The 55,516-nt window shown below is 71.5% G+C and carries 58 protein-coding genes and 1 tRNA gene (2 of these 59 running past the window's edge); 29 read left to right on the top strand and 30 right to left on the bottom strand.

Annotated features, from left to right (window positions below):
* From thrB to ACYVIH_RS00855, 6 genes are all read right to left on the bottom strand, one after another.
* Nucleotides 1-157 carry the start of a homoserine kinase gene (gene thrB / locus ACYVIH_RS00880; protein ID WP_460864880.1) on the bottom strand. Its footprint begins 755 nt before the window's first position, so the window shows 157 of its 912 coding nt (coding positions 1-157); the start codon lies at nt 155-157; its stop codon lies off the left edge, out of view.
* A 2-nt stretch (nt 158-159) separates the two neighbouring features.
* Nucleotides 160-1,236 (bottom strand): threonine synthase, encoded by a 1,077-nt coding sequence (thrC, locus tag ACYVIH_RS00875; RefSeq protein WP_460864879.1) that lies wholly within the window; start codon nt 1,234-1,236, stop codon nt 160-162.
* Nucleotides 1,233-2,561, bottom strand: a complete 1,329-nt coding sequence (locus ACYVIH_RS00870) for a homoserine dehydrogenase (RefSeq protein WP_460864877.1) — start codon at nt 2,559-2,561, stop codon at nt 1,233-1,235. The genes thrC and ACYVIH_RS00870 overlap by 4 nt, the downstream gene beginning before the upstream one ends.
* Nucleotides 2,562-2,637: 76 nt before the next feature.
* The gene (gene lysA, locus ACYVIH_RS00865; RefSeq protein ID WP_460864875.1) at nt 2,638-4,038 is read right to left on the bottom strand and encodes a diaminopimelate decarboxylase; all 1,401 of its coding nucleotides are present in this window, start codon (nt 4,036-4,038) and stop codon (nt 2,638-2,640) included.
* A 7-nt stretch (nt 4,039-4,045) separates the two neighbouring features.
* The gene (gene argS / locus ACYVIH_RS00860) at nt 4,046-5,713 is read right to left on the bottom strand and encodes an arginine--tRNA ligase (protein WP_460864873.1); all 1,668 of its coding nucleotides are present in this window, start codon (nt 5,711-5,713) and stop codon (nt 4,046-4,048) included.
* A gap of 43 nt (nt 5,714-5,756) precedes the next feature.
* Nucleotides 5,757-6,158, bottom strand: a complete 402-nt coding sequence (locus ACYVIH_RS00855) for a response regulator (RefSeq protein ID WP_460864872.1) — start codon at nt 6,156-6,158, stop codon at nt 5,757-5,759.
* A gap of 58 nt (nt 6,159-6,216) precedes the next feature.
* Here ACYVIH_RS00855 and ACYVIH_RS00850 point away from each other — a divergent pair.
* Together ACYVIH_RS00850 and ACYVIH_RS00845 are read left to right on the top strand one after the other, a co-directional pair.
* Nucleotides 6,217-6,288, top strand: a tRNA-Arg gene (locus ACYVIH_RS00850).
* Between the two features lie 217 nt (nt 6,289-6,505).
* A complete protein-coding gene (locus ACYVIH_RS00845) occupies nt 6,506-7,870 on the top strand; it encodes a choice-of-anchor P family protein (RefSeq protein WP_460864871.1) in 1,365 nt (454 codons plus the stop codon).
* A 72-nt stretch (nt 7,871-7,942) separates the two neighbouring features.
* On the opposite strand, the gene ACYVIH_RS00840 is transcribed toward ACYVIH_RS00845, so the two are convergent.
* Nucleotides 7,943-8,872 carry an LCP family protein gene (locus ACYVIH_RS00840; protein ID WP_460864869.1) on the bottom strand — a complete coding sequence of 310 codons (930 nt, stop codon included), beginning with the start codon at nt 8,870-8,872 and terminating at the stop codon, nt 7,943-7,945.
* The gene (locus ACYVIH_RS00835; protein WP_460864867.1) at nt 8,869-9,474 is read right to left on the bottom strand and encodes a hypothetical protein; all 606 of its coding nucleotides are present in this window, start codon (nt 9,472-9,474) and stop codon (nt 8,869-8,871) included. The genes ACYVIH_RS00840 and ACYVIH_RS00835 overlap by 4 nt, the downstream gene beginning before the upstream one ends.
* A gap of 280 nt (nt 9,475-9,754) precedes the next feature.
* Between ACYVIH_RS00835 and ACYVIH_RS00830 the strand changes: the two genes are divergently transcribed.
* Complete coding sequence (locus ACYVIH_RS00830) at nt 9,755-13,456, top strand: multifunctional oxoglutarate decarboxylase/oxoglutarate dehydrogenase thiamine pyrophosphate-binding subunit/dihydrolipoyllysine-residue succinyltransferase subunit (protein ID WP_460865127.1); 3,702 nt, start codon at nt 9,755-9,757, stop codon at nt 13,454-13,456.
* Nucleotides 13,457-13,468: 12 nt separating this feature from the next.
* Complete coding sequence (locus tag ACYVIH_RS00825; RefSeq protein ID WP_460864865.1) at nt 13,469-13,648, top strand: DUF6104 family protein; 180 nt, start codon at nt 13,469-13,471, stop codon at nt 13,646-13,648.
* Nucleotides 13,649-13,685: 37 nt separating this feature from the next.
* Here ACYVIH_RS00825 and ACYVIH_RS00820 read toward each other — a convergent pair whose 3' ends face one another.
* The 5 genes from ACYVIH_RS00820 to ACYVIH_RS00800 all read right to left on the bottom strand — a co-directional run bounded on the left by ACYVIH_RS00820 (nt 13,686) and on the right by ACYVIH_RS00800 (nt 17,917).
* A complete protein-coding gene (locus tag ACYVIH_RS00820; protein WP_460864864.1) occupies nt 13,686-14,339 on the bottom strand; it encodes a hypothetical protein in 654 nt (217 codons plus the stop codon).
* A gap of 226 nt (nt 14,340-14,565) precedes the next feature.
* Nucleotides 14,566-15,252 carry an SDR family oxidoreductase gene (locus ACYVIH_RS00815; protein ID WP_460864863.1) on the bottom strand — a complete coding sequence of 229 codons (687 nt, stop codon included), beginning with the start codon at nt 15,250-15,252 and terminating at the stop codon, nt 14,566-14,568.
* Nucleotides 15,253-15,262: 10 nt separating this feature from the next.
* A complete protein-coding gene (locus ACYVIH_RS00810; protein ID WP_460864861.1) occupies nt 15,263-16,231 on the bottom strand; it encodes a zinc-binding dehydrogenase in 969 nt (322 codons plus the stop codon).
* 10 nt (nt 16,232-16,241) lie between these two features.
* Nucleotides 16,242-17,438, bottom strand: a complete 1,197-nt coding sequence (locus ACYVIH_RS00805; RefSeq protein ID WP_460864859.1) for an NAD(P)-dependent malic enzyme — start codon at nt 17,436-17,438, stop codon at nt 16,242-16,244.
* A gap of 110 nt (nt 17,439-17,548) precedes the next feature.
* Nucleotides 17,549-17,917, bottom strand: coding sequence for a S24/S26 family peptidase (locus tag ACYVIH_RS00800; RefSeq protein WP_460864858.1), 369 nt, complete (start codon nt 17,915-17,917; stop codon nt 17,549-17,551).
* Nucleotides 17,918-18,020: 103 nt separating this feature from the next.
* Here ACYVIH_RS00800 and sodN point away from each other — a divergent pair, with 103 nt between their 5' ends.
* The 3 genes from sodN (at nt 18,021) to ACYVIH_RS00785 (ending at nt 19,785) form a co-directional block, all read left to right on the top strand.
* Nucleotides 18,021-18,422, top strand: coding sequence for a superoxide dismutase, Ni (gene sodN / locus ACYVIH_RS00795; protein WP_460864856.1), 402 nt, complete (start codon nt 18,021-18,023; stop codon nt 18,420-18,422).
* 158 nt (nt 18,423-18,580) lie between these two features.
* Complete coding sequence (locus ACYVIH_RS00790) at nt 18,581-18,964, top strand: ATP-binding protein (protein WP_460864853.1); 384 nt, start codon at nt 18,581-18,583, stop codon at nt 18,962-18,964.
* A 2-nt stretch (nt 18,965-18,966) separates the two neighbouring features.
* Entirely contained in the window at nt 18,967-19,785 is an 819-nt protein-coding gene (locus tag ACYVIH_RS00785) for an RNA polymerase sigma factor SigF (RefSeq protein WP_460864852.1), read from the top strand.
* An 8-nt stretch (nt 19,786-19,793) separates the two neighbouring features.
* Here ACYVIH_RS00785 and ACYVIH_RS00780 read toward each other — a convergent pair whose 3' ends face one another.
* The gene (locus tag ACYVIH_RS00780) at nt 19,794-20,192 is read right to left on the bottom strand and encodes a hypothetical protein (protein ID WP_460864851.1); all 399 of its coding nucleotides are present in this window, start codon (nt 20,190-20,192) and stop codon (nt 19,794-19,796) included.
* A 342-nt stretch (nt 20,193-20,534) separates the two neighbouring features.
* Between ACYVIH_RS00780 and ACYVIH_RS00775 the strand changes: the two genes are divergently transcribed.
* A complete protein-coding gene (locus ACYVIH_RS00775; protein WP_221025332.1) occupies nt 20,535-20,786 on the top strand; it encodes a WhiB family transcriptional regulator in 252 nt (83 codons plus the stop codon).
* A 36-nt stretch (nt 20,787-20,822) separates the two neighbouring features.
* On the opposite strand, the gene ACYVIH_RS00770 is transcribed toward ACYVIH_RS00775, so the two are convergent.
* Complete coding sequence (locus ACYVIH_RS00770; RefSeq protein WP_460864849.1) at nt 20,823-22,292, bottom strand: sensor histidine kinase; 1,470 nt, start codon at nt 22,290-22,292, stop codon at nt 20,823-20,825.
* Nucleotides 22,293-22,361: 69 nt separating this feature from the next.
* Between ACYVIH_RS00770 and ACYVIH_RS00765 the strand changes: the two genes are divergently transcribed.
* The 3 genes from ACYVIH_RS00765 to ACYVIH_RS00755 all read left to right on the top strand — a co-directional run bounded on the left by ACYVIH_RS00765 (nt 22,362) and on the right by ACYVIH_RS00755 (nt 25,505).
* Complete coding sequence (locus ACYVIH_RS00765; RefSeq protein WP_460864846.1) at nt 22,362-23,213, top strand: DUF2785 domain-containing protein; 852 nt, start codon at nt 22,362-22,364, stop codon at nt 23,211-23,213.
* Between the two features lie 61 nt (nt 23,214-23,274).
* A complete protein-coding gene (locus ACYVIH_RS00760; RefSeq protein WP_460864844.1) occupies nt 23,275-24,996 on the top strand; it encodes an acetolactate synthase in 1,722 nt (573 codons plus the stop codon).
* Complete coding sequence (locus ACYVIH_RS00755) at nt 24,996-25,505, top strand: GNAT family N-acetyltransferase (RefSeq protein WP_460864841.1); 510 nt, start codon at nt 24,996-24,998, stop codon at nt 25,503-25,505. The genes ACYVIH_RS00760 and ACYVIH_RS00755 overlap by 1 nt, the downstream gene beginning before the upstream one ends.
* Here ACYVIH_RS00755 and ACYVIH_RS00750 read toward each other — a convergent pair.
* Complete coding sequence (locus tag ACYVIH_RS00750) at nt 25,483-25,875, bottom strand: thioesterase family protein (protein WP_460864839.1); 393 nt, start codon at nt 25,873-25,875, stop codon at nt 25,483-25,485. The genes ACYVIH_RS00755 and ACYVIH_RS00750 overlap by 23 nt on opposite strands.
* 113 nt (nt 25,876-25,988) lie before the next feature.
* Between ACYVIH_RS00750 and ACYVIH_RS00745 the strand changes: the two genes are divergently transcribed.
* Complete coding sequence (locus ACYVIH_RS00745; RefSeq protein ID WP_369759046.1) at nt 25,989-26,063, top strand: 50S ribosomal protein bL37; 75 nt, start codon at nt 25,989-25,991, stop codon at nt 26,061-26,063.
* Nucleotides 26,064-26,161: 98 nt separating this feature from the next.
* On the opposite strand, the gene rsrA is transcribed toward ACYVIH_RS00745, so the two are convergent.
* From rsrA to ACYVIH_RS00720, 5 genes are all read right to left on the bottom strand, one after another.
* Nucleotides 26,162-26,437, bottom strand: coding sequence for a mycothiol system anti-sigma-R factor (rsrA, locus tag ACYVIH_RS00740; protein ID WP_460864836.1), 276 nt, complete (start codon nt 26,435-26,437; stop codon nt 26,162-26,164).
* A complete protein-coding gene (locus tag ACYVIH_RS00735) occupies nt 26,434-27,066 on the bottom strand; it encodes a sigma-70 family RNA polymerase sigma factor (protein WP_460864832.1) in 633 nt (210 codons plus the stop codon). The genes rsrA and ACYVIH_RS00735 overlap by 4 nt, the downstream gene beginning before the upstream one ends.
* Nucleotides 27,067-27,190: 124 nt before the next feature.
* Nucleotides 27,191-27,838: an alpha/beta hydrolase family protein gene (locus tag ACYVIH_RS00730; protein WP_460864830.1), complete on the bottom strand. Its 648-nt coding sequence runs from the start codon at nt 27,836-27,838 to the stop codon at nt 27,191-27,193.
* Between the two features lie 7 nt (nt 27,839-27,845).
* On the bottom strand, nt 27,846-28,625 hold the full coding sequence (locus ACYVIH_RS00725) for an SOS response-associated peptidase (RefSeq protein WP_460864827.1): 780 nt from the start codon (nt 28,623-28,625) through the stop codon (nt 27,846-27,848).
* A gap of 63 nt (nt 28,626-28,688) precedes the next feature.
* Entirely contained in the window at nt 28,689-29,267 is a 579-nt protein-coding gene (locus ACYVIH_RS00720) for a hypothetical protein (RefSeq protein WP_460864825.1), read from the bottom strand.
* 420 nt (nt 29,268-29,687) lie between these two features.
* On the opposite strand from ACYVIH_RS00720, the gene ACYVIH_RS00715 reads away from it, so the two are divergent.
* The 6 genes from ACYVIH_RS00715 (at nt 29,688) to rsgA (ending at nt 38,032) form a co-directional block, all read left to right on the top strand.
* Nucleotides 29,688-32,306, top strand: a complete 2,619-nt coding sequence (locus ACYVIH_RS00715) for a sigma-70 family RNA polymerase sigma factor (protein WP_460864821.1) — start codon at nt 29,688-29,690, stop codon at nt 32,304-32,306.
* 277 nt (nt 32,307-32,583) lie between these two features.
* Nucleotides 32,584-33,873 (top strand): aspartate--tRNA(Asn) ligase, encoded by a 1,290-nt coding sequence (gene aspS, locus ACYVIH_RS00710; protein ID WP_460864819.1) that lies wholly within the window; start codon nt 32,584-32,586, stop codon nt 33,871-33,873.
* Between the two features lie 105 nt (nt 33,874-33,978).
* Nucleotides 33,979-34,500: a DoxX family protein gene (locus ACYVIH_RS00705; protein WP_460864817.1), complete on the top strand. Its 522-nt coding sequence runs from the start codon at nt 33,979-33,981 to the stop codon at nt 34,498-34,500.
* Nucleotides 34,501-34,652: 152 nt separating this feature from the next.
* Nucleotides 34,653-35,744, top strand: a complete 1,092-nt coding sequence (locus tag ACYVIH_RS00700) for a YibE/F family protein (protein ID WP_460864815.1) — start codon at nt 34,653-34,655, stop codon at nt 35,742-35,744.
* The gene (aroA, locus tag ACYVIH_RS00695; RefSeq protein WP_460864813.1) at nt 35,741-37,024 is read left to right on the top strand and encodes a 3-phosphoshikimate 1-carboxyvinyltransferase; all 1,284 of its coding nucleotides are present in this window, start codon (nt 35,741-35,743) and stop codon (nt 37,022-37,024) included. Before ACYVIH_RS00700 ends, aroA begins: the two co-directional genes overlap by 4 nt.
* Nucleotides 37,025-38,032: a ribosome small subunit-dependent GTPase A gene (gene rsgA, locus ACYVIH_RS00690; protein WP_460864811.1), complete on the top strand. Its 1,008-nt coding sequence runs from the start codon at nt 37,025-37,027 to the stop codon at nt 38,030-38,032.
* Here rsgA and ACYVIH_RS00685 read toward each other — a convergent pair.
* On the bottom strand, nt 38,029-38,514 hold the full coding sequence (locus tag ACYVIH_RS00685) for a GNAT family N-acetyltransferase (protein WP_460864809.1): 486 nt from the start codon (nt 38,512-38,514) through the stop codon (nt 38,029-38,031). The two genes, rsgA and ACYVIH_RS00685, sit on opposite strands and share 4 nt — an antisense overlap.
* Nucleotides 38,515-38,547: 33 nt before the next feature.
* A complete protein-coding gene (locus tag ACYVIH_RS00680) occupies nt 38,548-39,018 on the bottom strand; it encodes a DUF2231 domain-containing protein (protein WP_460864807.1) in 471 nt (156 codons plus the stop codon).
* An 88-nt stretch (nt 39,019-39,106) separates the two neighbouring features.
* Between ACYVIH_RS00680 and hisN the strand changes: the two genes are divergently transcribed.
* From hisN to ACYVIH_RS00660, 4 genes are all read left to right on the top strand, one after another.
* The gene (gene hisN, locus ACYVIH_RS00675; RefSeq protein WP_460864805.1) at nt 39,107-40,009 is read left to right on the top strand and encodes a histidinol-phosphatase; all 903 of its coding nucleotides are present in this window, start codon (nt 39,107-39,109) and stop codon (nt 40,007-40,009) included.
* Between the two features lie 121 nt (nt 40,010-40,130).
* Nucleotides 40,131-40,568 carry a CBS domain-containing protein gene (locus ACYVIH_RS00670; RefSeq protein ID WP_460864803.1) on the top strand — a complete coding sequence of 146 codons (438 nt, stop codon included), beginning with the start codon at nt 40,131-40,133 and terminating at the stop codon, nt 40,566-40,568.
* Between the two features lie 87 nt (nt 40,569-40,655).
* Entirely contained in the window at nt 40,656-41,027 is a 372-nt protein-coding gene (locus tag ACYVIH_RS00665; RefSeq protein ID WP_460865125.1) for an FKBP-type peptidyl-prolyl cis-trans isomerase, read from the top strand.
* A 19-nt stretch (nt 41,028-41,046) separates the two neighbouring features.
* The gene (locus ACYVIH_RS00660; protein WP_460864801.1) at nt 41,047-41,571 is read left to right on the top strand and encodes a metallophosphoesterase family protein; all 525 of its coding nucleotides are present in this window, start codon (nt 41,047-41,049) and stop codon (nt 41,569-41,571) included.
* Between the two features lie 6 nt (nt 41,572-41,577).
* Here the strand turns inward: ACYVIH_RS00660 and ACYVIH_RS00655 are convergent, their stop codons facing one another.
* The 7 genes from ACYVIH_RS00655 to ACYVIH_RS00625 form a co-directional block, all read right to left on the bottom strand.
* Entirely contained in the window at nt 41,578-42,798 is a 1,221-nt protein-coding gene (locus ACYVIH_RS00655) for an EAL domain-containing response regulator (protein WP_460864799.1), read from the bottom strand.
* Nucleotides 42,799-42,941: 143 nt separating this feature from the next.
* Nucleotides 42,942-44,576, bottom strand: a complete 1,635-nt coding sequence (locus ACYVIH_RS00650; RefSeq protein WP_460864795.1) for a methyl-accepting chemotaxis protein — start codon at nt 44,574-44,576, stop codon at nt 42,942-42,944.
* Between the two features lie 121 nt (nt 44,577-44,697).
* Entirely contained in the window at nt 44,698-44,913 is a 216-nt protein-coding gene (locus ACYVIH_RS00645; protein ID WP_460864792.1) for an RNA-binding S4 domain-containing protein, read from the bottom strand.
* 53 nt (nt 44,914-44,966) lie between these two features.
* Nucleotides 44,967-46,235: a DUF445 domain-containing protein gene (locus ACYVIH_RS00640; RefSeq protein WP_460864789.1), complete on the bottom strand. Its 1,269-nt coding sequence runs from the start codon at nt 46,233-46,235 to the stop codon at nt 44,967-44,969.
* Nucleotides 46,232-47,359 (bottom strand): ABC transporter ATP-binding protein, encoded by a 1,128-nt coding sequence (locus ACYVIH_RS00635; RefSeq protein ID WP_460864787.1) that lies wholly within the window; start codon nt 47,357-47,359, stop codon nt 46,232-46,234. The genes ACYVIH_RS00640 and ACYVIH_RS00635 overlap by 4 nt, the downstream gene beginning before the upstream one ends.
* 1 nt (nt 47,360) lies before the next feature.
* Nucleotides 47,361-49,001, bottom strand: coding sequence for an ABC transporter permease (locus tag ACYVIH_RS00630; protein WP_460864785.1), 1,641 nt, complete (start codon nt 48,999-49,001; stop codon nt 47,361-47,363).
* Nucleotides 48,998-50,020, bottom strand: a complete 1,023-nt coding sequence (locus tag ACYVIH_RS00625) for an extracellular solute-binding protein (protein ID WP_460864782.1) — start codon at nt 50,018-50,020, stop codon at nt 48,998-49,000. Before ACYVIH_RS00625 ends, ACYVIH_RS00630 begins: the two co-directional genes overlap by 4 nt.
* A 182-nt stretch (nt 50,021-50,202) precedes the next feature.
* Here ACYVIH_RS00625 and ACYVIH_RS00620 point away from each other — a divergent pair, with 182 nt between their 5' ends.
* The 7 genes in view from ACYVIH_RS00620 to ACYVIH_RS00590 are tightly spaced (at most 7 nt apart) and all read left to right on the top strand, a layout consistent with a single transcriptional unit that may run on beyond the window.
* The gene (locus ACYVIH_RS00620) at nt 50,203-50,382 is read left to right on the top strand and encodes a hypothetical protein (protein WP_460864780.1); all 180 of its coding nucleotides are present in this window, start codon (nt 50,203-50,205) and stop codon (nt 50,380-50,382) included.
* Nucleotides 50,382-52,094, top strand: coding sequence for an acetate--CoA ligase (gene acsA, locus ACYVIH_RS00615; protein WP_460864777.1), 1,713 nt, complete (start codon nt 50,382-50,384; stop codon nt 52,092-52,094). The genes ACYVIH_RS00620 and acsA overlap by 1 nt, the downstream gene beginning before the upstream one ends.
* Nucleotides 52,091-53,074: a pyruvate dehydrogenase (acetyl-transferring) E1 component subunit alpha gene (gene pdhA / locus ACYVIH_RS00610; RefSeq protein ID WP_460864775.1), complete on the top strand. Its 984-nt coding sequence runs from the start codon at nt 52,091-52,093 to the stop codon at nt 53,072-53,074. Before acsA ends, pdhA begins: the two co-directional genes overlap by 4 nt.
* Before the next feature lies 1 nt (nt 53,075).
* A complete protein-coding gene (locus tag ACYVIH_RS00605; RefSeq protein WP_460864773.1) occupies nt 53,076-54,095 on the top strand; it encodes an alpha-ketoacid dehydrogenase subunit beta in 1,020 nt (339 codons plus the stop codon).
* On the top strand, nt 54,096-55,238 hold the full coding sequence (locus ACYVIH_RS00600; RefSeq protein WP_460864771.1) for a dihydrolipoamide acetyltransferase family protein: 1,143 nt from the start codon (nt 54,096-54,098) through the stop codon (nt 55,236-55,238).
* Entirely contained in the window at nt 55,235-55,486 is a 252-nt protein-coding gene (locus tag ACYVIH_RS00595; RefSeq protein ID WP_460864769.1) for a hypothetical protein, read from the top strand. The genes ACYVIH_RS00600 and ACYVIH_RS00595 overlap by 4 nt, the downstream gene beginning before the upstream one ends.
* 7 nt (nt 55,487-55,493) lie before the next feature.
* On the top strand, nt 55,494-55,516 hold the beginning of the coding sequence (locus ACYVIH_RS00590; RefSeq protein WP_460864767.1) for an AI-2E family transporter. It continues 835 nt past the right edge of the window; the window shows 23 of its 858 coding nt (coding positions 1-23); it begins with the start codon at nt 55,494-55,496; the stop codon falls past the right edge of the window.

Genomic DNA, 55,516 nt, shown 5'->3' with positions numbered 1-55,516 from the left:
CGTTCACGGTCAGCCGCAGGCCGGGCTCGGCGCTGACCTCGCCGGTGAGCACGTCGCGCAGACCGAGGGCGATCCCGAGCGAGTCGAAGCCGGGGCCGAGGTTCGCGCTCGTCGCCGGCACCGACACCTCGACCGGGCCGGTCACGAAGGTGGGCATCGTCAGTGCAGCCCGGCTGCCTCTGCAGCGGCGTCCACGTCAGGGTCGACCACCGTGTCGACGAGGTCGGTGAACGTGGACAGCGCGGTGTCGGTGTCCTTCAACCCGTGGCCCGTCACCGTCACCACCATCGTCTTGCCGGCGAAGCTCTCCCCCGCAGCCAGGTCCTGGAGGATGCCGGCGACCCCGGCGGCCGAGGCCGGCTCGACGAACACACCGTCCTCCTGGGCGAGCTGACGCTGCGCGGCGAGGATCTCCTCGTCGGTCACCGCGCGGAACCGTCCCCCGGACTGGTGGGCGGCGTCGACCGCGAGCTGCCAGGAGGCGGGGTTGCCGATCCGGATCGCCGACGCGACGGTCTCGGGGTCGCTCACCGGGGCACCGGAGACGAACGGCGCCGCGCCGGCCGCCTGCCAGCCGAGCATCCGCGGCTTGCGGGTGCTCATCCCGGCCTTCTCGTACTCGAGGTAACCCTTCCAGTACGCCGAGATGTTGCCGGCGTTGCCGACCGGGAGCACGTGGACGTCGGGGGCGTCGCCGAGGAAGTCGACGATCTCGAACGACGCGGTCTTCTGTCCCTCGAGCCGCATCGGGTTCACGGAGTTCACCAGGGCGACGGGGTACTTCTCCGCGAGCTGGCGCGAGATCCGCAGGCAGTCATCGAAGTTGCCGAGCACCTGGATCACCTGCGCGCCGTGCACGATCGCCTGCGCGAGCTTGCCCGCGGCGATCTTGCCCTGCGGGATCAGCACCAGCGGCTTGATCTGCGCCCGGGCGGCGTAGGCGGCCATCGACGCCGAGGTGTTGCCGGTCGAGGCGCACACGACCGCCTCTGCGCCCTGGCCGACCGCGACCGAGAGCGCGACCGTCATCCCGCGGTCCTTGAAGGACCCGGTCGGGTTGTTGCCCTCGACCTTCAGCCACACGTCGGCCCCGGTCAGCTCCGAGAGCCACCGGCTGTCGACCAGCGGGGTGCCGCCTTCGCGCAGCGTGACGGTCGGCGTGCCGGCCGGCAGGTCGAGCCAGTCGCCGTACTCCTCCATCACCCCACGCCACTGGTGGGCGGTCGGCGTGCTCATTCGCTCTCTCCCTCGACTCGCATGATCGACGACACGTCGTGCACGAACTCCTTGGTGCGCAGCGCCTCCACGGTGGCCGACAGCGCGGCGTCGGTCGCCCGGTGGGAGACCACGACGAGCTGGGCGTCGGCGCCGTGTCCCTCCTGGCGGACGGTCTGCAGGGAGACTCCGTGCTCGGCGAAGACCTGGGCGATCTGGGCGAGCACACCGGCCTTGTCGTCCACGTCGAAGGCGACGTGGTAGCGCGTCATCGTGCTGCCCATCGGCAGCACCTCGCACTGGGCGTAGGCGGACTCGCCGACCCCGCGCACGTCGTTGAGCCGGTTGCGCGCGATCGTGACCAGGTCACCGAGCACGGCGCTCGCGGTCGGCGCGCCGCCGGCGCCGGGACCGTAGAACATCAGCTGTCCCGCGGCGTCGCTCTCGACGAACACCGCGTTGTAGGCCTCGCGAACGCTGGCCAGCGGGTGCGACCTCGGGATCATCGCCGGGTGCACGCGCGCCGAGACCGCCGGGCCCTCGGGCCCTTCGGTGAGCTCGCAGATCGCGAGCAGCTTCACCACGCTGCCCATGTCGCGGGCCGAGGCCACGTCGCCGGCGGTCACCTCGGAGATGCCCTCGCGGTAGACGTCGGCGGCGGTGACCCGGGTGTGGAAGGCCAGGCTCGCCAGGATCGCGGCCTTCGCGGCGGCATCGAAGCCCTCGACGTCGGCGGTCGGGTCGGCCTCGGCGTAGCCGAGCTCCTGGGCCTCCTCGAGCGCCTCGCTGAAGCCGGCGCCGGAGCTGTCCATCTTGTCGAGGATGAAGTTCGTGGTGCCGTTGACGATGCCGAGCACGCGGCGCACCTTGTCCCCGGCGAGAGACTCCCGCAGTGGACGCAGGATCGGGATGGCGCCGGCCACCGCGGCCTCGTAGTACAGGTCGCGGCCGGCCTTCTCGGCGGCGGCGAACAGCGTGCTGCCGTCCTCGGCGAGCAGCGCCTTGTTGGCGGTGACGACCGAGGCGCCGTTCTCGAGCGCGGCCAGGATCAGCGACCGGGCCGGCTCGATCCCGCCGATCACCTCGATCACCAGGTCGAGGTCTCCGCGGGTCACCAGACCCATCGCGTCGGTCGTCAGCAGCTCGGCGGGGACCTCGGCGTCCCGGGGAGCATCGAGGCGGCGTACGGCGACCCCGACGAGCTCGATCGGCGCACCGACCCGTGCCGTGAGGTCGTCGGCGTGCTCATGCAGCAGCCGGACCACCTGGCTGCCGACCGAGCCGCAGCCGAGCAGGGCGAGCTTCAGGGGTGGGTGCACAGCAACCTCGTCACTCTTGCCGTCCATGGCGTTCATCTTGGGTCATGTCCTCGGATCTCCGCCGACGGGGGCGAGCCCGTCCGCTCACTGAGACGCAGCTGCCTCACGCGCCGACGTCCGTGCGCAGCAGGTCGTCCTCGGTCTCCCGGCGTACGACGACCGTGGCCACGCCGTCCTTCACCGCGATCACCGGCGGCCGGAGCGCGTGGTTGTAGTTGCTGGCCATCGAGCGGCAGTACGCGCCCGTGCCGGGCACCGCCATCAGGTCCCCCGGGGTGAGGTCGCCGGGGACGAACTCGTCCTTCACCACGATGTCGCCGGCCTCGCAGTGCTTGCCGACGATCCGGCCGAGCACCGGTGGCGCGTCGCTGCGGCGGGAGGCGATCGTGCAGGAGTAGTCGGCGTCGTAGAGGGCGGTGCGGATGTTGTCGCTCATCCCGCCGTCGACGGAGACGTAGGTGCGCACGGCGCCGGCGTCGAGCTCGACCGGCTTCACGGTGCCGACCTCGTAGACGGTGCACATCGCCGGTCCGACGATGGCGCGACCGGGCTCGATCGAGAGCTCGGGCACCGCGATGCCGAAGCCGCGGCACTCGTGCTCGACGATCTTGGTGATCTCGGTGGCCAGCTGCGCCGGGTCCGACGGGTCGTCCTGCGTGGTGTAGGCGATGCCGAACCCGCCACCGAGGTCCATCTCCGGCATCTCGACGCCGAGCTCCTCGGAGACCCGGGCGTGCAGCGTGAGCACGCGGCGTGCGGCGACCTCGAACCCCGAGGTGTCGAAGATCTGCGAGCCGATGTGGGAGTGCAGACCGCGCAGGTCCAGCCCCGGGGCGCGCAGGATCCGCTGCACCGCCTCGAACGCGTCACCGGCGGTGATCGAGAAGCCGAACTTCTGGTCCTCGTGAGCGGTGGCGATGTACTCGTGGGTGTGCGCCTCGACGCCGGCGGTCACGCGCACCATCACCGCGGCCGTCGTACCCAGCTGCGCGGTGACCTCGGCGAGCCGCTCGATCTCCCAGAAGGAGTCGACGATGATCCGCCCCACCCCCTCGCGGACCGCGCGCTCCAGCTCGGCGCGGGTCTTGTTGTTGCCGTGGTAGCCGATCCGGGCGGGGTCGAACCCGGCACGCAGCGCCACGCTCAGCTCGCCGTTGGACGAGACGTCGAGGCTCAGCCCCTCCTCGGCGACCCAGCGGGCGACCGTGGTGGAGAGGAACGCCTTGCCGGCGTAGTAGACGTCGTAGCCGGCGAACGCCTCCTTGAACGCACGCGCCCGGGCCCGGAAGTCGGCCTCGTCGAGGACGTAGGCCGGCGAGCCGTGCTCGGCGACGAGCTCGCGCAGGTCCACGCCGCCGATCTCGAGCGCGCCGTCGGCGTTCTTGCGGGCGGTCTGCGACCACAGCAGCGGCACCAGGTCGTTGACGTCCTCGGGCTGGCGGAGCCACGACGGTCCCCGGTGGCTGACCTCGGCGTGGGCCCAGCCTGCTTCGTGTGCACGCATCAGCGCGTCACATCCGGTCCGGCGCGGTGACGCCGAGCAGCTGGAGTCCGTTGGCGAACACCGTCCTGGTCGCCGCGATCAGCAGCAACCGCGCCCGGTGCAGGTCGGTGGGCTCCTCGTCGCCCTGCGGCAGCACGCGGCACGCGTCGTAGAACTTGTGGAACGCCGACGCGGTGTCCTCCAGGTAGCGGGCCACCCGGTGCGGCTCGCGCAGCTGGGCGGCGGCGGCCACCACCCGCGGGAACTCCGCCAGAGCGCGCAGCAGCTCGCCCTCCTTCTCGTGCGAGAGCAGCGACGGATCGAAGTCCTCGCCCTCCGCCGGTGCCAGCCCGAGGTCCGCGGCGTTGCGCAGGATCGAGGCCAGCCGGGCGTGGGCGTACTGCACGTAGAACACCGGGTTGTCCGCGGTCTGCTTCGCCCACAGCTCCAGGTCGAGGTCGATCGTGGTGTCGGTGGTGTAGCGGGCCAGCGCGTAGCGGGCGGCGTCCACGCCGATCGCGTCGACGAGGTCCTCCTGGGTGATCACCGTGCCGGCGCGCTTGGACATCCGCAGCGGCTCACCGTCGCGAAGCAGGTTGACCATCTGGCCGATCAGGATCTCGAGGTTCTTGCCGGGCTCGTCGCCGAACGCCGCGCACATCGCCATCATCCGCCCGACGTAGCCGTGGTGGTCGGCGCCGAGCATGATCAGGCAGCGGTCGAAGCCGCGCTCGCGCTTGTTGAGGTAGTAGGCGAGGTCGCCGGAGAGGTAGGCGCCTTTGCCGTCGGACTTGATGATCACCCGGTCCTTGTCGTCACCGAACCTCTCGGTGGCCAGCCACAGGGCGCCCTCGCGCTCGTAGGTGTTGCCGAGCTCGGTGAGCCGCTCGATGGCGTGCTTGACCGCCCCCGACTCGTGCAGGTGGTTCTCGTGGAAGTAGACGTCGAAGTCGACGCGGAACTCGTGCAGGCTCTTCTTGATCTCGTCGAACATCAGGTTCACCCCGACGGCGCGGAAGACCTCCTGCGCCTCCTCGTCGGGCAGCTCGAGGACGTTCGGCTCGACGGCCAGCACCTGCTCGGCGATGTCGCCGATGTACTCCCCGCCGTACCCGTCCTCCGGAGTCGGCTCACCCTTGGCGCGGGCCAGCAGCGACCGGGCGAACCGGTCGATCTGGGCGCCGTGGTCGTTGAAGTAGTACTCCCGCGTGACGTCGGCGCCGGTCATCGTGAAGATCCGGCCCAGCGCGTCGCCGACCGCCGCCCAGCGGACGCCGCCGATGTGGATCGGGCCGGTGGGGTTGGCGGAGACGAACTCCAGGTTGATCCTCTCGCCGGCGAACAGGTCCGAGGAGCCGTACGACGCGCCGGCAGCGACGATCTGGGCGGCGAGCGCCCCCTGCGCGCCGGCGTCCACCCGGATGTTCAGGAAGCCCGGGCCGGCGATCTCGACCGAGGCGATCCCCTCGGAGGCAGCCAGCCGCTCGGCGAGCAGACCGGCCAGGTCACGCGGCGGCATGCCAGCCTTCTTCGCCAGCTGGAGCGCCACGTTCGTCGCGTAGTCACCGTGCTCGCGCACCTTCGGTCGCTCCACGACGACCGACGACGGCGGGCCGTCGGGCAACGTCAGGGCGCCCTCGTCGGTGAGCGAGGTGAGGACGGCGACGATCGTGTCGGAGAGCTGTTCGGGAGTCACCGGTCAAGGGTATCGGCGAGACCCACACACGCCGGAGCCGATATCACTGCGCGGATCTGGCACGGCCCTCGCGGGCGAGGCGGGTGACGATCTCGACGAGCGCGGCCGGTTCGAACGGCTTGGTGAGGTAGGCCTCGACCCCCACCGCCTCGCCTCGCTCGACGTCGGCGGCCTGGGCCCGCCCCGTCACCATCACCACTGGGATCGACTGGGTGCGCTCGTCCTCGCGGAGGCGTACGACGGTCTCGAACCCGTTCATCTGCGGCATCATCACGTCGAGGGTGATCACGTCGGGGTGCACCTTTGCCGCGAGCGCGAGCGCGCTCTCCCCGTCGCCGGCGGTCGTGACGTCGAAGCCCTCGAGCTCGAGGTTGACCGCGATCAGCTCGCGGATGACCGCGGAGTCGTCGACGACGAGGGCGCGCAGCGTCGGCTCCGTGAACACCCCGGCCCCCAATCACGATCTCGTCCGCGTCTCATGTACGCTCTTGCCGCACCCATGAGCCCCCGTAGCTCAGGGGATAGAGCACCGCCCTCCGGAGGCGGGTGCGTAGGTTCGAATCCTACCGGGGGCGCCCATCTCGACGGCCACCTTTCGGCGTGGCGACTTCTCCGCCCAGGTGACCGTTTGGTAACAACCCGTCACGTTTTGGCGTGACCTTCGTTGTACCTGGGTAAGTGTCCCGCGCGTTACTGTCCGCGGGCGAGGCCCGTGGGGGGCATTTTCTCGGGGAGGCTCCCACCGGGGACGCAGAGCCACCACTACCCATTGACGAGTGAACGGGGAGTCACTTGAGATCACGTTCCACCCTGCTCAGGAGAGCCACAGCATCGATCACGGCGGCCGGGGTCGCCCTGGCCGGCTCACTCCTGCTGACCAGTACTCCTGCCCAGGCCGCACCCAAGCGGTTCGAGACGCCGTTCTCCTACCAGGGCTCGGCCTTCGGCACCCGGGTCACGCTCGGTGACCCCAACATGGGCGGACTGGCGTCCGGCCCCACGGCCTGGTCGATCCTGGGCTGCACGAAGATGGCCCCGATCCGCAACGGCGCCCAGAGCAACGTCGGCAAGGTCAACGCCAACGAGTTCGTCAAGATCGGCGCGGTCCAGAGCTTCACCTCAAGCTACCGCAAGCCCAAGATGCGGATCTTCGGCTCGCGCAGCGTCAACAAGGTCGCCGACATCACGCTCGGACCGGCCGACGGCCCGCAGCTGAAGATCGGCGCGGTGACGACCACCGCCCACGCGTTCAACAACAAGGGCAAGTTCGGCTCGACCGCCGGCTTCGACCTCGCCAGCGTCGGCCTGGAGAACATCGTCCCGGACGGCAGCGGCACCCCTGGGCCGCTGCAGGACCTCCTGGACGCGGTCGACCAGGCTGACGACCAGCTGGTCGAGGCGATCATCGGCGCGGCGGGCACCAAGGGCATCGACATCCCCGGCCTCGGCTCGATCTACCTCGCCGGCAAGTCCCGGACCCCGAAGGGCCCCAACGGCGCGGTCTCCAACGCCTACGGCATCCGGGTCGAGCTCGACAACGGCTCGACGGTGACGATCGGGCGGGCCTGGGCGAAGATCGAGGTCGGCAACCCGGCCGGCATCTTCTCCGGCCACGCCTACGGCATCGGCGCCAAGGTGCTCGACGGTGTCCTCCAGCTCGGCCGCACGCCGTTCCAGAACCTGCCCTGCAAGGGCACCGACGGCGAGTGGCGCGAGCACAGCGTGCTCCAGCTGCCGCAGAACGAGAACCTCGACGTCAAGGCGCTCACCGCGGGCACCTACGGCAAGGGCTTCCGGGACGGCCGCGCCGTCGCCCGGGCACGCTCCAGCGTCGCGGACCTGAGCCTCGGCGGTGGCGCCCTGGAGATCAGCGGCATCGTCGGCCAGGTGAACATCTTCCAGAACCGCAAGGGCCAGGTCGTCCGCCGCAACATCAACGGCACCGAGGTCGGCAGCATCACCGCCAACGGCGAGCCGCAGAGCCTCCCCGCTCCGGGCGAGACGCTGGAGATCCCGGGGGTCGCGAAGATCCAGGCCGGCTACACCCGCAAGCTCGGCAAGCGCGGCCTGCTGGTGCACGCCGTGCGCATCGAGCTGCTCGACGGGACCGGGATGGTGCTCAACATCGGCACCGCGAAGGCACGCATCGGTCGCTGACCACCCGCTGCGCCGAACACCGACGGCGCCCGGTCCCGCACGGGGCCGGGCGCCGTTGTCGCGTCCGCCGGCTCAGCAGGCCCCTTCGAGGGTCGCGTCGCCGCGGGTACGTCGCACGATGCTGTGCAGCTGGCCGACGTTGACGAACACCACGCTCGCCGCCCCGGCCATGCCGGACCCGCCGCCGACCACGCAGGTGCGGAACTCGTTCGGGTTCACCCGCGCCGCGGTGTGTGCGAGCTGGTAGAGCTCCGCCGGCCCGACGTTGGGCGTGTGGAGGTTGTTCAGCGCGGCGAGCACGCCGCGTTCCATGAAGCCGGGCCGGTCGGCGTTGCGGCGCACCTGGTTCAAGATGCCGACCAGCGTGCGCTGCTGGTTGGCCGAGCGGTCGAAGTCGCCTCGAGGGAACGGCTTGCGCGCCCGGGCGAACCACAGCGCCTGCTCGGCGTTGAGGCGGTTCTTGCCGACCCAGTAGCCGCGGGGGCGCACCGGGTCGGAGAAGGCGTACTGCGAGGAGACGGTGACGCCGCCGATCCGGGTGATCATCTGCCGGAAGCCCACGAAGTCGGCGACGAACACGTAGTCGGGCGTGATGCCGGAGAGCCCCCCGACCGTGCGTGCCATCAGCTCGGGACCGCCGAACACCATCGCGGCGTTGATCTTGTTGCGGCCGTAGCCGGGGATGGCGACGTAGGAGTCGCGCGGGATCCCGATCGCGACCGCCGCCCGGGTGCGCGTGTTGATCCCCACGAGCTGGATCGCGTCGGCCCGGCTGCGCAGCACGGACTGGCCCGGTCGGGCGTCGGACCCGAGCAGCAGCGTCCAGATCACCTTGCTGTGCGCGTCGACGTTGTGCGCCGACTCGATCTTGACCAGGGCCGCGGGTGCGTTGCGCACCGTGGCAGGCGGTACGACGAGCGTCGTCATCGCGAGCACGGCGAGGAGCGGCACCAGGCGACGCAGCCGGCGCGCCGTGCGCTTCAGGGGCGAGGACGTCGTCATGGGCGGCCTCCGTTGCCGATCGGGGTGGCGGACCGGGAGACGTCGTACCCGAAGACGTGCCACGCACCGGTCCGCCTACGGTTCAGCAGCAGCCGGCCCGAGACCGTCACGCGCTCACGGGCGCCGTCGACACGCTCCTGGACGAACACCAGCCGGATCCGCGCGGTCAGCCCGGCGACCAGCCGGTGGTTGGCGAGCAGCACGTCGAGCCGGGCGACCTCGGCCAGCGGCGTGACCGACTCGGTCGTCGCGCCGACGCCCGCGTTGGACAGGATCTCCCGGTCGCTCACCGCGCGTCCGGCGGCGCCCCGGGAGAAGCCGACGAGCGCGTCGGAGAAGTCCCGGCGCGGGTACTCCCCGCCGAGGTAGGCCGCCTCGAGGTAGCGGTCGACGACCCGTCCGATCTGGCTCTCGAGCTGGCGGGCCCGGCGGGGCGGCAGCTTGCCGCCGAGCACCTTCGCGACGGCGACGTCGAGCTCGACCGGCTGCGGCTCGATGGTCGGGGTCGGCTCGACCGACCGGCTCGGCGGCCTGGTCGGCAGGGTCTCGTCGGGCCCCTCGGAGTCCCCCGTGCACGCGGCGGTGAGCACCAGCACCAGCACCGCCAGAAGGCTCCCGAGCCAGGACCGTGAAGGCCCTGGTCGCAGCTGTCTCACGGCTGTGCTCACTCCCTCGGTGATCGGTTGCTCGTGACGGTCGGCACACGCGCGCGTCATCTACCGGTCCCGGCTGCGTCGACTTGTCACGAAGGTTTAGCCTTGTAGCCGTTCACCCACCCTAAGAGACGCACCGGAAGAGGCGATTCAGGCCGTGGCCGAGTCTTCCCAGAACGCCCCCGTCGACCCATCAGCGTTCGGAGCCAACGAGTGGCTCGTCGACGAGATGTTCGAGAAGTACCAGCAGGACCCCAACAGCGTGGACAAGGCCTGGTGGGAGTTCTTCAAGAACTACACCCCCGGTGAGCACGTCACAGACAAGCAGGTGACCCCCAACGGCGGCAAGCCCGCACCCGCGAAGGCGGAGCCCAAGGCCCCCGCCAAGGCCGCGGAGAAGAGCGCTGAGAAGGCCCCGGAGAAGGCGGCTGAGAAGCCCAGCGCTCCCCCGGCGCCGCAGCCGCAGGTCAAGTCCGCCGCGGCCGCACGCCCGCGCGCCGACGAGACGCCGGCCAAGGCCACCCCGAAGGCGACCGCGCCGGTGCCCAAGGAGCCCGAGCCGGCCCCGAAGGCCGAGGCCAAGGACGAGCCGCAGCTCACCGTCCTGCGTGGCGCACCGGCCCGCACCGCCCAGAACATGGACGCCTCGCTCGCCGTACCGACCGCCACCAGCGTCCGCTCGGTGCCGGTGAAGCTGCTGTGGGACAACCGCACGGTGATCAACAACCATCTCGCCCGCGCCCGCGGCGGCAAGGTGTCCTTCACGCACCTGATCGGCTACGCGCTGGTCAAGGCGCTGAAGTCGATGCCGGAGATGAACAACGGCTTCGACGTCATCGACGGCAAGCCGAACCTGATCACCCCGGCCCACATCAACCTCGGTCTCGCGATCGACATGCAGAAGTCCGACGGCACCCGCCAGCTGCTCGTGCCGTCGATCAAGGCCGCCGAGACGATGGACTTCGCGGCGTTCTGGACCGCCTACGAGGACCTGATCCGCAAGGCCCGCAACAACAAGCTCGCGGTCACCGACTTCCAGGGCACCACGATCAGCCTGACCAACCCGGGCACGATCGGCACGAACCACTCCATCCCCCGTCTGATGAAGGGGCAGGGCGCGATCATCGGCGTCGGCGCGATGGAGTACCCGCCGGAGTACCAGGGCGCCTCCGAGGAGACCCTGGTCCGCAACGCCGTCAGCAAGGTGATGACGCTGACGTCGACCTACGACCACCGGGTGATCCAGGGTGCGCAGTCGGGTGAGTTCCTGCGCCGGATCCACAACCTGCTGCTCGGCGAGGACGGCTTCTACGACGAGATCTTCCGGGCGCTGCGGATCCCCTACGAGCCGATCCGCTGGGCCAAGGACATCTCGGCCACCCACGACGACGAGATCAGCAAGCAGGCGCGTGTTCTCGAGCTGATCCACGCCTACCGGGTGCGCGGCCACATCATGGCCGACACCGACCCGCTGGAGTACCAGCAGCGCAGCCACCCCGACCTCGAGGTCGAGTCGCACGGGCTGACCCTGTGGGACCTCGACCGGGAGTTCGCCACCGGCTCGTTCGGCGGCACCGGCCGGCGGTTCATGAAGCTGCGCGACATCCTCGGCATCCTGCGCGACTCCTACTGCCGCACCGTCGGCATCGAGTACATGCACATCCAGGACCCCGAGCAGCGCCGGTGGATCCAGGAGCGCGTGGAGCAGCCGCACGTGAAGCCGCCCCGCGAGGAGCAGCTGCGGATCCTGCTCAAGCTCAACCAGGCCGAGGCGTTCGAGACCTTCCTGCAGACCAAGTTCGTCGGCCAGAAGCGGTTCAGCCTCGAGGGTGCGGAGACCACGATCCCGCTCGTCGACGAGATCTGCGAGGCCGCCGCCGAGGAGGAGCTCGACGAGGTCACGATCGGCATGGCCCACCGCGGCCGGCTCAACGTGCTCGCCAACGTCGTCGGCAAGAGCTACAGCCAGATCTTCCGCGAGTTCGAGGGCAACATCGACCCGCGCACCGTGCAGGGCTCCGGCGACGTGAAGTACCACCTCGGCGCCGAGGGCGAGTTCACCTCCGGCAGCGGCGAGAAGATCAAGGTCTCGGTCGCGGCGAACCCGTCCCACCTCGAGGCCGTGAACCCGGTGGTGGAGGGCATCGCCCGCGCCAAGCAGGACGTGCTCAACCGGGGTGCGGAGTTCCCGGTCCTGCCGCTGCTGATCCACGGTGACGCGGCGTTCGCCGGCCAGGGCGTGGTCGCCGAGACGCTGAACCTGTCGCAGCTGCGCGGCTACCGCACCGGCGGCACGATCCACGTGGTCGTGAACAACCAGGTCGGCTTCACCACCTCACCGGCCTCGTCCCGCTCGTCGCTGTACTGCACCGACGTCGCCCGGATGGTCCAGGCGCCGATCTTCCACGTCAACGGCGACGACCCCGAGGCGTGCATCCGCGTCGCGCGGCTGGCCTTCGAGTACCGCCAGGCGTTCAAGAAGGACGTCGTGATCGACCTGGTGTGCTACCGCCGCCGCGGTCACAACGAGGGCGACGACCCGTCGTACACCCAGCCCCTGATGTACGACCTGATCGAGCAGAAGCGCTCGGTGCGCAAGCTCTACACCGAGTCGCTGATCGGTCGCGGGGACATCACGCTGGAGGAGGCCGAGCAGGTGCTGCGCGACTACCAGCAGCAGCTCGAGCGGGTCTTCACCGAGGTGCGCGAGGCCACCAGCGCCCCGTCGAGCTGGACCACCGTCCCGGACTACCCCGAGAAGGTCGGCTCGGAGGAGGCCACGACGGCGATCAGCCCGGAGGTCCTCAAGCGGATCGCCGACGCCCACGTCAACACGCCCGACGGCTTCGTGGTGCACCCCAAGGTGCTCCCCCAGCTGCAGCGTCGCGCCGCCGCGATCACCGAGGGCCCGATCGACTGGGCCACCGGCGAGATCCTCGCGTTCGGCTCGCTGCTCATGGACGGCCGGCCAGTGCGGCTGGCCGGCCAGGACTCCCGCCGCGGCACGTTCGCGCAGCGGTTCGCCACGATCATCGACCGGCGCAACGCCGACGAGTGGACGCCGCTGTCGAACCTCGCCGAGGACCAGGCGCAGTTCTACGTCTACGACTCGCTGCTGTCGGAGTACGCCGCGCTCGGCTTCGAGTACGGCTACTCGGTGGCACGCCCCGAGGCGCTGGTCCTCTGGGAGGCGCAGTTCGGCGACTTCGTCAACGGCGCGCAGACCGTCATCGACGAGTTCATCTCCTCGGCGGAGACCAAGTGGCGCCAGCAGTCCGGCGTCGTCCTGCTCCTGCCCCACGGCTACGAGGGCCAGGGCCCGGACCACTCCTCCGCGCGGATCGAGCGGTTCCTGACGATGGCTGCCGACGAGGCGTTCACCGTCGCCCAGCCGTCGAGCGCGGCGAGCCACTTCCACCTGCTGCGTCGTCACTCGCTCGGCGAGGAGCACCGGCCGCTGATCATCTTCACGCCGAAGTCGATGTTGAGGCGCAAGGAGGCGATGTCGGCGCCCGCCGACTTCACCGACGGGACGTTCCGCCCGGTGATCGGCGACGACACGGTCGACCCGCACAAGGTGGAGCGCGTGCTGCTGTGCAGCGGCCGGATCACCTGGGACCTCGTGGCCGAGCGCGCCAAGCAGCAGGACGAGCGCACCGCGATCGTCCGCGTCGAGCAGCTCTACCCGCGGCCCGTGGCCGAGATCAAGGCCGAGCTGGCCCGGTTCGAGAACCTCCAGGAGGTCCGCTGGGTGCAGGACGAGCCCGCCAACATGGGCCCGTGGCCGCACATGGCGCTGCACCTGTCGCCGGAGCTCGAGGGTGTGCCGTTCTACCGGGTGTCGCGTCCGGAGTCGTCCTCGCCGTCGGTGGGCCAGCACTCCCGCCACGTCGACGAGCAGAAGGCCCTGCTCCAGCAGGCGTTCTCCTGACGGGCGGCGCGGATGTACTTCACCGATCGCGGGATCGAGGAGCTCGAGAAGCGCCGGGGTGACGAGGAGGTCACCCTGGCCTGGCTCGCCGATCGGCTCCAGGAGTTCACCGACCTCAACCCGGAGTTCGAGACCGCGGTGGAGCGGTTGGCCACGTGGCTGGCCCGCCTCGACGACCCCGACGACGACTGAGCGTCGTCACCGTGCCCTGCCTACGGCCCGGCCTCCCTCAGCGGGAGTGCCGGGCCGTCGCGTACGCCGGCTCGCGCAGTCGCCGCACCCAGTCGTAGCTGTCCAGGCCGGGGACCGGGTTGCGCACCGGGTCGAACGAGATGAGCGCGTCCCCTGCGGCCGCAGGAGCTGCGAGCACCAGCTCGCCGAACCTGTGCCAGTCCCCGCCCGGCCGGGCCCACGCCAGCTCGACGTGCTCACCGGCAGGAGTCGCGGCGAGCAGCAGCGGCCCGGTCGGCGAGCGGTAGGGCATCAGCGTCGTCATCGGCCGGCGCTCGGGACTGCGCGCGGCGGTCAGGGTGAACCTGGTGAGCCGGCCCAGTCCGGTGGAGGCGAGCAGCACGTCGGCGTGACCGCCCTCAGCCCGCGGCACCCGGATGGCGAGCCCGTGGATGTCGGGGAGCGCGTCAGGGAGCCCGATCGCCCGTGATCGACGTACCAGGACCTCGTCGGTGCCGGGCTCGTCGATCCAGGCGGCGCCGGTCGGCACATCCGAGCCGCTGCGCCGCAGCTGCGCGCCGCGCACCTCGCCGTGCGGGTGAAGCGGCTTCGCGGCCGGGCGCGCCGCCGCGACGAACCGGGTGGCGCCGGCGAGCAGGCCGCCTCCTGCTGAGGCGGCCACCGATCGGGCACGGGAGAGCAGCGAGTTCATGATCCTTCCCTACCCGTTTCCCGTCACCACGATCATCGTCGTCCCCGGTTTGCCGTCCCCGGCGACGGGTACCGGCCTGGCTCCGCTTCAGAAAGGTGTGCCGTGAGCCCCGTGCAGATCCGACCCCTCGGCGGCGGCGCAGGCTGCCTGGTGATGATCCTGGTATCCGTCGTCGCCTCGGTCGTCCTCACCGTCCTGCTGAACGTGCTGCTTCGCTGAGACCGCCTCAGGGCCCGGGCTTGACGGTGACGTCGGTGATCTCGGCGTCGCGCGGCAGGTCGAGCGCGGCGAGGATCGCGGTCGCCACCGACTCCGGGGCGATCCAGTCCCCGGCTTGGTACTCCCGGCCCTCCTGCCGGTGCACCTTCTCCTGCATCCCGGTGGCGGTGCGACCCGGGAACACGGTGGTCACGCGCACCCCGGAGCCGCGCTCCTCCGCCCGCAGCGAGTCCGCGAGCGCCCGCAGGCCATGCTTGCTGGCGGCGTAGGCCGACCACTGCGCGTGAGCGGTCAGACCGGCGCTCGAGTTGACCAGCACCACCTGGCCCCGGGCCGCGCGCAGGGCGGGCAGGCACAGCCGGGTCAGCTCCGCCGGAGCGAGCAGGTTGACGTCGACGGTCTGTCGCCACACCTCGGGCCGGAGCTCACCGACGGCACCTAGCTCGACGACCCCGGCGACCTGGACCAGCGAGTCGAGCCGGTCGGGCAGCTGCTCCCCCACCGCCTCGGCCAGTCCGGCCGGGTCGGCCAGGTCGGCCACGAGCGTCCGGCAACCCGGGTAGGTGTCGGCCAGCTCGGTGGCTCGTGCGTCGTTGCGGGCGAGCAGCACGAGCTCGTCCCCGCGGTCGGCGAGCGCGCGGGCGAGTGCAGCACCGATCCCGGCGCCGGCACCGGTCAGCAGGTGGGTGGCCATCGCTCTGGACCTATCGGGTGAAGACGATCTTCCCGAACACGTCACCCTCGGCCATCGCGGCGAAGCCGTCGCGCGCCTCGGCCATCGGCAGCACCCGGTCGATCACCGGTCGCACGCCGCTGACGTCGAGGAGGTTGACCAGCGAGGCCAGCTCGCTGCGCGTGCCCATCGTGGAGCCGATCACCTTGAGCTGCAGGAAGAAGATCCGGGTCAGCTCGGCGTTGTCGAGGTTCGGCCCGCTCGTCGTACCGGAGATCACCAGGGAGCCCCCCGGGCGAAGCGACTTGATCGAGTGCGACCAGGTCGCCCGGCCGACGGTCTCCATCACCGCATCGACCTTCTCGGGCAGCCGCGCGTTGCTCTCGAAGACCGCGTCGGCGCCCAGCTCGAGGGCGCGGGCCCGCTTGCTCTCGTCACGGCTGGTCGCGTAGACCCGCAGGCCCCCGGCGTGGGCCAGGGCGATCAGTGCGGTCGCCACTCCACCGCCGGCGCCCTGGACGAGCACGGTGTCGCCGGGCTTGAGGTCGCCCTGGGTGAAGAGCATCCGGTAGGCCGTCAGCCACGCCGTGGGCAGGCAGGCGGCCTCCTCGAAGGACAGCGACGCCGGCTTCGGCACGACGTTGGCGCGCGGCACCGCCACCTTGTCGGCGAAGGTGCCCTGGAATCGCTCGCTGAGCAGGGACCGCTTGGGGTCGAGCGTCTCGTCGCCGGTCCAGTGCGGGTCGCTGATCACCGCGTGGACCACGACCTCGTTGCCGTCCTCGTCGTAGCCCGCGGCGTCGCAGCCGAGGATCATCGGCAGCGACTCCTCGCGCAGCCCCACGCCGCGCAGCGACCACAGGTCGTGGTGGTTGAGCGAGGCAGCCTTGACCGTCACGGTGGTCCAGCCGTCGGGGACCTCGGGGTCGGGCCGGTCGCCCAGCACGAGTCCGGACAGCGGGTCGTCGGTGGAGAAGCCTTCGGCGTAGACAGCGAACATGGTCCCGACCCTACCGGCGCGCGACGTTGTCGCGGCGGGCCGCCTCGGCGACCGCGGCGGCCACGGCAGGTCCGACCCGCGGGTCGAACGGCGAGGGCACGATGTAGGACTCGCTGAGGTCGTCGCCGACCAGCTCGGCGAGCGCCTCGGCGGCGGCGAGCTTCATCCCCTCGGTGATCGCGGTGGCGTGCACGTCGAAGGCACCCCGGAAGATCCCGGGGAAGGCGAGCACGTTGTTGATCTGGTTGGGGTAGTCCGACCGCCCGGTCGCCACCACGCGCGCGTGCCGGGTCGCGACGTCGTGGTTCACCTCGGGGATCGGGTTGGCCAGGCCGAAGATGATCGCGTCGTCGGCCATCTTCTCGACGACCTCCTCGGGCACGTTGCCGCCGCTGACCCCGATGAACACGTCCGCCCCGTCGAGCACGTCGGCCAGGCTGCCGCTGCGGCCGGTGAGGTCGGCGGTGACCCGGGCCAGGTCGAGCTTGACCTCGCTGAGGTCGGCGCGGGAGGAGTTCAGCACCCCCTTGCGGTCGGTGACCGCGACGTCCTTCGCGCCGGCGGCGAGCAGGATCTTGGTGCAGGCGACACCGGCGGCACCGGCGCCGGAGATCACCACGCGGACGTCCTCGATGCTGCGGTCGGTCAGCTTCAGGGCGTTCTCGAGCGCGGCGAGCACCACCACGGCGGTGCCGTGCTGGTCGTCGTGGAAGACCGGGATGTCGAGACGGTTCTTCAGCCGCTGCTCGATCTCGAAGCAGCGCGGCGCCGAGATGTCCTCGAGGTTGATGCCGCCGAAGCTCGGGGCGATCCGCACCACGGCCTCGACGATGTCGTCGGGGTCGGTGGCGTCGAGGCAGATCGGTACGGCGTCCACGCCGGCGAACTTCTTGAACAGGACCGCCTTGCCCTCCATCACCGGCATCGCCGCCTTCGGGCCGATGTCGCCCAGGCCGAGCACGGCGCTGCCGTCGGTGACCACCGCGACCGTGTTGCCGATCCAGGTGTAGTCCTCCGCCAGCGCGGCGTGCTCCGCGATCGCCTCGCAGACGCGCGCGACACCGGGGGTGTAGGCCAGCGACAGGTCGTCGGGGCCCTCGAGCGGCACCGTGCAGGCGACCTCCATCTTCCCGCCTACGTGCAGGTCGAAGACCGGGTCTCCGGCACGCGGGTGCTCGACGGGGGACGGTGCTGCAGGATCAACCATTGACGTGACCTTCGTGTCTTGAGGAATCGAAAGGTAGCTCTACGACAGCGCACGGTGGGGCGGCGGAACTACGTCGGTCCAAGCGGGGGTCTCCCAGCGCCGACAGTCTGTCACAGGGACCCACGAGGTCTGCGGCCGTGTGGCCGACGTGACACGACGCGCCACGGCCACAGCCGCACCAGCACCCGGGCGAGCACGTCCGTGTCGGGAACCGCGCCGACCAGCCACGAGTCGACGCCCTCCGTCGGGTTGTCGCGCTCCACCCACCAGCCGCCCGGCTCGCGCCGGGTGGCCCGCTTCACCGCGACCACCCCGTCGGGCAGGCGTACGACGGTCAGCCCACCCGGACGGGGAGGGGCGCCGTGGAGCACCAGGAGCCGGTCACCGTCGTACAGGGTCGGTTGCATCGACCGTCCCCGGACCACCGCGATGCCGAGCCGAAGGCCGGTCTGCCCGGGGCCCGACCTGGGGTTGCGCATCAGTCACCGCCCTGCTGTTGTCGGAGCAAGCACGCGGAGTAGTGTCGCAGTGGCTTCACGAGACCGACTGCACCAGATCTGTCGACAGAAAGGACACCAGCGAATGCTTTCGCGACTGTTCGCACCCACCCTCGAGGTCCACGCGCACTGCGACCTGCCTTGTGGGGTGTACGACCCCGCCCAGGCACGGATCGAGGCGGAGTCGATCAAGATGATCATCCAGAAGGTCGCCGACAACGACGACCCGGACTTCCGCACCCGCGCGATCATCATCAAGGAGGAGCGGGCCCAGCTGGTCAAGCACCACCTGTGGGTGCTGTGGACCGACTACTTCAAGCCTCCGCACTTCGAGAAGTACCCGCAGCTGCACCAGCTGTTCAACGAGGCGACCAAGCTCGCCGGCGCCTCCGGCGCCAAGGGCGCGATGGACGCCCAGGTCGCCGAGGACCTGCTGGCCAAGATCGACGAGATCGCGGAGATCTTCTGGGAGACCAAGAAGGCCTGAACGGCCGGGCCCGGTCACAGGACCAGGCCACTTCGCTAGGACACGGACGGGGTCGGGCACATCGTGCCCGGCCCCGTCTAGGCTCAGGGAGGGCACCGCAGGTGCCAGCCGAGCCCACCCCCGAACCACCCGCCCAGCCGGCAGCGATAGAGGTACTCGTGGCAGACATCCGACCCGACGTTGAGCTGAGGATCCCCGCCGACGGGGCGTTCCTCTCCGTGCTGCGCACGGCCACCGCAGGGCTCGCCGCTCGACTGGACTTCACCCTCGACGACATCGAGGACCTCCGGATCGCCGTGGACGAGGCGTGCGCCGTGGTGCTCCCGCAGGCGCGTCCGGAGTCGGACCTGAGGTGCGCGTTCTACCTGCACCCGGAGACGCTCGACGTCGAGGTCTCTGCCGACTGCGACACCCCGCGGCCGCCGCACAAGGACGGCTTCGCGTGGACCGTGCTGAGCGCGCTGACCTCCTCGCTGGAGGCGGCGGTCGACGGCGACACGCTCACCGTGAAGCTGTCCCGCACGAGCGGCGAGACGGGCTGAACATGGTCGACGAGGCCGGCCACACCGACATCACGGCGATCCGGGCCAGGAGCGCGGAGCTGTTCGTGGTCCTGCGCGGCACCTCCTCGACCGAGGCCGAGCAGTCCCAGGCGCGCGACGACCTGGTCCGCCTGCACCTGCCGCTCGTGGAGCACCTGACCCGCCGGTTCCTGAACCGCGGCGAGCCCTACGACGACCTGGTCCAGGTGGGCACGATCGGGCTGATCAAGGCGATCGACCGGTTCGACTCCGACCGCGGCGTCGAGTTCTCCACCTACGCGACCCCGACGATCGTCGGTGAGATCAAGCGGCACTTCCGCGACAAGAGCTGGGCGATCCGGGTGCCCCGCCGGCTGCAGGAGCTGCGTGCGTCGATCTCCAGCGCCACCGCCGAGCTCACCCAGGACCTCGGCCGCTCCCCGACCGTGGGCGAGATCGCCCTGCGCATCGGGGTGACCGACGAGGAGGTGATCGAGGGCCTGGAGTCCGCGAACGCCTACACCACCCTCTCGCTCGACGCCGGGGAGAGCTCGGAGGACAGTGCGCTGAGCATGCTCGACACCATCGGCGAGGACGACGAGGCGCTCGAGCACGTGGAGAACCGCGAGTCGCTGAAGCCGCTGCTCGAGGCGCTCGACCCGCGGGAGAAGCACATCCTCACTCTGCGGTTCTTCCGCGGGATGACCCAGTCGCAGATCGCCGCCGAGATCGGCGTGTCACAGATGCACGTGTCGCGGCTGCTGAACAAGACCCTCGCGCAGCTGCGCGAGCGGCTCACCGAGGACCCCACCCTCGACGGTGGCGCCTCCGTGCTTCGCTGATCGCGGGTTCAGCCGTCCGTGAGCGCGTCGAGCGACTCGGGGTGGAAGACCCCAGCCAGCACGACGGCCGCGACGAGCGCCAGGCCGACCGCCACCCAGGTCGTCTCGCCGCCCCAGAAGCTCCAGGCCACCGCGAGCTGGATCAGCTGGGCGAGCACGATCGGTGCGCGCGCCCACGAGTGGAGGCGGGAGACCGCCCACGCGCACACCGCCAGGCCGGCCCCGTAGAGCGCGAAGAAGAGTGCCGTGGTGAGACCCATCGCGAGCTTGGCCGACTCCGCCGAGGCCAGCTCCGCGACCGCGAGCACCACGAAGACCAGAGCCTCCACCCCGGCCAGGGATGCGGCCACGGTCAGCGGCGCGGGTCGACGGGTGGAGGGCGGGACGTCGGGTGCGGCTGGGGTCACGGCGTCTGAGCCTACGCCAGGGCAGGTACGTACCAGTTCTCGGCCGCGTGCGCGGTGCAGTCGCCGAATTTCACGCTTGTGACCAAAGTGACCTCGTGAAGGGGTTGCCTGCACTGGGTTCTCTTGCAACGATCGAGGGCGTCACCGGGCAGAGGGCCGGACACTGCCTGCCCGAGACTGGGGACCCGGTGACCACCACCCGACCAGGATCAGCCGACTGGCCGGTCCATGTCGGACTTCGTGCATGTGTTCACAAACAGTGAGGCACATGCACGACGCACGAGAAGGACCTGACCGCCCACCCCGCGGCCAGGCCACGCACAAGCTAAGGAGTCGTCGCCCGTGGATTGGCGCCACCGCTCTGCCTGCCTCGATGAGGACCCAGAGCTGTTCTTCCCGATCGGCAACACCGGTCCGGCCATCCTCCAGATCGAGGAGGCCAAGCAGGTGTGCCGACGCTGCGAGGTGCGCGAGCAGTGCCTTGCGTGGGCGCTCGAGGCGGGCCAGGACCATGGCGTCTGGGGCGGCATGAGCGAGGACGAGCGCCGGGCGCTGAAGCGCCGCAACGCGCGCGCGAAGGTCCGCACCGCCTGAGACCGTGGGGCTCCGGGCGGTCCCCAGCCGCCGGGGTCAGTGCACCGGCACGTCGAAGGCGACCTTGGTGCCGCCTCCGTGACGCGGACCCATCTCGAGGACCCCGTCGAGCTCTGACTCCACGAGGGTGCGCACGATCGACAGGCCCAGGTTGGTCGAGCCGTCGAGGTCGAACCCCTCCGGCAGGCCGCGCCCGTTGTCCTCGACCTGCACGTGCAGCCGGCCCACCAGCCGCTGCGCGGTCACCTCGATCCGGGCCGGCTCGGTCATCGGTTCGGTGAAGGCGTGCTCCAGCGCGTTCTGCAGCAGCTCGGTGAGCACCATCGCCAAGGGGGTCGCGGTCTCCGCGGGCAGGCTGCCGAAGCTGCCGACCCTGGAGGTCTGCACCTCGGGGCCCTGGGAGGCCACCTCGGCGACCATCAGCCGCAGCCGGTCGGCGACCTCGTCGAAGGAGACCTCCTCCTCGAAGGTCTGGCTCAGCGTCTCGTGCACGATGGCGATCGACCCGACCCGGCGTACCGCCTCCTCCAGCGCCATCCTCGCGGCCGGCTCGTGCATCCGACGGGCCTGGAGACGCAGCAGCGCCGCGACCGTCTGGAGGTTGTTCTTCACCCGGTGGTGGATCTCCCGGATCGTGGCGTCCTTGGTGACCAGCTCGCGGTCGCGGCGGCGCAGGTCGGTCACGTCGCGGAGCAGCACCAGCGCCCCGATGTGCTCCCCCGTCGGGCGCAACGGGATCGACCGCACGATCAGCGTCGCATCGGCGTTGCCGACCTCGGTGTCCAGCGGTCGCTTGCCCGAGAGCACCGAGCTGAGCGTCTCCTCGTCGGGCCGGTGCCGCGGCGGGACCAGGGCCCGGGTGATCTCGGCGAGGTCGAGCCCGGTGAGGTCACCGGTGAGCCCGAGCTTGCGGTAGACCGACAGCGCGTTGGGGCTGGCGTAGGTGACCCGGCCGCCGGCGTCGATGCGCACGAACCCGTCGCCCACCCGGGGCGAGTCGACGTGGTCGGAGCGCTGGCCCGGGAACGGGAAGTGCCCGTTGCTGATCATCTGGGTCAGGTCCGTGGCGGTCTGCAGGTAGGCCAGCTCCAGGCGGCTGGGGGTGCGTACGCCGAGCAGGTTGGTGTTGCGGCCCACCACCGCGATGATCCGGTCCCGGTGGCGCACCGGGATCGCCTCCACGCGCACCGGGATGTCGTCGCGCCACTCCGGATCGCCTTCCCGGGCAACCCGCTGGTGCTGGTAGGCCGAGTCCAGCAGTGGCCGCCGGCCGGTCGGGATGAACGCACCGACGAGGTCGTCGACGTACGCCGTCGGGCCGGTCGTCGGACGCATCTGGGCGCCGGCCCAGAAGCCCTTCCCCTCGTGGTCGGGCAGCCAGAGCACGAGGTCGGCGAAGGACAGGTCGGCGATGATCTGCCAGTCGGCCATGAGCAGGTTGAGCCACGCCAGGTCGTCCTCGTCGAGGTCGGTGTGAGCCTGGGCGAGGTCGTTGAGCGTGGGCACGCGCCAAGCGTAGGCGAGAGGCTGTCACCCGCTCGGCGGTCCGCCCCGGGCAGTGGCAGGATGGGGGGCATGGTGTCGACGTTCTGGGAACAGGTGAGGGCCAACGGCCTCAAGGTCCCCGACGACCGGCCCCTCTCCGAGCTGACCGCGGAGCTCACCACGATGCTGGGCGACCCCGATCCCGCGGTCCGCGACGGCATCGCCTACCCGACCCTGGCCACCTGGATCGGCGGCGGCGTCTACGACGACCTGCTCGAGGGCCTCGGAGACGGGATGGCCTCGGGCCTGGCCGTGGGCCTCGGCGAGAACGGCACCGACACCGTGTTCCGTCGCAGCTTCTCGGTGCTCGTGCTCGCCGAGTGCATCGAGCGCGACAACACCGCCCACCTCGTGCCGTCGGAGACGGTGCTGTCGTGGGGCGACCGGATCGCGGGCTGGTTCGTCCGTGAGCAGGACCTGCGCGGCTTCGTGCCCGGCAAGGGGTGGGCCCATGCCGTCGCCCACGGCGCCGACGCCATCGCCTCGCTCGCCGTCGCCGAGTCGATGCAGCGGCTGGAGCTGACCGTGCTGCTCGACGTGATCGCCGACCGGCTGCTGCTGCCCACCACCCACCACCTGGTGCACGGCGAGGTCGACCGGCTGGCGCGAGCCACCATGCGGATCCTGCGCCGCGACCTGGTCGGGCTCGACGTCCTCGAGCCGTGGCTGGCGCGGCTGGGCCAGAGCGCCCGCGCGCACGGCATGGGGGACACCGACCCGTACCTCGTGACGGGCAACGTCCAGGGGTTCCTGCGCGCCCTGCACCTCCAGCTCGCGCTCGCGCCGCAGCCGCCCGCAGCCCGGCCCGACCTGCTGCTCAGCGTGATGGACCGGCTGCGCGACTCCAACCCGGACTACCTCTCCCCACACGCGCGGGCCTGAGCCGGACTCTCTGGGGGCGGCACCGCAGCGACACGGTGTACCGCCGGGTAACATGCGTCGCATGACCGACGTCACACAGACCGAGCAGGCCGCCGACGCGGCAGGGACCAGCACCGCGGACGGAGCGCCGGACGGCCTCACCGACGGTCACGGGGGCGAGCACGCCGTCGCGGTCGCCGCCGCCCACGGCGTCGACACCATGTTCACGCTGTCGGGGGCGCACGTATTCCCGATGTACGACGGCGCGGTGCACGCCGAGCCGCCGATGCGGCTGCTCGACGTACGCCACGAGCAGACCGCCGTCTTCGCCGCCGAGGCACTCGGCAAGCTCACCCGCACCCCTGGCCTGGCCGTGCTGACCGCCGGCCCCGGGGTGACCAACGGCGTCAGCGCGATCACCCAGGCCTCCTTCAGCGGTTCGCCGCTCGTGGTCATCGGTGGTCGGGCGCCGGCGAACCGGTGGGGCACCGGCAGCCTCCAGGAGTTCGACCACCCCGCGGTGCTCTCCCCGGTCACGAAGTCCGCCCGCACGCTGCACACGGTCGGTGACGTCGCGCAGGGCGTGCACGAGGCGTTCGAGCTGGCCGCCTCCCCGCACCGCGGGCCGACGTTCGTCGACATCCCGATGGACGAGTTCTTCAACCGGGCCGCTGTCGAGCGCCCGGTCCCGGCGGCCCGCCGCCGCGTCGAGCCGGACTCCGAGGCGATCTCGGAGATCGGCGCCCTGCTCGCCGAGGCCAGGCGCCCGGTCATCGTGCTGGGCACCGACGTGTGGGCCGACGGCGCGGAGCAGGCCGCGCTCCGGCTGGTCGAGGAGGCCGGGCTCCCGGCGATCACCAACGGCATGGGCCGCGGAGTGGTCCCCGGCGGACACCCGCTGCTGATGACCAAGGCCCGCGGCGCCGCCCTCGGCACCAGCGACCTGGTGATCGTGGTCGGCACACCGCTGGACTTCCGGCTCGGCTACGGCGTCTTCGGCGGCAAGGACGGCGCCCCGCCGGCGAAGGTGGTCCACATCGCAGACTCGGAGGGGCAGCTGTCACAGCACGCCGATCTCGCCGCGTCGGCCGCCGGCGACCTGACGATGGCGCTGGAGGGCATCCAGGCCGCGCTCGAGCAGCAGCTGCGCAAGCCGGACTGGGCGGCGTGGGTCCAGGAGCTGCAGGCGAAGGTCGCCGCCGCGGTGGAGCGCGACAACGCGCTGCTGACCGCCGAGGCCGACCCGATCCACCCGGCGCGGATCTACGGCGAGCTGCTCCCCCGGCTGGCCGAGGACGCGATCGTCATCGGTGACGGCGGCGACTTCGTCTCCTTCGCCGGCAAGTACGTCGAGCCCAAGCGGCCCGGCGGCTGGCTGGACCCCGGGCCGTTCGGCTGCCTGGGCGCGGGACTGGGTGCCGCGATCGCGGCCCGGATCGCCCGGCCCTCGGCGCAGGTGGTCCTGCTGTTCGGTGACGGCGCGGCCGGGATGTCGCTGATGGACGTGGACACCCTGGTGCGGCACAACCTGCCGGTCGTGATGGTCGTCGGCAACAACTCCGCGTGGGGCCTGGAGAAGCAGCCGATGCAGATGCTCTACGGCTACGACGTGGTCGCCGACCTCGCGCCGCAGACCCGCTACGACGAGGTCGTCAAGGCGCTCGGCGGCGGGGGCGAGACGGTCACCGACCCGCGGCAGATCGGCCCGGCGCTCGACCGGGCGTTCGCCGCCAACGTGCCCTACCTGGTCAACGTGATCACCGACGTCGACGCGGCCTACCCGCGCAACACCTTCGGGGTCTGATGTCGCTGGTCATCCGGCCCGCGCACGACACCGAGCTCGGGGCCGTCGGCGAGCTGACGTTCGCCGCGTACGACGCCGACGGGTTCATCTCCGACGAGAGCGACTACGCCGACGAGCTCCGCGACGCCGCCCAGCGCGCCCGTGAGGCGGAGCTCTACGTCGCCCTCGACGAGGACGGCGCCTTGGTCGGCACGGTGACGTTCTGCCCCGAGGGCTCGGCCTACCGCGAGGTGGCCGGCCCCGGGGAGGGCGAGTTCCGGATGTTGGCGGTGGACCCGGCCGCACGACGCCGGGGCGTCGCGGAGGCGCTGGTCCGGATGTGCGTCGAGCGCTCCGAGGAGCTCGGCTACGGCGCCCTGGTGCTCAGCAGCATGCCGACCCAACAGGCCGCCCACCGGCTCTACACGCGGATCGGTTTCCGCCGGACGCCGGAGCTGGACTGGAAACCGGTCCCCCAGGTGGACCTGCTGGCGTTCCGGCTCGACCTCAGCCCGGCTGCGGCCGGCTGAGCCGCGCCAGGAACCGCTCCCGGTCCACGACCACCCGGGTCACCTCGCCGGTGCCGACGACCCTGCCGTCGGAGAGGTTGCTCGCCGCGACCGAGAACCGCACCAGGCGGCCGTCGACGTACGCCACGCTCGCCTCCACCTGCACCTGCTCGCCGACCGCGCTGGCCGCGAGGTGCTCCAGCGACACGCGGGTGCCGACACTGGTGGTCGCCCCGTCGAGGGAGTCCTCGATCGCCGCGCACGTGGCCGCCTCACACCACGCGAGCAGGCGGGGTGTGCCCAGGACCGCCAGGTCCCCCGACCCCACGGCCGCCGCCGTGTCGCCCTCGGTGACCTCGAACCGCAGCTGTGCCGACTGCCCGATCTCCATGGGCCCATCCTGCCCGGCCGGCACGCCCCGATTGGCAGCAGGGGGCGGTTCTTTGCGACAATGGCCCCGACCCACGACCGACCTGGCGTGGGTCCCGCGTTGAGGAGGACACCATGGGTAAGACCGGCCGCAAGCGCCGCGCCCGCAAGAAGAAGGGCGCCAACCACGGTAAGCGCCCCAACGCCTGAGCACAGGCGTTTCTTGCGCGCCAGCCGCGCACACACGAGAAAGACCCCGGCCTCAACGGCACGGGGTCTTTGTCGTCTCGCGGGCTGGGCTCGGGGGCTCAGCCGTTGTCGATGTGGATGTCGACCTGGACCTCACGGATCCGCAGCAGCACCCGCTCCCGGAGGTTCTCGGGGGCGTGCTCGGCGCAGGACCGCTGGACCAGCGACTTCACGGTGCGCTCGAGGTTGTACTTCTCCAGACACGGCCCGCACTCGTGAAGGTGCTGCTCGATCTCGCTGCAGTCGGCGCTGTCGAGCTCGTTGTCGATGAAGAAGAAGATCCGCTGCAGGATCTCCGAACAGTGCGCGTCGTGCGACTCGTCGAAGACACTCACTGGGCACCCCCGGTGGAGTCCGTGCCCGCGGGCAGCAGGCCCCGGTCACGCACGTAGTCCTCGAGCATCTCGCGGAGCTGGCGGCGTCCACGGTGGAGTCGCGACATCACGGTGCCGATCGGCGTGTCCATGATCTCGGCGATCTCCTTGTAGGGGAATCCCTCGACGTCGGCGAGGTACACCGCGAGCCGGAAGTCCTCGGGCAGCTTCTGCAGGGCTTCCTTGACGTCGCTGTCGGGCAGGTGCTCGAGAGCCTCCATCTCGGCGGACTTCAGCCCCGTGGAGGTGTGCGACTCGGCGCGGTGCAGCTGCCAGTCCTCGATGTCCTCGCTCATCGACTGCAGCGGCTCACGCTGCTTCTTGCGGTAGGAGTTGATGAACGTGTTGGTGAGGATCCGGTACAGCCACGCCTTGAGGTTCGTGCCGTGCTTGTACTGGTGGAACGCGGCGTACGCCTTGGCGAACGTCTCCTGGACCAGGTCCTCGGCGTCCTGCGGGTTGCGCGTCATGCGCATCGCCGCCGAGTAGAGCTGGTCCAGATAGGGCATGGCGTCGCGCTCGAAGCGCGCCGAGCGCTGCTCCGCGGTCTCCGGCACGTCCGGGTCCGGCTGGGTGGTTGAGTCTGTCATCGCCTCCCAGCCTACCGGCAGGGGATGAGACCACTCGTCGGCGAGAGATCCGGCGGAGGGAAGCGTGGCCAGCACGGGGGCTCCCTTCACGAGTTGGGGGTGAGCGTCTGGCAGGCAGAACACCTCAGTGCTCGGTTCGATTCCCCACGATCTCGCGGACCACCCACTCCAGGGTGGCCTCCACGATGATGCCGAGCGCGTCCTCCTGGCTGACCTCTCCGCGTTTGGGGACCTTGAAGCCGTGGTCGGCCAGGGGTACGACGGTCAGGTCCACGTCCTCCGGGAACTCCTCGGGCCTGCCGAAGGCGTCCCGCTCCCCCTGCACCACCAGGGCCGGCATGTCGGGGGCCTCCAGCTCGGCGAGCCGGGACCGCTCCGGCTTGCCCGGCGGGTGCAACGGAAAGGCGAGGGCGAGCAGCCCGTCGGCGTGCAGCGCGTCGGCACACCGGGCGGCGGCACGGGCTCCGGCGCTCCGACCGCCGACGACCCGCGGGGTCCGTGGACGCAGCGCGGAGGCCACCGCCAGGAAGCACTCGTCGAGCACCGCAGGGCGTGGGGCGAGCTTCTTGCCGGCGACCCGCCAGGGCATCTCGAGCAGCTCCACGGTGACCCCCAGCCGGGGCAGCTCGGCGGCAAGCGCCTGCAGGTCACGGGCGTCGATGCCCCCGCCCGCGCCGTGGGTGAGCAGCACGGTCGCCACCGGCTCGGCGGCGCGGTGCACCTCGAGCCGGGCGTCGCCGTGAGGGGTGGCCATGGTGCGCGTCTTGCTCATCGCTCGATCATGCCGGGAGGTCAGGCTCGACGGGGAGCGGTTCGACCAGCTCGGGGCCGTTGTTCTTGACGTTGTTGACCGCGGTGGAGACCGGGTAGGCCTCCAGCCTTCCCGGTGCCGCCGGCACGAGCAGGCCGTGGAGCAGCTCCTGGTCGGACACCGTCGGGTCGAGCCAGGCGGCGTACTTGTCGGGCTCGACCAGCAGCGGCATCCGGTCGTGGATGCGCCCGAGCTCGTCCTCGGCGTCGGTCGTGAGGATCGTGCAGGTCCAGCGGAACCGGTCCGGGTCGTCCTCGGCCTTGGTGGGGTCGCGCCAGATCTCGTACAGCCCGGCCATCGCCAGCACCGAACCGTCGGGGTGATGGATGAAGAACGGCTGCTTGCGGGGCTTCTTCCTGGTGCCGCCGGGGCTGTCGTCGGCCTCCTGCTCCCCCGGGGTGTACCACTCGTAGTAGCCGTCGGCGGGCAGCAGGCAGCGCCGCGCGGCGAACGCCCGCCGGAAGGCCGGCTTCTCCGCGACGGTCTCCACGCGTGCGTTGATCAGCCGGTTGCCGATCGCCGGGTCCTTCGCCCACGACGGGACCAGCCCCCAGGTCACCACCCGCAGCTGCCGTTGGGCGGGGCGGTCCTTGTCCTTCGAGGGCGGGCGGGTGAGGACGGCGTACACCTCTTTGGTGGGGGCGACGTTGTAGTCGGCCGGCAGCGACTTCGGCACCTCGGCCTGCTCGACCTCGAACTCCTCGACGAGGTCCTCGGGACGTCTGCTGGAGGCGTATCGACCACACACGACGCCCAGGCTAGTTCGTGGCGCCCCCCACGGTCGTCACGACCCGGCCCGGGCGTCGTGCGGTCAGCGCGCGAGCTCGTCGAGCAGCTGCGCGGCCGACAGCGGCGCCGGCGGCAGCCCCTCGATCCACACCCGCACGTCGGTGCGTCCGAGGTCGAGATCGGCGATCAGCTCGCGAAGCATCGCGACCTGGGCGCCGAGGTGCGGTGCCCGGCGCACGACGGCGGTCAGCCGGTCCACGCCGAGCCGGGAGACGGTCTCCCCACCGGAGAACACCGCCCGCACCATCCCGGTCACCTGCACGAGCCGGATGACCCGGTTGAACTGGTGCTCGCCCCGGGTCGAGGTGTCCACCGGGGACATCTCGACGATGACCAGCGCGTGGCCCGCCGAGACCGGTTCCCCGGTCTGCTCGGCCTCCCGGTAGAGCTCGTCGACCCGGGTCCGCAGGTGGGCGAAGCTGGTCAGCCCGGTCAGCGGGTCCTCGCAGGAGAGCCCGTGCAGGAACTCCAGGGTCGCCTCGCTCCACGCGACGCTGAGCGCCTCGACGGACGCGAAGTCCGGCTCGATGCCGAGCACCACCTCGAAGGTCGTGCGCAGCCCGTCCAGTGCCTCACCCAGGGCGGCACCGTCACGGGCCACGGCACGACCAACCACGGCGCATGCCGGCCGTGTGTCCGAGGCGGATGCGAGGGCCTCCCCTACTGCCTCGAACCGCGGAGGCATCGCCTGCCGCAGGTCCGGGGGCAGGTCCCGCCCCGCATCCTCGACCTCCGGTGCCGGGCGTCGGCGACCGAACGATGTGAATGACGCCATCGATCCGTCTCCTTCCCCCCGGCACCGACCCCCGTGGCCGGTCTGCTGATGAGACGGGGCCGCCGGCCGGCCATGACGCGAAACCGCAGAACTTTTTTCAGCCGGCGTACGACACGGGCCCTTGCCTCGAAAAGGTGAAAAATCGGACTTGCGCAGGCCGGAGCGCACCACGAGGTCTATCGTGATCGGAGGGGTGGGGACCTTGAAGAGCGTCACCTAGGCGGGAGGGGGGTCGTTGCACCAGTCATGACCGAGCTGCTCAGCGGCGTCGACGCGCCCAGCGACGCCGAGCTGATCTCCGCCGTCCGGGGTGGCGACGTCGCCGCCTACGGCGAACTGTTCAGCCGCCACGTCGAGGCTGCCCGTCGCCTGGGCCGCCAGCTGGTCCGCGGGACCGACGTGGACGACCTGGTCTCCGACGCCTTCGCCAAGACCCTCCAGGTCCTCCAGAACGGCGGCGGTCCCGACGTCGCGTTCCGTGCCTACCTGCTCACGTCGGTACGCCGCCTGCACGTGGACCGGATCCGAGCCTCGAAGCGGGTCCAGCCGTCCGATGACATGACCGAGTTCGACGACGGGATCCCCTTCCAGGACACCGCGGTCGCGAGCTTCGAGAACGGCGCCGCCGCCAAGGCGTTCGCCTCACTGCCCGAACGCTGGCAGCTGGTGCTGTGGCACCTCGAGGTGGAGGGTCAGAAGCCCGCCGACATCGCTCCCCTGCTCGGGATGAGTCCCAACTCCGTGTCGGCGCTGGCCTACCGGGCTCGCGAAGGTCTGCGCCAGGCGTTCCTGACGATGCACCTCGCCGACAGCGCCACCGAGCAGTGCCGCTGGACCAACGAGCACCTCGGGGCCTTCGTCCGCTCCGGCCTGTCCAAGCGCGACACGACCAAGGTTCAGTCCCACCTCGACGAGTGCCGGCGCTGCACCGCGATGTACCTCGAGCTCAACGAGGTCAACTCCAACCTCGCCGGCATCATCGCGCCGCTCCTGCTCGGTGCCGCGGCGGCGGGCTACGTCTCCTCCGCCGGTGCCGGCGCGACCGGCCTCGCCGCGGTCTTCGGCCGGATCCGCGACGCGCTCACCGGCAACACCGGCGGCGGCAGTGGTGCGGCCACCACCACCTCCACCGGCGGTGTCGCCTCCGGAGGCGCCGCTTCCGGTGGTGCCGCCGCCGCGACAGGTGCTGCGGGTGCTGCCGGTGCAGCCGCGAGCGGCGCCGCCGTGGCCGCCGGAAGCGCTGTGACGCTGGGCGGCATCCTGACCGTGGGCGGCGCGATCGCCGCCGGCGTCGCGGTCGTGACCACCGCCGCGTTCGTGGTCGGCGGTGGCGGCGACAAGGAGACGGTCACCGGGGCCGACCGGCCTGCCGTCGTGCAGACCCCGACCGGCGCAGCGGCACCCAGCGAGCTCGACACCTCGGGCACCGGTCCGGAAGCCTCCGAAGGCCCCAGCTCGGCGCCCTCCGACGAGGCCACGGTCGACTACGTGGTCCCCGACCCGGGCACCGCGTCCGTCGACCCGGCCGCCACGACGGACACGCCCCCGAGCTCCTCGCCGCAGGACGTGGCTCCTCCTCCCGCCCCGGCTCCCGCTGACCCCGCGCCAGGCGCGCCGGCTCCGAACGACCCGGCCCCGAACGACCCGCCCGCGGACGAGCCCGGTCCGGCACCTGCCGAGCCGACCTCGGAGCCCACCACCGAGCCGACGGCTGAACCGACGGCCGAGCCGACCAGCGAGCCCAGCACCGACCCGACCACCAAGCCGACGGCTTTGCCGTCGTCTGCGCCCACCACGGTGGCACCCCCGCCGCCACCCTCGCCCGAGCCCAGCAGCACCACCACTCCCCCTCCTGGTCCGCTCACGCTCACCGTCAGCAACAGCCGGGTCGAGTCCTCAGAGCTGCGCTTCACACTGGCGGGCGACCCGGTGCTCCCGGTCGAGTTCACCGTGCGGCTTACCTCGCCTGCGGACGCCGCCTTCATCGGCGCCAACGGTGGGCCCTGCTTCGGCTCGGATACCCAAGTCACCTGCCACACGCTCGACCCGACCAGCGCGGGAAGCGCCGGGATGCCGTCTGCCGCGACCACCGGCAGCTTCGAGGCGGCCATCCCGATCGACGCTCCGTCCGGACAGCCCGTCCTGTTCTCGATCAGCGCCGTCGGCTACTCCTCGTCCGATGAGACGTTCTCCGCAAGTCCGGAGTCTCAGCCTGAACCGGCAACGCCGAAGATCTCGTTCGGCGAGCCGTACGGCGACGAGGACTTCCGCTTCCTTGCAGTGACCATCGAGAACCTGCCTGCGGGCACAGAACCTGACATCCACCTCGTTGGCGAGACGCACGCCGAGCTCCAGAAGATCGAGGTCGACCCCGATTCCGGTGAGTACCTTTTGCGAGTGCACATGCCTCCGGGGCACGGTGTCGAAACAGTCACGGTGGAGGTCCGGGTCGGCGAGGTGGCCAGGTCCAAGAGCTTCGTCATGGGCCGGCAGCCCCCCAGTGAGGAACCCACCGAGGACCCTGACGAGACCGAGATCCCCGACCCGGGCGAGGTGGAGGGACCGCAAGAGCCCACCATCCGGTTCGATCCCTGGATCGGGCACGGAGCTTTCTGGACGCTCTGGGTCCGCATCGATGACGTGCCCGAGGGCGTCGAGCCGCAGTTCGCGCTGCTCGGCGCGGACGAAGCTGAACTCCGCAACATCGAGTGGGGGTGGCAGCCCGGCAAATACCTCGCCGTCATCCACATGCCACTGGGGAAGTGCCAGGAGACGGTTCGGCTCCAGGTCAGCGTCCCCACGACCGACAGCACCACCACTGCCACGTCCGACGAGCAGGCCGTCGGGAGGGACTGCAACCGCTGAGCGACGTGGCAGCCACGCCGGCCATATCGACGTGCGGCGACGGCGCTGACCGCCGTACACTCTCCGCACTGCGTTGACGGAGACGAGTAGCCGCCGACCGGTGGAGCACAGAGAGCCGCCCGAAGTGCTGAGAGGGCGGAGTCCACCCCGGCGTCGAAGACACTCCCGAGCATGCACGACCAATGAGGCCGGCCCGGCTCGGGCCGGCGAAGGTGTGGTGGCACAGCGAAACACCCCGTCGCCCACACCTCCTGGGGCTCCCCTAGGAGGTGAAGAGATGCAACGCACCCTGACCGCACAGCTACCGTCCACCGCGCCGGGCACCCGGGTCCGCGTCGAAGGCTGGACCCACCGACGACGCACCCTGGCGACCGTCACGTTCCTGATCCTGCGCGACCGCACCGGCCTTGCCCAGGTGGTGGTGAAAGACCCCGACACCGTGGCCCAGGTCGCCGCTCTCGGCGAGGAGACGGTGGTCTCCGTCGAGGCGAGCCTGGTCGAGAACCCCTCGGCGCCCGGCGGCGTCGAGCTCGTCGAGCCCATGATCACACCGCTCTCGGACCCGGCCGAGACACCGCCCGTCGAGCTGTGGCGCCCGACCGTCTCGGCCGGTCTGCCCACGCTCCTCGACAACGCACCGGTGACGCTGCGTCACCCGCGCAGCAAGGCGATCTGGCAGCTCGCCTCGGCCAGCATGCAGGGGTTCCGGCGTGCGCTCACCGCGGAGGGGTTCACCGAGATCGCGACCCCGAAGATCGTCGGCACCAGCACCGAGTCGGGGGCGAACGTGTTCACCGTCGACTACTTCGGCGAGAAGGCCTACCTCGCGCAGTCCCCGCAGCTGTACAAGCAGACGCTGGTCGGAGTGTTCGAGCGGGTCTTCGAGGTCGGCCCGGTGTTCCGCGCGGAGCCGCACGACACGGTCCGACACATCGCGGAGTACGTCTCCCTCGACGCCGAGCTCGGGTTCATCGAGGACCACCGGGACGTGCTCGTCGTGCTGCGCACCGCGATCGCAGGGATGCTCGAGGCGATCAGCGAGCTCGCCGGACCCGCGCTGGAGACGCTCGGCGTGGAGCTTCCCACGGTGCCGAAGGAGATCCCGGTGGTCCACTTCGCCGAGGCGCTCGCGCTGGTCGGCGCCCCGGCCGACGAGCCCGACCTCGCGCCCGCGCACGAGCGGCAGCTGAGCGCGTGGGCACGCCGCGAGCACGGCAGCGACTTCCTCGCCGTCGAGGGCTACCCGATGCGCAAGCGGCCGTTCTACACCCACCCGCAGCCCGACGACCCGCGCTGGTCGAACTCCTTCGACCTGCTCTTCCGCGGGCTGGAGCTGACCACCGGCGGGCAGCGGCTGCACCGCTACTCCGACTACCGTGCCGCGCTCGCGTCGAGTGGGCAGTCGCAGGAGCCGTACGCCGGGTACCTCCAGGCGTTCCGCCACGGCATGCCGCCGCACGGCGGGTTCGCGATCGGCCTCGAGCGCTGGGTGGCACGGCTGACCGGTGCGGAGAACATCCGAGAGGCGCGGCTGTTCCCCCGCGACCTGCACCGGCTGGCTCCCTGAGGCAGCCTCCGGGGGTGGTACGGCGGTCGCGCGACCGCCGTACCACCCCTCGGGGACCGTCCTGGCCGGGAGCGTGATCTGGCAGCGATCGGGTATGAATGGACCATGACCGTCACGAGAATGATCGCCCGCCCGATGCTCGCCTCGATGTTCGTCATCGGCGGGGTGAACTCCCTCAAGAACGCCGAGTGGGCTGCTCAGGCCGCCAGGCCGGTCACCGACAAGATGGTGCCGGCCCTGCAACGGGTCATGCCGAGCGCACCCAGCGACCCCAAGACCTGGGTGAAGATCAACGCCGCGACGCACATCGTCGCCGGCCTCGGGCTCGCCACCGGCCGGGCACCGCGTCTGTCCGCCCTGGCGCTCGCGGCGACGGTCACCCCGACCACGATCGCCGGGCACCCGTTCTGGCAGGAGAGCGACCCGCAGGCCAAGGCCGAGCAGAAGACCCACTTCTTCAAGAACCTCTCGATGCTCGGCGGGCTGCTGATCGCCGCCGCCGACACCGACGGCCGGCCCGGGCTCGCCTGGCGCGCGAAGCACGCCGCCGCCGACGTCCGCCGCGAGGCCAAGCACGTGCGCAAGGCCGCCAAGCGCGAGGCGAAGCTCGCGCGCAAGAGCATCTGACCTGACCCGCTCTCGCGCAGGCACATCCCGAGGAGCCAGGAATCCCCGGTCACCACAGTCATGCCCGCCGGGCCGGGCGTGAGCACGACAACGCACCCGCGATCTCGGCGACGGCCCGGCTCCTCCTCGCCGCTGTCCTGGTCCCCCTGACCGTGGCTACCGCGGTGGCGCTGTTCGTGCTGTGGCCCGAAGGGCCGGCGCCGCGCGCCGAGGGCTACGAGGGCAGCGAGCGGATCTCGGCCGTCGTAACCGACGTGCACCCGTGCCCGGACTCCTTCGCCGCCGACTTCGGCGGGCAGGTGCCACCTGGGTGTCGCTCTGCAACGGTCGACGTCGACGATCGACCCGACGACGTCGAGGCCGCGCTCCCGTTCGGCGGGGGTGCGCCGCAGATCGAGGCCGGCGACCGGGTGGTCCTCTTCGAGGTCCCGGATGCGCCGCCCTCACAGCAATGGCAGTTCCTCGACTTCGACCGCTCTCGCGCTGTCTACACCCTGGTCGCGGTGTTCGCGCTCGCCGTCCTGCTGCTCTCCCGGCTGCGCGGGATCGCCTCATTGGCCAGCCTCGGCCTCTCGCTGGGCCTGGTGATCTGGTTCGTGCTGCCGAACCTGCTCGGCGGCACCTCTCCCCTGCTCGTGGCGGTGGTCGCGGCCGCCACGATCATGATCGTCGCCCTCTATCTCGGGCACGGGTTCAACGCGATGACGTCGACCGCGCTGGTCGGCACCCTGCTCGCGTTGGTCCTGACCGGCGTCCTCGGTGCGGTCTTCACCTCGGCGGCACAGTTCACCGGCTTCAGTGACGAGTCGACGAAGTACCTGGCGTCGATGCTGGGCGAGATCAACTACGAGGGTCTGGTGCTCGCCGCACTCATCATCGGCTCCCTGGGCGTGCTCGACGACGTCACGGTCACCCAGGCCGCGGCAGTGTGGGAGCTGCGCACAGCCGACCCGACGGCGACACGCAGGTCGGTCTTCGCTGCAGCGATGCGGATCGGCCGGGAGCACGTCGCGGCGGCGGTGAACACCCTCGTCCTCGCCTACGTCAGCGCGATGCTTCCGCTGCTGATGTACCTGATGCTGACCGCGAGCAGCTTCGAGGACGCGCTGCTCAGCGACGGGGTCGCCCAGGAGGTGACCCGGGGCCTCGTCGGCAGTCTCGGGATCATCGCCGCGGTGCCCCTGACCACGGTGGCAGCCGTGCTCGTGGCGGGATCGGGCGGCCGATACCCTCGTCTGCGATGACCGAGACCCCCGCCGCCGTCGCCGACCCGTGGCCCGCCCCCCGCGCGAGCCGGCCCGTGCATGCGACGGTGTCCCTGCCCGGCTCGAAGTCGCTGACCAACCGGGCGCTGGTGCTGGCCGCGCTCTCGGACGGACCGTCGGTCGTGCGTCGAGCGCTGCGCTCGCGTGACACCGAGCTGATGGCCGCCGCGCTCACCGCGCTCGGCTCCCCGATCGACACCTCCGGCGACGACTGGCAGGTCACGCCCGGCCCGGTCACCGGCCCGGCGAGCGTGGACTGCGGCCTGGCCGGCACGGTGATGCGGTTCGTCCCGCCGGTGGCCGCCCTGGCGCGAGGCCGCGTGCTGTTCGACGGCGACCCGCACGCTCGCACTCGGCCGATGGGCGAGGTGCTCACCGCACTGCGTGGCCTGGGCGTGGTGGTCGAGGACGAGGGCCGCGGGTCGCTGCCGTTCACCGTCGTCGGCAACGGCCGGGTCCCCGGCGGCACGGTCACCATCGACGCGTCGGCCTCGAGCCAGTTCATCTCCGCGCTCCTGCTCGCCGGCGCCCGCTACGACCACGGGGTCGACGTACGCCACGACGGCAAGCCGGTGCCCTCCCTGCCGCACATCGAGATGACCGTCGACCAGCTGCGCCTGCACAGCGTGGAGGTCGACGACACCGACGCGAACCGCTGGCGGGTGCTGCCCGGCACGATCCGCGCCGTCGACGTGGACATCGAGCCGGACCTGTCCAACGCCGCGCCGTTCCTCGCCGCGGCGCTCGTCACCGGGGGTGAGGTGACCGTGCGCGACTGGCCGCGGCGGACCACCCAGGCCGGTGACGCGCTGCGCGAGATCCTCGCCCGCATGGGTGCCGAGGTGGACCTGACCGACGACGGGCTCACCGTCCGCGGCACGGGAGCGGTGCACGGCATCGACCTCGACATGCACGACATCGGCGAGCTCACTCCCGCGGTGGCGGCGCTGTGCCTGCTGGCCGACTCCCCCTCGCACCTGCGCGGCATCGCCCACATCCGCGGCCACGAGACCGACCGGCTCGGCGCCCTGGCCCGCGAGTTCGGCAAGCTCGGCGGGGACGTCACCGAGACCGAGGACGGCCTGGCGATCCGGCCGGCGCCGCTGCACGGCGGCGTGTTCGCCACCTACGCCGACCACCGGATGGCGCACGCTGGCGTGATCATCGGCCTGGCGGTCGACGACGTCCTGGTGGAGAACATCGCGACCACCTCCAAGACCTACCCCCGGTTCGCCGACGACTGGACGAGGCTGGCCTAGGTGGCAGGTCGCCGGTACGACGAGTACGACCACGAGCGCTTCGAGCGCCCCCGTCGTCGCACCCGCCCGCGCACCAAGGACCGACCGACCTACGAGGACGCCACGACCGCGACCGTCGTCACCGTCGACCGCGGCCGGTTCACGTTGCTCGTCGAGGACGACGACGGTGCGCGCACGGTGATGGCGATGAAGTCACGTCCGCTCGGCCGCAAGGGGGTCGTGGTCGGCGACCGCGTGAAGGTGGTGGGCGACACCAGCGGTGAGGAGGGCACGCTCGCCCGGATCGTCGAGGTCGACGAACGGCGGACCGTGCTCCGTCGTACCGCCGACGACACCGATCCGGTCGAGCGCGTGATCGTCGCCAACGCCGACCAGCTCGTCGTGGTCGCTGCTCTCGCCGACCCCGAGCCGCGGCCGCGGCTGATCGACAGAGCCCTGGTCGCGGCGTACGACGCGGGGCTGGAACCCTTGCTGTGCTTGACGAAACCGGACCTCGCCGACCCGGAGACGCTGCTGTCGATCTACCGACCGCTCGGCGTCCCCTACGTCGTCACCGAGCACGGGCGCGACCTGTCCGACATCCGCGAACGGCTCGCGGGCCGCACCAGCGTGCTGATCGGGCACAGCGGCGTGGGCAAGTCCACGCTGGTCAACGGGCTGGTGCCCGGCACCGACCGGGCGATCGGCCACGTCAACGTGGTCACCGGCCGCGGCCGGCACACCTCGACCTCGGCGCTGATGCTGCGGCTGCCCGACGACTCCGGCTGGATCATCGATACCCCCGGCATCCGGTCGTTCGGGCTCGCCCACGTGCAGCCCGAGCACCTGATCCGGGCCTTCCCCGACCTCGCCGAGCTCACCCACGACTGCCCGCGAGGGTGCACCCACGGCGAGGGCGAGCCGGAGTGCGGCCTCGACGAGGCGATCGAGCGGGGCGAGACCGAGGCGGCGCGGGTGGAGTCGTTCCGCCGGCTGCTCGCCAGCCGCGAGAGCGCCGAGGACGCCTAACCGCCGAGCGGGCGGACCAGCTCGTGCTCGACCACACCGTCCTCGAGCGTCGTACGACCGCTGCGCCGGAACCCGTTGCGCCGGTAGAGCGCCTCCGCGACGTGGTTGGCCTGGCGGACGTCGAGGCGGAGGGTGTGTGCCCCGGTCTGCGTTCCCCAGCGCACGACCTCCTGCACCAAGGCGTCGCCGACCCCGCGCCCGCGGGCGTGCGGGGCGATCCACATCGAGATCAGCTCAACGACGCCCCGCTCCGCACCCGGCACTCCGCTGGCCATCCCGGCCGGCCGGCCGGCGAGCGTCGCGACCAGGTTGAGCGCCCCGGCGATCTCCAGCCGGGCCCGCCACCGCTCCTCCCGGTCGCGGTCACCCTGCCAGTCCGCCAGCCGCGACCCGAACGCGTGGGGAGCCTCGGCGAGCGCGGCCAGCCGCAGCTCCCGCCACAACCGCCAGTCGCCGGAGGTCAGCACGCGCAGCTCGATCACGGCGCAATCCTCCCGCACCGACCGCGTGCCGCGTCAGCCCCAGACGGCTCGCGCGCCGGAGTCGCCCACCAGCACCGTGACCACGGCCACGCCGATCGCGCCGAGCACCAGCAGGACCGGGAGCACCTTCTCCAGCGCCGGAATGCGGCTCTCCCGCGCTCCCCTGCCACTGGCCAGCGGTGAGGCGCCGCCGAGCGACCAGGCCGAGATCACGACCAGCACGGCGAAGATCGCCATCACGATCACCAGCAGCTCGCCGTACTCCTCGTGCTCCTCGATCAGTGCCTCCAGCTCGGGGCGCGCCTCCAGCAGCGCCTCACCGCTCTCGGTGGCCAGCCAGGCCAGCCCGGCACCGACGACCGTGAGCGCGGCGGTGGGCCAGCGGAGCAGCCAGCGCCAGCGGGGTACGACGGCCAGGGCGACCGCCATGACCGCGGACAGGGGGACGAACACGACCACGGCGTGCACCAACAGGGGGTGCAGCGGGAGCCCGGCGATTTCCATGAGCCGAGGCTAGTGGCGCGATGATTGAAGAGTCGATCATCGCGCGGCACTTCTCAACCAACTCTTAGCGGGGGCATAGCCTGGGCCCATGCCCTCGGAGTTCACCGACGACCTCAGACTCGCGCACGTCCTCGCCGACGACGCCGACTCGCTGACCATGAGCCGGTTCAAGGCGCTCGACCTGCACGTGGTCAACAAGCCGGACCTCACCCCGGTCAGCGACGCCGACCAGGCCGTCGAGGAGGGCATCCGCCGCACCCTGTCCCGGGCCCGCTCCCGCGACGCCGTGGTCGGCGAGGAGACCGGGGCGTCCGGGCACAGCCAGCGCCGTTGGGTGATCGACCCGATCGACGGCACGAAGAACTTCGTCCGCGGGGTGCCGGTGTGGGCCACGCTGATCGCACTGATGGTCGACGACGAGGTCGTGGTCGGCTGTGTGTCGGCGCCGCAGCTGAACCGCCGCTGGTGGGCCTCCAAGGGCGGCGGCGCGTGGACCGGACGCTCCCTGCTGAAGGCCACCGAGTGCCACGTCTCTGACGTCTCGAACCTCGCCGACGCCTCGCTGTCCTACTCCTCGCTGTCGGGATGGGAGGACCGCGACCGGCTCGAGGACTTCCTGTCCCTGTCCCGGCGGTGCTGGCGCACCCGCGCGTACGGCGACTTCTGGTCCTACATGCTCGTCGCCGAGGGAGCGGTCGACATGGCGGCCGAGCCCGAGCTGGAGATGTACGACATGGCCGCCCTCGACGTGATCGTCCGTGAGGCCGGGGGGAAGTTCACCTCGCTCGACGGCAAGCCCGGCCCGTTCGGCGGCAACGCGCTGGCCACCAACGGCCGGCTCCACGAGCAGGCCCTGGCGTTCCTCGGCTCGGTCTACGACGAGGACGACCCCGACTACGCCCGCAGGGGCCCCGGCTCCGTGCACGACCTGAGCGCCCGCCGCCGCACACCGGCCCCGTCCAGCGGCACCGAGGGCGTCGACGCGGACTGAACCGGCGACCGCCTGCTCACGAAGGGCGGAACGGCACCTACCGCCCGCGGCAATTCGGCACTAGCCTGCAGGCACGAGCCTCGTAGCTCGCCGAGCCGAGCCGTCAACGTGGGAGGTCCCGATGCGAATCAACCAGGTGCTCGCCGCCAAGGCGAGCCAGGAGGTCGTCACCATCAGTCCGGACGCGAGCGTGCGCGACCTGCTCCGGAAGCTGGCCGAGCACAACGTCGGTGCGCTCGTGGTCAGCCGCGACGGCAAGAAGCTCGAGGGCATCGTGTCCGAGCGCGACGTGGTCCGCCGGCTCAACGACAACGACGGCCTGCTCGACGCGACCGTCGACTCGATCATGACCCGCGACGTGCACACGTGCGACGGCGAGCACCCGGTCAACGACCTGATGCAGGTGATGACCGAGCGCCGGATCCGCCACGTGCCCGTCATGAAGGACGCCGAGCTGGTCGGGATCATCAGCATCGGCGACGTGGTCAAGAACCGGATGAGCGAGCTGGAGTTCGAGCGCGACCAGCTCGACTCCTACGTCCACACCGCCCAGACCTGAGGGCCGCTCGGCACGCCCGACTAGGCTGGCAGACCGGTCCCGGTCCCGGGACCGGTCCCCGACTCCGAGGAGCAGCAGCCCGTGAGCATGCCGCAGAAGCCCGAGATCGACTTCCCCGACTCCCCGCCGCCGGCCGACCTCGAGGTCACCGACCTCACCACCGGTGACGGCGCCGAGGCCACCGCCGGCAAGACCGTCGTCGTGCACTACGTCGGCGTGGCCCACTCCACCGGCGAGGAGTTCGACGCCTCCTACAACCGTGGGGAGCCGCTGTCGTTCCGGCTCGGTGTCGGCCAGGTGATCTCCGGCTGGGACCAGGGCGTCACCGGGATGAAGGTCGGCGGTCGCCGCAAGCTGGTGATCCCGCCGCACCTCGGGTACGGCGACCGCGGCGCCGGCGGTGTGATCAAGCCCGGCGAGACGCTGATCTTCGTGGTGGACCTGCTCGACGTCCGCTGACGCACCTTCGACATCGACCATGACCGCCGTACGCCTCGTCCTGGTCGCCGACACCCACCTGCCCAAGCGCGCCCGCGCGCTGCCGGAGCAGGTGTGGCAGGCGATCGAGGAGGCCGACGTCGTGGTCCACGCCGGCGACTGGGTCCACGAGCCGTTGCTCGACGAGCTCGAGGCCCGGTCGTCGCGCCTGGTCGGCGTGTTCGGCAACAACGACGGCCCCGAGCTGCGCCGGCGGCTGCCCGAGGTCGCCAGCGAGACCATCGGCGGGGTCCGGCTGGCCGTCGTCCACGAGACCGGCCCGGCCAAGGGTCGTGAGCAGCGCTGCGAGGAGCTGTACGGCGGCCACGACGTCCTGGTCTTCGGGCACAGCCACATCCCGTGGGACACCACCACCCCGTCAGGGCTGAGGCTGCTGAACCCCGGCTCGCCGACCGACCGCCGACGCCAGCCGTTCTGCACCTACATGACGATGACTCTGGCTGCCGGCGCGGTCGGCGAGGTGGTGCTGCACCGCCTCCCGCCCCGGGCGCCCCGCAGGAGCTGACGCGGCCTAGCGCTGCTGGGTGAGCAGCCGGGCGGCGTCCTCGGGAGCGAGCGGCATGCCCAGGTGGTAGCCCTGGGCGAAGTCGGCCCCGAGGTCGCGGAGCAGCGCCATCGTCGCGGCGTCCTCGACCCCCTCGCCCGTCGTACGCAGCCCGGCGTGCCTGCCGAACCCGAGCACCGACTCCACCGTCGCGCGAGCCTCGGCCGAGGTCTGTGCGGCCATCACCACCGAGCGGTCGATCTTGATCTCGGTGAACAGCAGCTTGGCCAACGACCGCAGCGTGACCAGGCCGTCGGCGAAGTCGTCGACGGCGAGCTGGAACGCACGGAGGCGGAGCCGGGCGAGCTGGCCGAGGAACTGCGCGTCGTCACGACGCACAGAGCTTTCGGCGATCTCCAGGATCACTCGGTCGGGGTCGACGTGCACGCGCCGGCACAGCTCGGCGAGCCGGTCGACGGCGGCGGAGTCACCGGCCATGCGCGGGGAGATGTTGACCGCGATGGTCAGGTCGTCGCGGTGCTCCAGGCGGGCGAACCACGGGATCACGACCTCGACGACCCGCTCGGTCAGGGCGGCGATCAGGCCGTGCCGCTCGGCGAGCGGGACGAACTGGGCCGGGGAGACCTGCCCGAACGACGGGTCGTGCCAGCGCGCCAGCGCCTCGAACCCGACCAGCCGGCCGGTCTCGCAGCCGAACTTCGGCTGGTAGGCGACGCTCAGTGCCCCGCGCATGATCGCGAGGTCCAGCAGGTCCGCGGACGGGGATGCCTCGGGACCGGCCGTCGCCTGGGCCGCGGCCGGAGTCAGGGGCTGGGCGGGGGCCAGGGCCGGTGCCTGAGCGAGGAGCTCCTGCAGCGCCCCCGCCTGGAGGGGACGGCGCAGGACGCCGGCGATCTGCAGGCCGTTGTCGCGGGCGTAGCGTCGCGCCGCGAGCACCGCCTTCCCGCTGGCGGTGCCAGAGATGATGATCGGCTCGGTGCGCTGCCTGGCCGCGAGGCCGGAGAGCAGCTCGATACCGTCCACGCCGGGCATGACCATGTCGATCGCCAGGTGGGTGGGTGCCCAGTCGCGCAGCAGCTCGAAGAACTCCGCCGTGTCGCTGGTGTACCGGGCCTGGTGCCCGCCGGCCCCGGCGATGATCTGGATCGCCTCGGCCACCGGCCGCTCGTCGTCGAGCACCAGCAGCCTCGCCGGCTTCGTCACCGTCGGTGCTTGGGCGTTCGCCACACGTGCCTCCATCTGAGCCCCGGAACGTCACGGTCCCCGGCAGGGCGAATCGGACATATTGCCACCCGGTTGAATCGGCCGGCGGCACCTCGACGTGAGCCCTTGTCCGGTCGATTTCGTGCCGGTCCGGCGGGGACCGGCGTTCAGCAGCAGAACCCCTCGACCACCTCGCGCAGCCGGTGGCTGGTGCGCCTGAGCTCCTCCGAGGCCGCGCGGATCTCGTGCACGCCACCGCTGGTCGCCTCGGCGGCCCCGGCGACTGCGACGATGTTCTCCGCGATCTGCCCGGCACCGGAAGCGGTCTCGGCGATGTTGCGCGACATCTCCTGCGTGGTGGCCGCCTGCTCCTCCACTGCTGAGGCGATCGTGGCCTGGAAGGTGTCCAGCCGCGCGATGACCTCCGTGATCTGGGCGATCGAGCTGACCGCGCTCGCGGTGTCTGCCTGGATCGCCTCCACCCGACGGGAGATGTCCTCGGTCGCCTTCGCGGTCTCCTGGGCGAGGTCCTTGACCTCGCCGGCGACGACGGCGAAGCCCTTGCCGGACTCACCGGCCCGGGCGGCCTCGATGGTGGCGTTGAGGGCGAGCAGGTTGGTCTGCTCGGCGATGCCGGTGATCACGTTCACCACGCCGACGATCTCCGCCGACGAGGCGCCGAGCCTGGCGACGAGCTCGTTGGTCTCCTGCGCGAGCGCCACGGCCTCGACACCGACCTGGGAGGCCTCGGAGGTGCTCCGCGCGATCTCACCGATCGAGGCGGTCATCTCCTCGCCGCCGGTGGCCACCGTCTGCACGTTGCGTGACACCTGGTCGGCCGCCGCCGACACGACGTGCGACTGGCCGGCGGTCTCCTCCGCGCTCTCCGAGATCGTGGTCGCCACCTGCGCCATCTGGTCACTGGCGACGTCGAGGGACTCGGCGCTCTCGGCAAGCGACACGACCATGCCGCGCAGGGACGCGGTCGCGATGTGCAGGTTCTGCCCCATCACCGCGAGCTCGTCGGTGCCCTCCACCTCCAGGTCGTGGCTGAGGTCGCCCTTCGCGAGAGCCACCAGTGCTGCGACCATCGGCTCGATCCGGCGGCGGAGGCTGCGGGCCAGCACGACCCCGAGGACGACGGCCAGCAGCACACCCACCCCGACGACGGAGAACATCACCGTGCGCGACGACCCGACCATGTCGTCGACCACCGACCGCTGCTCCGCGGCGTCGGCGGTGAGCCGGTCGGCCTGTGCGTCGAAGGCGGTGTTCAGCTCGTCGAACAGCTCCGCCGCTCGCGCGTTGAGGGCCGCGGCGTCCGGACCGGCGGCACCTTGGAGGTAGGCCTGGTCGGCCGCCACGAAAGCCTCCCAGCCGTCGACGAGCTCCTCGGCGTGCCCCCGGAGCTCGGCGGGCGTGTTCGCGAGCATCGTCTCCAGCTGGGTGCCCATGAGGCCGCTGAGCTCGTCACGCTGCGCGGACATCCGCTCGACCACGGCGGGGTCCTGGGCAGAATCCGCGACGAGACCCTTGATGGTCATCTGGAAGCCGGTCTGCTGGGCGGCACGCAGATCCGCCAGCGGCACCAGGTCGCGCTCGGCGAGCACCTCGACCCGGTCGTGGACCTTCGCCTGCTGGGAGGTGGCGAGCAGGCCCTGGCCGATCAGCACCACCGCCATCATGAACGAGGCGGCGAGCAGCTTGCTGAGCAGGCTGCCGCGCGAGAGGAGGCTGCCCTTCGCAGGCTGGTACTCCTCGGGCGCGGCTACCGGCTCGGGCGTCGACTGGGACGTGGTCATGAGGTTCCCCCTCGGTCCGCGACCCCGGCTCGCGGGGTGCGGTGAGTGCACATGTGGACCCCGAGTCCCACTCTTCATGCACCTGATCGGCCGTCGCGGGCCGGACCTGAGGGCAATCCGCTCAGACCACGCGGACCGACTGTCCGCCGAGCGTCACGACGTCGCCCTTGCGCAGCTGGCGCCCGCGTCTGGTCTCCACCTCGCCGTTGACGACGACCAGGCCCTGCATCAGCAGCGGCTTGGCCTCGGCGCCGTAATCGATGAGGTCGGCGAGCTTGAGGAACTGGCCGAGCCGGATCGACTCGTCACGGATCTCGACGTCACGGGGTGCGCTCACCGGCCCATCCTCCCCCACGCCGCACCCTCCCAGGAGCCGGGGCGGCGCGGAGGTCAGTGGACGAGTACGGCGACCGCGTGGATCAGCACGCCGACCAGTCCACCCACGAGGGTGCCGTTGATCCGGATGAACTGCAGGTCGCGACCGACGTACAGCTCGATGCGTCGCGCCGCCTCCTTGCCGTCCCAGCGGTCGACGGTGTGGGTTATCACGGCGGTGAGCTCGTCGCCGTACCGCCCGACCGCGAACACCGCGAGGTCCGCGGCGTGGCCGTCGAGCCGGTCGCGCAGGTCCTTCTCGGTGACCAGCCGGGCGCCGAAGCGGGTCAGCTCGAGCAGCGCGCGGTGCCGCAGGGCACCGTCCTCGTCGGCGAGGGCACTGAGCAGCGCGGTGCGGAAGGCGTTCCACAGTGAGGTCGCGGTGACCAGGACCTGCGGGTGGTCGAGCACCCGCTCCTTGAGCCGCTCGGCGCGCTCCTGGGTGGACTCGTCGTGCAGCAGGTCGTCGGCGAGCTGGGCGAGCAGGCTGTCGAGCGCGGTGCGGGCGTGGTGGTAGGGGTCCCTGCGGATGTCCTCGACCCAGGCGACGGCCTCCACGTGCAGCCGGTGGGTGACCCGGTCGTTGAGCGCCTGCGGGGACCACCAGGGTGCGCGCTCCCCCACCACCTCGGTGAAGGTCTCCTCGTTGGTCACCAGCCAGCGGTGCGCCTCCTCGAGAGCCAGGTCGACCAGGCCGTGATGGGCCTTGTCGCGGACGATCTCCTCCAGCAGGCTGCCGGCGACGGGGCTGATCGGCTCCTCGCGGAACCGCGGCAGCACGGCGTCGCGCAGGAGCGCGGCCATCTCCTCGTCGCGCACCCGGGCCAGGCCGGCCTGCATCACGGCGGCAACCTCGTCGACGACCCGCTTGCTGTTCTCCGGCTCGACCAGCCAGTGCCCGACCCGCTCGCTGATCCGGGCGAGCGCGATCCGGTCGCGGATCACCACCTCCTGCAGGAAGTTCGCCCCGACGAAGTCCTGGAGGCTGCGGCCGAGCTCCTCCTTGCGCTTGGGCACGAGCGCGGTGTGCGGCACCGGGATCCCCAGCGGGTGCTTGAACAGCGCGGTGACCGCGAACCAGTCCGCGATCGCGCCGACCATCGAGGCCTCGGCACCGGCGTTGACGAAGCCGAGGAAGCCGTCCTCGCCGAGGGTCAGCAGGTACACCACGGCCGCGAGAAGCAGCAACGACACAGCCAGGGTGCGCATCCTGCGCAGGCCGGCCCGGCGTTCCTCGTCGGCGGCAGGGTCGGAACCGAGGTCGAGCGCGGGCGCGGCGGTCACCGGCCCGGCCCCGGCGGCGGGGAGGTCACGGCCTGGTCGCCCACGAGCAGCGTCGGCGTGATCCCGGGTACGACGCTCACCGCGACCGCCGTACCGACCGGGTGGCGGACCGCGTGAGGCTGCCAGGACCGGAGCGTCCGGCCGGAGCCGAGCCGGACGGTGTGGAGCACGAAGGCGCCGTGGTACTCCACCGCCACCACGTGTGCGGCCGACGACGGGTCCAGGGTCAGCGCAACCTCGTGCGGCCGCAGCACCACCTCGACGTCGCAGTCGCAGTTGGCCCAGCCCGGGACGGTCGAGACCACCCCGATCTCACAGGTCAGCAGTGCATCGCGCACGTGGGCGGGAAGGAAGTCCGCGTCGCCCATGAACGAGGCGACGAACCGGGTCGCCGGCTGCTCGAAGACCCGCTCGGGGGTGTCGGTCTGCTCGACGTGTCCGCCGCGAAGCACCACGACCTTGTCGGCCACCGAGAGCGCCTCGGTCTGGTCGTGGGTGACGAGCATGCCGGTCGTGCCGGTCTCCCGCAGGACCGCCACCGTGTCGGCGCGGACCTGCGCACGCAGGCTCTCGTCGAGGCTGGAGAACGGCTCGTCGAGAAGCACCACGGCGGGCTTCGGCGCGAGCGCCCGGGCCAGTGCGACCCGCTGCTGCTCGCCGCCGGAGAGCTCGTGCGGGTAACGCTCGGCGAGGTGGCCGAGACGGACCAGTTCCAGCACCTCCGTGACCCGTCCGGGGCGCTCGGCACGGGGCAGCTTGTTGAGGCCGAAGGCGACGTTCTGGGCCACGGTCAGGTGCGGGAAGAGGGCGTGGTCCTGGAACACCAGCCCGACCCGGCGGTCCTCCGGCTGCTGGAAGTGGTGTCGGTCGGCGACGATCTCGCCGGCGATGCGGATCGTGCCCGCGTCGGGCCGCTCCAGCCCCGCGACCAGGCGCAGCGTCGTCGACTTGCCGCACCCGGAGGGCCCGATCACGGTGACCAGCTCCCCCGGTGCGGCCGTGAGGTCGACCGAGTCGACTGCGACGGTCGCCCCGTAGCGCTTGGTGACTCCCTCGAGCACGAGGGCCGGAGGGGTGGCGGGGTGCCCGGGGCGGTGGGGCGCGGTCACGAGGTCTGCTGCCATGTCACTCGGCCTGCCGATACGGGTCGACCAGGCGGACCTGCCGGAACAGGAAGAAGACCGGCACGACCGCGACCGCGACGATCACCAGTGCCGGCATGGCTGCCTTCTCCCAGAAGTTCTCCCGGGCGAGCTCGTAGACCCACACGGACACCGTAGTGAACCCGAACGGGCGCAGCAGCAGCACGATGGGCAGCTCCTTGACCGCGTCGATCATCACGAGCACCAGGGCCACGGCAGCGCCGGGCCGGACCAGCGGCAGGTGCACCCGGGTGAGGATCCGTCGCGGGCTCGCTCCGAGGCTCATCGCGGAGAGGGTCATCGTGGGCGGGATCTTGGCGAAGCTCGCGTCGACCGCCTGGTACGCCGGAGCCAGGAACCGCACGACGTAGGCGTAGATGATCACCGGCACCGACCCGGTGACGAGCAGCCCGGTGCCCCCGGGGACCCCGGCGGTCTCGAGCAGGTCGTCGAGCAGCTTGAAGGCGATCAGCACGCCGATGCCCACGACGGCGCCGGGCACGGCGTACCCGAAGGTGGTCAGCTGGCCGGCGGACCGGACCCAGCGCCCACCACCGAGCCGCAGCGAGTGGCCGATCACCAGCGCGAGCAGCACACAGGCCAGCGCGACGATCGTGGCCACGACGATGCTGTTGACGATGTACTCCACGAACCGGCGGTCCCACAGCGATGCGGGGTCGCTGATGACGTCGCCGACCGCCCACCAGAGCAGCTGGGCCACCGGGATCACGAACCCGAGGGCGAGCGCGGCTGCACCGAGGCCGGTGGCGCCCCACGCCTTCGCCCCGCGCAGCCGCGCCGGCTCCAGGCCGCGGCCGCGGCCCCGCTTCTGGTGGAACCTGGCCCGTCCGCGCAGCAGCCTCTCCCCGGCGAGCACCGCCACGGCGAACAGCAGCACCAGCACCGACAGCTGCGTCGCGGTGTGGAACTGGTAGCTGCCCTTCCAGGTGAGGTAGACCCCGACGGAGACGGTCTTGACGTTGAAGTACTGCACGGTGGCGAAGTCGGTGAGCGTCTCCATCATCACCAGCGACAGCCCGGCGGCCAGCGACGGCCGCGCCAGCGGCAGCAGCACCTTGCGCAGCGCCCGGCCGCGCCCGGCCCCGAGCGTGCGGGCGGCGTCGTAGGTCCCCGACGCCTGCTCCACGAGCGCGTTGCGGGCGAGCAGGTAGACGTAGGGATAGAGGGTCAGCGACATCACGATGATCGCGCCGGGCAGCGAGCGCACCTGCGGCACCCAGACGTCGGCTCCGAAGGTGGCGCGCAGCAGCCCTTGGACCGGGCCGGAGACGTCGAAGGTGGACAGGAAGACGAAGCCCAGGATGTAGGCGGGCATGGCCAGCGGCAGCACCAGCAGCCACACGAGCACGTCGCGCAGCGGGAACTGGTAGGCGGTGACCAGCCAGGCCAGCCCACCGCCGATGACGAGGGTGCCGACGCCGACGCCCAGCATCAGCGCGAGCGTGGTGACCACCATGCCGCCCAGCCCCCGGGGGAGGCTGAAGTCGCCGAGACCGGCCGTGCCGTCTACCACGACGGCGAGCACCGGCGTGGCGACCAGTGCCGCGATCACGAGGACGGCGAGGGACCACGCCGGCCGGCCCTCACCGAGGCGACGGCTCACTCGTAGCCGGCCTCGGCGAGCAGGTCGATGGCCTCGGCGTTCAGGTCGCCGTATGCCTCGGCGTTCAGCGGCATCCGCTTGAACGGGCCGAACTCGGCGATCAGCGGCTCGGGCTTCACGTCCGGGTTGACCGGGAACTCGTGGTTGCCGTCGACGAAGGCGTTCTGCCCGTCGGTGGCCAGCCACTCCAGCAGCTCCTGGGCCTGCGCGGCGTTGTCCGAGCCCTTGACCACCCCGGCGCCGGAGATGTTCACGTGTGTGCCGGCGCCGTCCTGGCTGGCCCAGAACAGCTTGACGTTCAGCGTCGGGTCGTCGGCGAGCTCGCGGGCCAGGTAGTAGTGGTTGTTGATCCCGACGTCACAGGCACCCGCGTCGATCGCCTCCAGCAGGAGGATATCGTTGCTCATGATGTCGACGTCGTTGGCGACCCAGCCCTTGACGATCTCGAGGGTCTTCTCCCGCCCGTGCAGGTCGATCAGGCTGGCCACCAGGGACTGGGTGTAGGACGCGGTGGCGTCGCGCATGCACAGCCGGCCCTTCCACTTCGGGTCGGCCAGGCCGGCGTAGGTGTCCTCGGTGTCGAACTCCGCGGGGTCGACGTTGTCGGGGTTGTAGGTGACCGTGCGCGCGCGCATCGCCAGGCCGAACCAGCGGCCTTCGGGGTCGCGCAGGTCCTCGGGCACGGCGCCCTCCAGCTTCGGGGAGTCGAGCGGCTCGAGCTCGTCCTGACGCGCGGCGTTCCACAGGTTGCCGGCGTCGACGGTCATGAAGATGTCGGCGGGGGTGTCGTCGCCTTCGGCCTTGAGCCGCTCCAGCAGCTCCGCGTCGTCGCCGCTGATGAACTCGACGGTGATGCCGGTGTCCTCGGTGAACTTCTCGAACGCCTGCTCCAGGTCGTAGTGACGCGCGGTGTAGATCTGCAGGTCCGCCGGCTCCTCACCGATCCCGAGCACGCCACAGCCCGACAGGGCGGCGGCGACCGCCGCGGTGCCGGCGGCGATGGACAGGGCACGGCGCATCGGCTTCTCCTCACGGGCTCGTGACCCGGACGACGAAAGAACTGAGGTAAGGCTAACTTCCACCGGCAAACCGCCACCACGAGGCCTGGGTCACATCCTTTCAGGTCCAAGGGCCCTGGGTGCTCCGGGGGCGGTGGAGGACGGTGGGAGCAAGGGGTAGACCACCCTGCAGGGAGATCGCCATGAACGAGCGGGAAGGATTCGAGGCCCAGCAGGAGGCCAAGCGCGAGGCGGCCGGCCGGACCAGTCCCGCCACGCGCGAGCGGCTGTGGGCGGGGCTCACCAAGTATCTCGCCGCGGAGGCCGAGCACGCCCGCAAGGCGGCGCGCGAGGAACGGGAGCGGGAACGGCGGGGTGAGTGATGACCGCCGGGACCCGGGCACCGACCGCTGACGCCTGGGCGCAGGCCCGGGCCAGGCTCGACGGGTTGCCCGGCGGCGGGCTCAACATCGCGCACGAGGCGGTGGACCGGCATGTCCTGCACGGCGCCGGGGCGACCACGGCGTTGCGCTGCATCGGCGTCGACGAGTCCGTCACCACGGTGACCTACGCCGATCTCGCCGGCCTGAGCGCGGCCTTCGCAAACGTCCTCGACGATCTCGGGATCGGTGCCGGCGACAAGGTGTTCTCGCTGCTGGGTCGTGGCCTGGACATCTACGTCGCCGCGCTCGGGACGCTCAAGCACACCTCGGTGTTCTGCCCGCTGTTCACGGCGTTCGGCCCCGAGCCGATCCGGCAACGTCTCCAGCTCGGTCACGGCCGGCTGCTGGTCACCACCACCGAGCTGTACCAGCGCCGGATCGCCGCGCTCCGCGACGACCTCCCCGAGCTCGAGCACGTGCTGCTCGTCGACGGCGCGCCCGGCGAGGTCGAGGACACCCGGTGCCTGCCCGACCTGCTCTCCCGCGCCGACCACCGCTACGACATCCCGCCGACCGACCCGGAGACCCCGGCCCTGCTGCACTTCACCAGCGGTACGACGGGCACCCCGAAGGGCGCCGTACACGTGCACGAGGCCGTCGTCGCGCACCACGCCACCGCCGCGCACGCGCTGGGGCTGCGCCGGGACGACGTGTGCACCGCCGACCCTGGCTGGGTGACCGGCACGTCGTACGGCATCGTCGCGCCGCTCACGCACGGGGCGACCGTGGTCACCGACAGCGGCGAGCTCGGCGCCCGACGGTGGTACCGGATCCTCCAGGAGCAGCGGGTCACCGTCTGGTACACCGCGCCCACCGCGCTGCGCCACATCGCCAGCGTCGGCGAGGACGTGGTGCGTGAGTTCGACCTCTCCGCGCTGCGCCACATCGCCAGCGTCGGCGAGCCGCTGAACCCCGAGGTCGTGCTGTGGGGGCAGCGTGCCTTCGACCGCCAGGTGCTCGACAACTGGTGGCAGACCGAGACCGGCGCGATCATGATCAGCAACCGGCCTGGAGTCCCCGTCCGGCCCGGGTCGATGGGGCTGCCGGTGCCCGGCGTCGAGGCCACCGTCCTGGCGCGGGACGAGGAGGGGCGCACGCTGGTCGACGACTGCGAGGTGTGCGAGCTCGGCCCCGGCGGCACCGGCGAGCTGGCCCTGCGCCCCGGCTGGCCGTCGATGTTCCGCACCTACCTCGGCGAGGAGGCGCGATACCAGCGCTGCTTCGTCGGCGGCTGGTACCTCACCGGCGACGTGGTCCGGCGCGACGAGGACGGCTGGTTCTGGTTCGTCGGGCGCGGCGACGACGTGATCAAGTCAGCCGGCCACCTGATCGGCCCGTTCGAGGTCGAGAGCGCCCTGATGGAACACCCGGCTGTGGCCGAGGCGGGCGTGATCGGCAAGCCGGACCCGGTCGCCGGCGAGGTGGTCAAGGCGTTCGTCACGCTGCGCGACGGCTTCGAGCCGACCGAGGACGTGCGCCGGGACCTGGTGGCGTTCGGCCGTCGCCGGCTCGGGTCGGTCGCACCGCGCGAGATCGTCTTCGACCAGCACCTGCCGCACACCCGCAGCGGCAAGGTGATGCGCCGGCTGCTCAAGGCCCGCGAGCTCGGGCAGCCCGAGGGCGACCTGTCGACGTTGGAGGGTGCGACATGAGCAGACGCCCCGTCGCCGCCGCGCGCAAGCACGGCGTGGACCTGCTCTCGCAGATGACCCGGATCCGGGTCTTCGAGGAACGCTGCGTGGAGCTCTACAGCGCAGGCTCGATCCGGGGGTTCCTGCACGTGGCGGTCGGCGAGGAGGCGGTCGCCGCCGGCGTGATGGCGACGCTGACCGCCGACGACGCGGTGGTGTCGACCTATCGCGAGCACGGCCACGCACTCGCCCGCGGTGTCCCGATGGACTCCGTGATGGCGTACGGCAAGGTCACCGGCTGCAGTCGCGGCCGCGGCGGGTCGATGCACCTGTTCGACGCCGGCCGGCGCTTCTACGGCGGCAACGCGATCGTCGGCGGCGGCCTGCCGCTGGCGGTCGGGCTCGGCCTGGCCGACAAGCTGCAGCGCCGACCCGGGGTGACGGTCTGCTTCTTCGGCGACGGCGCCTACGCCGAGGGCGAGTTCCACGAGTCGATGAACCTCTCCGCGCTGTGGCAGCTGCCGGTGCTCTTCGCCTGCGAGAACAACCTGTACGCCATGGGCACGGCGATCGAGCGCGCCCAGGCCGAGACCGACCTGGCGCTCCGCGCGGCGTCGTACGGCATGGCCTCCTGGGCGGTGGACGGCATGGACGCCGTCGCCGTGGAGAAGGCCGCGCGCCAGGCGGTCGACCGGATCCGCGGCGGCGGCGGGCCGTGCTTCCTGGAGCTGCGCACCTACCGGTTCCGCGCGCACTCGATGTACGACCCCGAGCGCTACCGCGACAAGGCCGAGGTGGCCCGCTGGCGCGAGCGCGACCCGATCGACCTGCTCGCGAAGCAGCTGATCGAGTCCGGCGAGCTGACCGAGGCCGACCGCGAGGCGATGGTGGCCTCCGCCACCGCGGAGGTCGACGCCGCCGTCCGGGCCGCGGAGGAGGCGCCGCTCGAGCCGGTCGAGGACCTGACCAGGTTCGTATACAGCGAGACCGCGGAGGTGTGAGATGACCGCGACCACCGCGACGATCCCGGCCCCGGCGACGCCGGGAACCGTGGAGACCACCTACCGCGAGGCGATGCGGGAGGCGATGCGCGACGCGATGCGCCGCGACGAGCGGGTGTTCCTGATGGGTGAGGACGTCGGCGCCTACGGCGGCTGCTTCGCGGTGAGCCTCGGGCTGCTCGAGGAGTTCGGCCCCGAGCGGATCCGCGACACGCCCCTGTCGGAGTCCGCCTTCGTCGGGGCCGGCATCGGCGCCGCGATCGGCGGGATGCGCCCGATCGTCGAGATCATGACCGTGAACTTCAGCCTGCTGGCGCTGGACCAGATCCTCAACAACGCAGCCACGCTGCTGCACATGTCCGGCGGCCAGGTCGCGGTGCCGCTGGTGATCCGGATGACCACGGGGGCCGGCCGGCAGCTCGCCGCCCAGCACTCGCACAGCCTGGAAGGCTGGTACACCCACATCCCCGGCATCAAGGTGCTCGCCCCGGCGACGATCGAGGACGCCCGCGGCATGCTGTGGACCGCCCTGCAGGACCCCGACCCGGTGCTGCTCTTCGAGCACGGGTCGCTCTACAACATGACCGGCACCCTCGCCGAGGACGCCGGTCCCGTCGACATCCAGCGGGCCGCCGTACGACGGCAGGGTCGGGACCTGACCCTGGTCAGCTACGGCGGCTCGCTGCCCAAGACCCTCGAGGCCGCCGAGCAGCTGGCCGCGGACGGGATCGAGGCCGAGGTGCTGGACCTGCGCACCCTGCGGCCGCTCGACGACGCGACGATCATGGCGTCGGTGCGGCGCACGCACCGCCTGGTCGTGGTCGACGAGGGCTGGCGCAGCGGCAGCCTGTCGGCCGAGGTCAGCGCCCGGGTCACCGAGCAGTGCTTCTACGACCTCGACAGCCCCGTCGAACGGGTGTGCTCCGCCGAGGTGCCGATGCCCTACGCCAAGCACCTCGAGGACGCCGCCCTCCCCCAGCCCGCGACGATCTTGGCTGCGGCGCGGAGGGTGGTGGGCTGAGTGGCCGAGTTCAAGATGCCCTCGCTCGGGGCCGACATGGACTCCGGCACGCTCGTCGAGTGGCTCGTCCACGAGGGCGACGTCGTCCACCGCGGCGAGCCGATCGCCGTCGTCGACACCGACAAGTCCGCGATCGAGGTCGAGTCCTTCGACGACGGGGTCGTCGAGCACTTCCTGGTCGGGCCGGGCACCCGGGTCGCCGTCGGCACGCCGATGGCCTCGCTGTCCTCGCCGACCGCCGCGCCACCTCTCGCGCCACCTCTCGCGGCACCTCCGGTCCTGCGCGGGCGCCGGGTCTCCCCCTACGCCCGCAAGCTCGCCCGCGAGCTCGGGGTGGACCTCGACCAAGTGGCCGGGTCCGGCGAGCACGGGCTGGTCCGCGCCGAGGACGTCCGGGTCGCCGCGCGAGGAGGTACGGCGGTCGCGCCGTCCGTCGTACCGGAGGCCGAGGCACCACCTCCGACCGCCGCACCCACCCGCCCGTCGGGCTCCCGGGCGACCATCGCAGCGCTGATGTCGCGGGCCAAGCGCGAGATCCCGCACTACTACGTGGCCACGACCGTCGACCTGCAGGCGCTCACCACGTGGCTGCGGCGCACCAACCTGGAGCGCAGCGTCGGCGAGCGGATCGTGCCGGCCGCGGCGCTGCTCAAGGCCGCCGCGCTGGCCACCCGTGAGCACCCGGAGCTCAACGGGTTCTGGGTCGACGACGGCTTCGTGCCGGCCGACGACGTCCACCTCGGCGTCGCGGTCCACGTGCGTGACGGGGCCCTGGTGGCGCCGGCGATCCACCGCACCGCCGACCTCACGCTCGCCGAGGTGATGGCGGCGCTGCGCGACCTGGTGAAGCGGGCCCGCGCCGGGCGGCTGCGCCGCAGCGAGCTGGCCGACCCGACGCTGACCGTGACCGACCTCGGCGACCAGGGTGTCGAGGAGGTGATCGGCGTGATCTACCCACCGCAGGTCGCCCTGCTCGGCGTGGGCCGCGTGGTGGACCGCCCGGTCGCGGTCGACGGCCTGATCGGCGTGCGGCCGACGGTGCGGCTGACGCTGTCCGGGGACCACCGGGCCACCGACGGCGCCACCGGGGCGCGCTTCCTGCTCACCCTGGAACGCCTGCTGCAGCACCCGGAGGAGCTATGACCATCACCCACGAGGACGCCCGCGCGCTGGTTGCGCAGGCCGTGCGCCGGATCGTCCCGGACGCGGACGTGGAGTCCCTCCCCGAGGGCGCCGACCTCCGCCGCAGCTTCGAGCTGGACTCGCTGGACTTCCTCAGCTTCGTCGAGCTGCTGGTGAGCGCGAGCGGGGTGCGCATCGACGAGGACGACTACCCCGACCTGGTCACGACCGAGGGCTGCGCCGACCTGCTGGTGCGCCGCAGCGCCTGAGGCCGCGATGTCCACCGTGCGGCCGGCGAC

This window comes from Nocardioides pakistanensis (genome assembly GCF_054781215.1).
This window is presented reverse-complemented; position numbering and strand designations above follow the sequence as displayed.

What these genes read in the sequence shown, in the direction of transcription:
- ACYVIH_RS00660 (WP_460864801.1), top strand. Translation starts at nt 41,047, where the DNA reads ATGACCGCCGTACGCCTCGTCCTGGTCGCCGACACCCACCTGCCCAAG.
- ACYVIH_RS00635 (WP_460864787.1), bottom strand. Translation starts at nt 47,359, where the DNA reads ATGGCAGCAGACCTCGTGACCGCGCCCCACCGCCCCGGGCACCCCGCC.
- ACYVIH_RS00735 (WP_460864832.1), bottom strand. Translation starts at nt 27,066, where the DNA reads ATGACAGACTCAACCACCCAGCCGGACCCGGACGTGCCGGAGACCGCG.
- ACYVIH_RS00815 (WP_460864863.1), bottom strand. Translation starts at nt 15,252, where the DNA reads ATGGCCACCCACCTGCTGACCGGTGCCGGCGCCGGGATCGGTGCTGCA.
- ACYVIH_RS00840 (WP_460864869.1), bottom strand. Translation starts at nt 8,872, where the DNA reads ATGACGACGTCCTCGCCCCTGAAGCGCACGGCGCGCCGGCTGCGTCGC.
- ACYVIH_RS00620 (WP_460864780.1), top strand. Translation starts at nt 50,203, where the DNA reads ATGAACGAGCGGGAAGGATTCGAGGCCCAGCAGGAGGCCAAGCGCGAG.
- ACYVIH_RS00870 (WP_460864877.1), bottom strand. Translation starts at nt 2,561, where the DNA reads ATGGACGGCAAGAGTGACGAGGTTGCTGTGCACCCACCCCTGAAGCTC.
- ACYVIH_RS00750 (WP_460864839.1), bottom strand. Translation starts at nt 25,875, where the DNA reads ATGGAGATCGGGCAGTCGGCACAGCTGCGGTTCGAGGTCACCGAGGGC.
- ACYVIH_RS00625 (WP_460864782.1), bottom strand. Translation starts at nt 50,020, where the DNA reads ATGCGCCGTGCCCTGTCCATCGCCGCCGGCACCGCGGCGGTCGCCGCC.
- ACYVIH_RS00800 (WP_460864858.1), bottom strand. Translation starts at nt 17,917, where the DNA reads ATGCGCAACCCCAGGTCGGGCCCCGGGCAGACCGGCCTTCGGCTCGGC.
- ACYVIH_RS00715 (WP_460864821.1), top strand. Translation starts at nt 29,688, where the DNA reads ATGACCGAGCTGCTCAGCGGCGTCGACGCGCCCAGCGACGCCGAGCTG.
- lysA (WP_460864875.1), bottom strand. Translation starts at nt 4,038, where the DNA reads ATGCGTGCACACGAAGCAGGCTGGGCCCACGCCGAGGTCAGCCACCGG.
- ACYVIH_RS00810 (WP_460864861.1), bottom strand. Translation starts at nt 16,231, where the DNA reads ATGTTCGCTGTCTACGCCGAAGGCTTCTCCACCGACGACCCGCTGTCC.
- ACYVIH_RS00755 (WP_460864841.1), top strand. Translation starts at nt 24,996, where the DNA reads ATGTCGCTGGTCATCCGGCCCGCGCACGACACCGAGCTCGGGGCCGTC.
- pdhA (WP_460864775.1), top strand. Translation starts at nt 52,091, where the DNA reads ATGAGCAGACGCCCCGTCGCCGCCGCGCGCAAGCACGGCGTGGACCTG.
- hisN (WP_460864805.1), top strand. Translation starts at nt 39,107, where the DNA reads ATGCCCTCGGAGTTCACCGACGACCTCAGACTCGCGCACGTCCTCGCC.
- ACYVIH_RS00805 (WP_460864859.1), bottom strand. Translation starts at nt 17,438, where the DNA reads ATGGTTGATCCTGCAGCACCGTCCCCCGTCGAGCACCCGCGTGCCGGA.
- ACYVIH_RS00825 (WP_460864865.1), top strand. Translation starts at nt 13,469, where the DNA reads ATGTACTTCACCGATCGCGGGATCGAGGAGCTCGAGAAGCGCCGGGGT.
- ACYVIH_RS00595 (WP_460864769.1), top strand. Translation starts at nt 55,235, where the DNA reads ATGACCATCACCCACGAGGACGCCCGCGCGCTGGTTGCGCAGGCCGTG.
- thrC (WP_460864879.1), bottom strand. Translation starts at nt 1,236, where the DNA reads ATGAGCACGCCGACCGCCCACCAGTGGCGTGGGGTGATGGAGGAGTAC.
- acsA (WP_460864777.1), top strand. Translation starts at nt 50,382, where the DNA reads ATGACCGCCGGGACCCGGGCACCGACCGCTGACGCCTGGGCGCAGGCC.
- ACYVIH_RS00705 (WP_460864817.1), top strand. Translation starts at nt 33,979, where the DNA reads ATGACCGTCACGAGAATGATCGCCCGCCCGATGCTCGCCTCGATGTTC.
- ACYVIH_RS00605 (WP_460864773.1), top strand. Translation starts at nt 53,076, where the DNA reads ATGACCGCGACCACCGCGACGATCCCGGCCCCGGCGACGCCGGGAACC.
- ACYVIH_RS00760 (WP_460864844.1), top strand. Translation starts at nt 23,275, where the DNA reads ATGACCGACGTCACACAGACCGAGCAGGCCGCCGACGCGGCAGGGACC.
- ACYVIH_RS00785 (WP_460864852.1), top strand. Translation starts at nt 18,967, where the DNA reads ATGGTCGACGAGGCCGGCCACACCGACATCACGGCGATCCGGGCCAGG.
- ACYVIH_RS00820 (WP_460864864.1), bottom strand. Translation starts at nt 14,339, where the DNA reads ATGAACTCGCTGCTCTCCCGTGCCCGATCGGTGGCCGCCTCAGCAGGA.
- ACYVIH_RS00650 (WP_460864795.1), bottom strand. Translation starts at nt 44,576, where the DNA reads ATGACCACGTCCCAGTCGACGCCCGAGCCGGTAGCCGCGCCCGAGGAG.
- ACYVIH_RS00765 (WP_460864846.1), top strand. Translation starts at nt 22,362, where the DNA reads ATGGTGTCGACGTTCTGGGAACAGGTGAGGGCCAACGGCCTCAAGGTC.
- aroA (WP_460864813.1), top strand. Translation starts at nt 35,741, where the DNA reads ATGACCGAGACCCCCGCCGCCGTCGCCGACCCGTGGCCCGCCCCCCGC.
- aspS (WP_460864819.1), top strand. Translation starts at nt 32,584, where the DNA reads ATGCAACGCACCCTGACCGCACAGCTACCGTCCACCGCGCCGGGCACC.
- ACYVIH_RS00830 (WP_460865127.1), top strand. Translation starts at nt 9,755, where the DNA reads ATGTTCGAGAAGTACCAGCAGGACCCCAACAGCGTGGACAAGGCCTGG.
- ACYVIH_RS00665 (WP_460865125.1), top strand. Translation starts at nt 40,656, where the DNA reads ATGCCGCAGAAGCCCGAGATCGACTTCCCCGACTCCCCGCCGCCGGCC.
- ACYVIH_RS00670 (WP_460864803.1), top strand. Translation starts at nt 40,131, where the DNA reads ATGCGAATCAACCAGGTGCTCGCCGCCAAGGCGAGCCAGGAGGTCGTC.
- ACYVIH_RS00730 (WP_460864830.1), bottom strand. Translation starts at nt 27,838, where the DNA reads ATGAGCAAGACGCGCACCATGGCCACCCCTCACGGCGACGCCCGGCTC.
- sodN (WP_460864856.1), top strand. Translation starts at nt 18,021, where the DNA reads ATGCTTTCGCGACTGTTCGCACCCACCCTCGAGGTCCACGCGCACTGC.
- ACYVIH_RS00680 (WP_460864807.1), bottom strand. Translation starts at nt 39,018, where the DNA reads ATGGAAATCGCCGGGCTCCCGCTGCACCCCCTGTTGGTGCACGCCGTG.